Annotated in this window: 54 protein-coding genes, 2 tRNA genes and 1 other RNA gene (2 of these 57 cut by a window edge); 33 read left to right on the top strand and 24 right to left on the bottom strand. The window is 62.9% G+C overall.

What is annotated here, in order from left to right; all coding sequences use genetic code 11:
- On the bottom strand, positions 1-1282 hold the 5' portion of the coding sequence (locus CE_RS10740) for an alkaline phosphatase D family protein (RefSeq protein ID WP_006768168.1). 290 nt of this gene lie to the left of the window's left edge; only the first 1282 of its 1572 coding nucleotides appear in the window; the start codon lies at positions 1280-1282; the stop codon falls past the left edge of the window.
- Positions 1283-1408: 126 nt separating this feature from the next.
- Here CE_RS10740 and CE_RS10735 point away from each other — a divergent pair.
- From CE_RS10735 to CE_RS10705, 8 genes are all read left to right on the top strand, one after another.
- Positions 1409-1482, top strand: a tRNA-Ile gene (locus CE_RS10735).
- Positions 1483-1676: 194 nt separating this feature from the next.
- On the top strand, positions 1677-2891 hold the full coding sequence (locus tag CE_RS10730) for a tyrosine-type recombinase/integrase (RefSeq protein WP_006768167.1): 1215 nt from the start codon (positions 1677-1679) through the stop codon (positions 2889-2891).
- A gap of 2 nt (positions 2892-2893) precedes the next feature.
- Positions 2894-3694 carry a hypothetical protein gene (locus tag CE_RS10725; RefSeq protein ID WP_011075797.1) on the top strand — a complete coding sequence of 267 codons (801 nt, stop codon included), beginning with the start codon at positions 2894-2896 and terminating at the stop codon, positions 3692-3694.
- Between the two features lie 156 nt (positions 3695-3850).
- The gene (locus tag CE_RS14975) at positions 3851-4072 is read left to right on the top strand and encodes a helix-turn-helix domain-containing protein (protein ID WP_011075796.1); all 222 of its coding nucleotides are present in this window, start codon (positions 3851-3853) and stop codon (positions 4070-4072) included.
- A complete protein-coding gene (locus CE_RS10720) occupies positions 4072-4494 on the top strand; it encodes a hypothetical protein (protein ID WP_006768164.1) in 423 nt (140 codons plus the stop codon). The genes CE_RS14975 and CE_RS10720 overlap by 1 nt, the downstream gene beginning before the upstream one ends.
- Positions 4487-5356, top strand: coding sequence for a bifunctional DNA primase/polymerase (locus CE_RS10715; protein ID WP_006768163.1), 870 nt, complete (start codon positions 4487-4489; stop codon positions 5354-5356). The genes CE_RS10720 and CE_RS10715 overlap by 8 nt, the downstream gene beginning before the upstream one ends.
- Before the next feature lie 11 nt (positions 5357-5367).
- Entirely contained in the window at positions 5368-6777 is a 1410-nt protein-coding gene (locus CE_RS10710) for a hypothetical protein (protein ID WP_231295027.1), read from the top strand.
- Between the two features lie 261 nt (positions 6778-7038).
- Positions 7039-7218, top strand: coding sequence for a hypothetical protein (locus CE_RS10705; RefSeq protein WP_231295052.1), 180 nt, complete (start codon positions 7039-7041; stop codon positions 7216-7218).
- A 2048-nt stretch (positions 7219-9266) separates the two neighbouring features.
- Here the strand turns inward: CE_RS10705 and CE_RS10695 are convergent.
- Genes CE_RS10695 through CE_RS15375 form a run of 3 tightly spaced genes read right to left on the bottom strand, consistent with a single transcriptional unit; the run spans position 9267 to position 10018 of the window.
- The gene (locus CE_RS10695) at positions 9267-9638 is read right to left on the bottom strand and encodes a hypothetical protein (RefSeq protein WP_006768159.1); all 372 of its coding nucleotides are present in this window, start codon (positions 9636-9638) and stop codon (positions 9267-9269) included.
- Positions 9635-9856, bottom strand: coding sequence for a hypothetical protein (locus CE_RS10690; protein ID WP_006768158.1), 222 nt, complete (start codon positions 9854-9856; stop codon positions 9635-9637). The genes CE_RS10695 and CE_RS10690 overlap by 4 nt, the downstream gene beginning before the upstream one ends.
- A gap of 3 nt (positions 9857-9859) precedes the next feature.
- The gene (locus CE_RS15375; RefSeq protein WP_006768157.1) at positions 9860-10018 is read right to left on the bottom strand and encodes a hypothetical protein; all 159 of its coding nucleotides are present in this window, start codon (positions 10016-10018) and stop codon (positions 9860-9862) included.
- 251 nt (positions 10019-10269) lie between these two features.
- Here CE_RS15375 and CE_RS10685 point away from each other — a divergent pair, with 251 nt between their 5' ends.
- Complete coding sequence (locus tag CE_RS10685) at positions 10270-11085, top strand: serine hydrolase domain-containing protein (protein ID WP_035108859.1); 816 nt, start codon at positions 10270-10272, stop codon at positions 11083-11085.
- 388 nt (positions 11086-11473) lie between these two features.
- On the top strand, positions 11474-11902 hold the full coding sequence (locus CE_RS10680) for a hypothetical protein (protein WP_006768155.1): 429 nt from the start codon (positions 11474-11476) through the stop codon (positions 11900-11902).
- A 100-nt stretch (positions 11903-12002) separates the two neighbouring features.
- Here CE_RS10680 and CE_RS10675 read toward each other — a convergent pair whose 3' ends face one another.
- From CE_RS10675 to CE_RS10665, 3 genes are read right to left on the bottom strand one after another with little or no spacing between them, the layout of a single operon-like run.
- Positions 12003-13088, bottom strand: a complete 1086-nt coding sequence (locus CE_RS10675) for an App1 family protein (protein ID WP_049783652.1) — start codon at positions 13086-13088, stop codon at positions 12003-12005.
- Between the two features lie 60 nt (positions 13089-13148).
- Positions 13149-13997, bottom strand: a complete 849-nt coding sequence (locus CE_RS10670) for an HAD-IIA family hydrolase (RefSeq protein ID WP_006768153.1) — start codon at positions 13995-13997, stop codon at positions 13149-13151.
- 51 nt (positions 13998-14048) lie between these two features.
- Positions 14049-14342 (bottom strand): acyl carrier protein, encoded by a 294-nt coding sequence (locus CE_RS10665; RefSeq protein ID WP_006768152.1) that lies wholly within the window; start codon positions 14340-14342, stop codon positions 14049-14051.
- 63 nt (positions 14343-14405) lie between these two features.
- On the opposite strand from CE_RS10665, the gene CE_RS10660 reads away from it, so the two are divergent.
- Entirely contained in the window at positions 14406-15437 is a 1032-nt protein-coding gene (locus CE_RS10660) for an alpha/beta fold hydrolase (protein ID WP_049783618.1), read from the top strand.
- Positions 15438-15439: 2 nt separating this feature from the next.
- On the opposite strand, the gene CE_RS15665 is transcribed toward CE_RS10660, so the two are convergent.
- A complete protein-coding gene (locus CE_RS15665; protein ID WP_006768150.1) occupies positions 15440-16162 on the bottom strand; it encodes a DUF1707 domain-containing protein in 723 nt (240 codons plus the stop codon).
- Positions 16163-16402: 240 nt separating this feature from the next.
- Between CE_RS15665 and CE_RS10650 the strand changes: the two genes are divergently transcribed.
- Genes CE_RS10650 through CE_RS10640 form a run of 3 tightly spaced genes read left to right on the top strand, consistent with a single transcriptional unit; the run spans position 16403 to position 19136 of the window.
- Positions 16403-17398: an ABC transporter substrate-binding protein gene (locus CE_RS10650; protein ID WP_006768149.1), complete on the top strand. Its 996-nt coding sequence runs from the start codon at positions 16403-16405 to the stop codon at positions 17396-17398.
- Entirely contained in the window at positions 17395-18336 is a 942-nt protein-coding gene (locus CE_RS10645) for an ABC transporter permease (RefSeq protein WP_006768148.1), read from the top strand. Before CE_RS10650 ends, CE_RS10645 begins: the two co-directional genes overlap by 4 nt.
- 8 nt (positions 18337-18344) lie before the next feature.
- Positions 18345-19136: an ABC transporter ATP-binding protein gene (locus CE_RS10640; protein ID WP_006768147.1), complete on the top strand. Its 792-nt coding sequence runs from the start codon at positions 18345-18347 to the stop codon at positions 19134-19136.
- 87 nt (positions 19137-19223) lie between these two features.
- Here the strand turns inward: CE_RS10640 and aceE are convergent, their stop codons facing one another.
- Positions 19224-21995 (bottom strand): pyruvate dehydrogenase (acetyl-transferring), homodimeric type, encoded by a 2772-nt coding sequence (aceE, locus tag CE_RS10635; RefSeq protein ID WP_006768146.1) that lies wholly within the window; start codon positions 21993-21995, stop codon positions 19224-19226.
- 784 nt (positions 21996-22779) lie between these two features.
- Here aceE and CE_RS10620 point away from each other — a divergent pair.
- From CE_RS10620 to cbiB, 3 genes are all read left to right on the top strand, one after another.
- Entirely contained in the window at positions 22780-23211 is a 432-nt protein-coding gene (locus CE_RS10620; RefSeq protein WP_006768144.1) for a DUF3052 domain-containing protein, read from the top strand.
- A 119-nt stretch (positions 23212-23330) separates the two neighbouring features.
- Positions 23331-23403: transfer RNA gene (locus tag CE_RS10615), tRNA-Val, on the top strand.
- Between the two features lie 90 nt (positions 23404-23493).
- Positions 23494-24414 carry an adenosylcobinamide-phosphate synthase CbiB gene (gene cbiB, locus CE_RS10610; protein WP_006768143.1) on the top strand — a complete coding sequence of 307 codons (921 nt, stop codon included), beginning with the start codon at positions 23494-23496 and terminating at the stop codon, positions 24412-24414.
- Here cbiB and CE_RS10605 read toward each other — a convergent pair.
- From CE_RS10605 to CE_RS10595, 3 genes are all read right to left on the bottom strand, one after another.
- The gene (locus CE_RS10605; protein WP_011075783.1) at positions 24411-25505 is read right to left on the bottom strand and encodes an SURF1 family cytochrome oxidase biogenesis protein; all 1095 of its coding nucleotides are present in this window, start codon (positions 25503-25505) and stop codon (positions 24411-24413) included. The two genes, cbiB and CE_RS10605, sit on opposite strands and share 4 nt — an antisense overlap.
- Before the next feature lie 79 nt (positions 25506-25584).
- Positions 25585-26085, bottom strand: a complete 501-nt coding sequence (locus CE_RS10600; protein ID WP_035108857.1) for a low molecular weight protein-tyrosine-phosphatase — start codon at positions 26083-26085, stop codon at positions 25585-25587.
- Positions 26072-26740 carry an HAD-IA family hydrolase gene (locus CE_RS10595; protein ID WP_006768140.1) on the bottom strand — a complete coding sequence of 223 codons (669 nt, stop codon included), beginning with the start codon at positions 26738-26740 and terminating at the stop codon, positions 26072-26074. Before CE_RS10595 ends, CE_RS10600 begins: the two co-directional genes overlap by 14 nt.
- 25 nt (positions 26741-26765) lie before the next feature.
- Here CE_RS10595 and cobC point away from each other — a divergent pair, with 25 nt between their 5' ends.
- The 6 genes from cobC (at position 26766) to CE_RS10570 (ending at position 33348) form a co-directional block, all read left to right on the top strand.
- The gene (gene cobC, locus CE_RS10590; RefSeq protein ID WP_006768139.1) at positions 26766-27854 is read left to right on the top strand and encodes an Rv2231c family pyridoxal phosphate-dependent protein CobC; all 1089 of its coding nucleotides are present in this window, start codon (positions 26766-26768) and stop codon (positions 27852-27854) included.
- A 38-nt stretch (positions 27855-27892) separates the two neighbouring features.
- Positions 27893-29050 carry a Nif3-like dinuclear metal center hexameric protein gene (locus CE_RS10585; protein ID WP_006768138.1) on the top strand — a complete coding sequence of 386 codons (1158 nt, stop codon included), beginning with the start codon at positions 27893-27895 and terminating at the stop codon, positions 29048-29050.
- A gap of 205 nt (positions 29051-29255) precedes the next feature.
- A complete protein-coding gene (locus CE_RS10580) occupies positions 29256-29975 on the top strand; it encodes a zinc ribbon domain-containing protein (protein ID WP_006768137.1) in 720 nt (239 codons plus the stop codon).
- Positions 29976-30116: 141 nt separating this feature from the next.
- Entirely contained in the window at positions 30117-31292 is a 1176-nt protein-coding gene (locus tag CE_RS10575) for a bifunctional RNase H/acid phosphatase (protein ID WP_006768136.1), read from the top strand.
- Between the two features lie 179 nt (positions 31293-31471).
- An RNA gene (gene rnpB / locus CE_RS14545) (RNase P RNA component class A) lies at positions 31472-31899 on the top strand.
- Between the two features lie 39 nt (positions 31900-31938).
- A complete protein-coding gene (locus CE_RS10570) occupies positions 31939-33348 on the top strand; it encodes an RNB domain-containing ribonuclease (protein WP_006768135.1) in 1410 nt (469 codons plus the stop codon).
- Positions 33349-33359: 11 nt separating this feature from the next.
- On the opposite strand, the gene CE_RS10565 is transcribed toward CE_RS10570, so the two are convergent.
- Positions 33360-34670 carry a galactokinase family protein gene (locus tag CE_RS10565; protein WP_006768134.1) on the bottom strand — a complete coding sequence of 437 codons (1311 nt, stop codon included), beginning with the start codon at positions 34668-34670 and terminating at the stop codon, positions 33360-33362.
- Positions 34671-34831: 161 nt separating this feature from the next.
- On the opposite strand from CE_RS10565, the gene CE_RS10560 reads away from it, so the two are divergent.
- A complete protein-coding gene (locus CE_RS10560) occupies positions 34832-35017 on the top strand; it encodes a hypothetical protein (RefSeq protein ID WP_006768133.1) in 186 nt (61 codons plus the stop codon).
- Positions 35018-35139: 122 nt separating this feature from the next.
- Here CE_RS10560 and CE_RS10555 read toward each other — a convergent pair whose 3' ends face one another.
- Both CE_RS10555 and CE_RS10550 read right to left on the bottom strand, forming a co-directional pair.
- Positions 35140-37014: a CYTH and CHAD domain-containing protein gene (locus CE_RS10555; RefSeq protein ID WP_006768132.1), complete on the bottom strand. Its 1875-nt coding sequence runs from the start codon at positions 37012-37014 to the stop codon at positions 35140-35142.
- A gap of 90 nt (positions 37015-37104) precedes the next feature.
- A complete protein-coding gene (locus CE_RS10550) occupies positions 37105-38259 on the bottom strand; it encodes a DUF2786 domain-containing protein (protein WP_006768131.1) in 1155 nt (384 codons plus the stop codon).
- Positions 38260-38457: 198 nt separating this feature from the next.
- On the opposite strand from CE_RS10550, the gene CE_RS10545 reads away from it, so the two are divergent.
- From CE_RS10545 to CE_RS15370, 3 genes are all read left to right on the top strand, one after another.
- The gene (locus CE_RS10545) at positions 38458-39798 is read left to right on the top strand and encodes a glutamine synthetase family protein (protein WP_006768130.1); all 1341 of its coding nucleotides are present in this window, start codon (positions 38458-38460) and stop codon (positions 39796-39798) included.
- A 36-nt stretch (positions 39799-39834) separates the two neighbouring features.
- A complete protein-coding gene (locus CE_RS10540; RefSeq protein ID WP_006768129.1) occupies positions 39835-42987 on the top strand; it encodes a bifunctional [glutamine synthetase] adenylyltransferase/[glutamine synthetase]-adenylyl-L-tyrosine phosphorylase in 3153 nt (1050 codons plus the stop codon).
- Positions 42988-43210: 223 nt separating this feature from the next.
- A complete protein-coding gene (locus CE_RS15370; RefSeq protein ID WP_006768128.1) occupies positions 43211-43741 on the top strand; it encodes a hypothetical protein in 531 nt (176 codons plus the stop codon).
- A gap of 65 nt (positions 43742-43806) precedes the next feature.
- Here CE_RS15370 and CE_RS10530 read toward each other — a convergent pair whose 3' ends face one another.
- Entirely contained in the window at positions 43807-45132 is a 1326-nt protein-coding gene (locus CE_RS10530; protein WP_006768127.1) for an MFS transporter, read from the bottom strand.
- A gap of 98 nt (positions 45133-45230) precedes the next feature.
- Positions 45231-45455 carry a hypothetical protein gene (locus tag CE_RS10525; protein ID WP_143758459.1) on the bottom strand — a complete coding sequence of 75 codons (225 nt, stop codon included), beginning with the start codon at positions 45453-45455 and terminating at the stop codon, positions 45231-45233.
- A gap of 133 nt (positions 45456-45588) precedes the next feature.
- On the opposite strand from CE_RS10525, the gene thrC reads away from it, so the two are divergent.
- Positions 45589-47034, top strand: a complete 1446-nt coding sequence (thrC, locus tag CE_RS10520; protein WP_006768125.1) for a threonine synthase — start codon at positions 45589-45591, stop codon at positions 47032-47034.
- A 68-nt stretch (positions 47035-47102) separates the two neighbouring features.
- Here the strand turns inward: thrC and CE_RS10515 are convergent, their stop codons facing one another.
- On the bottom strand, positions 47103-47447 hold the full coding sequence (locus CE_RS10515) for a RidA family protein (protein WP_143758458.1): 345 nt from the start codon (positions 47445-47447) through the stop codon (positions 47103-47105).
- A 116-nt stretch (positions 47448-47563) separates the two neighbouring features.
- On the opposite strand from CE_RS10515, the gene CE_RS10510 reads away from it, so the two are divergent.
- A complete protein-coding gene (locus CE_RS10510) occupies positions 47564-48499 on the top strand; it encodes an EamA family transporter (protein WP_231295023.1) in 936 nt (311 codons plus the stop codon).
- Here the strand turns inward: CE_RS10510 and CE_RS10505 are convergent.
- Positions 48456-49418, bottom strand: coding sequence for a TIGR03571 family LLM class oxidoreductase (locus CE_RS10505; RefSeq protein ID WP_231295022.1), 963 nt, complete (start codon positions 49416-49418; stop codon positions 48456-48458). The two genes, CE_RS10510 and CE_RS10505, sit on opposite strands and share 44 nt — an antisense overlap.
- Positions 49419-49534: 116 nt before the next feature.
- Here CE_RS10505 and CE_RS10500 point away from each other — a divergent pair, with 116 nt between their 5' ends.
- Both CE_RS10500 and CE_RS15470 read left to right on the top strand, forming a co-directional pair.
- The gene (locus CE_RS10500) at positions 49535-50065 is read left to right on the top strand and encodes an NUDIX hydrolase (protein WP_035108855.1); all 531 of its coding nucleotides are present in this window, start codon (positions 49535-49537) and stop codon (positions 50063-50065) included.
- Positions 50066-50396: 331 nt separating this feature from the next.
- A complete protein-coding gene (locus CE_RS15470; protein ID WP_006768120.1) occupies positions 50397-50564 on the top strand; it encodes a hypothetical protein in 168 nt (55 codons plus the stop codon).
- A 75-nt stretch (positions 50565-50639) separates the two neighbouring features.
- On the opposite strand, the gene glnA is transcribed toward CE_RS15470, so the two are convergent.
- The 3 genes from glnA to CE_RS15260 form a co-directional block, all read right to left on the bottom strand.
- Positions 50640-52085, bottom strand: a complete 1446-nt coding sequence (glnA, locus tag CE_RS10495; RefSeq protein WP_006768119.1) for a type I glutamate--ammonia ligase — start codon at positions 52083-52085, stop codon at positions 50640-50642.
- A gap of 50 nt (positions 52086-52135) precedes the next feature.
- Positions 52136-53296, bottom strand: a complete 1161-nt coding sequence (locus CE_RS10490) for a tyramine oxidase subunit B (protein ID WP_006768118.1) — start codon at positions 53294-53296, stop codon at positions 52136-52138.
- Between the two features lie 492 nt (positions 53297-53788).
- Positions 53789-54058 (bottom strand): hypothetical protein, encoded by a 270-nt coding sequence (locus CE_RS15260; protein WP_006768117.1) that lies wholly within the window; start codon positions 54056-54058, stop codon positions 53789-53791.
- 71 nt (positions 54059-54129) lie between these two features.
- On the opposite strand from CE_RS15260, the gene istA reads away from it, so the two are divergent.
- Both istA and CE_RS10475 read left to right on the top strand, forming a co-directional pair.
- Positions 54130-55725 (top strand): IS21 family transposase, encoded by a 1596-nt coding sequence (gene istA, locus CE_RS10480; RefSeq protein WP_006768116.1) that lies wholly within the window; start codon positions 54130-54132, stop codon positions 55723-55725.
- A gap of 3 nt (positions 55726-55728) precedes the next feature.
- Complete coding sequence (locus tag CE_RS10475) at positions 55729-56493, top strand: ATP-binding protein (protein WP_006768115.1); 765 nt, start codon at positions 55729-55731, stop codon at positions 56491-56493.
- Positions 56494-56740: 247 nt separating this feature from the next.
- On the opposite strand, the gene CE_RS14960 is transcribed toward CE_RS10475, so the two are convergent.
- Positions 56741-57061, bottom strand: coding sequence for a 2Fe-2S iron-sulfur cluster-binding protein (locus CE_RS14960; protein WP_011075769.1), 321 nt, complete (start codon positions 57059-57061; stop codon positions 56741-56743).
- 451 nt (positions 57062-57512) lie between these two features.
- Positions 57513-57671 carry the 3' portion of a PRC-barrel domain-containing protein gene (locus CE_RS15660; protein WP_006768112.1) on the bottom strand. The gene runs 981 nt beyond the window's last position, so the window shows 159 of its 1140 coding nt (coding positions 982-1140); its start codon lies off the right edge, out of view — the gene reads right to left on this strand; its stop codon occupies positions 57513-57515.

Genomic DNA, 57671 nt, shown 5'->3' with positions numbered 1-57671 from the left:
GCCGGTCACCGTGACGCAGGGTGCTGCCCCACTCGGAGTGGATGTCACCGGCCAGGAAGAGTGCGGGGCGACCGGTGTCGGCGAGGACGGTGAGCAGGCGGTCGCGTTCCAGGGAGTACCCGTCCCACTGATCGAGGTTGGCAGGCAGGGGATCCGGCAGCTGGATGTGGGGGCCGCCGGTGACCTGCATGGGGGAGAACATGACGGAGCTGCCGATGATGTTCCACCGGGCGGTGCTGTGTTCGATCTGGGTTTTCAACCAGTCAAACTGTGCGGTCCCCATCATGGTGGTCCCACGCATCCCGCCCAGCCACTGCTGGTGGGTGGGTGGTGCGTCGCGGAAACTGCGCAGATCCAGCATGGACAGGTGCCCCAGGGTGCCGAAGGTGAAGGAGCGGTAGAGGGGGTCGTCGGCGCCCGCGCGGATCGGTAGCCATTCCAGGTACGCCTGCAGTGCGGCTTGTTTCCGATCGTGCCAGGGGCCTTCATGGGGTTGGTGGTTCTGCGCACCGTCACGCCAGGAGTCATTGGCGGTTTCGTGGTCATCCCACATCACGATCCACGGCAGTGCGGCATGGGCGGCCTGCAGGTGGGGGTCCGTGCGGTGCAGGCCATAGCGTGTGCGGTACTGATCGAGACGGACGGTCTCCTCGGCGGGTTCGGTGGCACGCACCATCCCGGATCCGCCGACGAAGGTGCCGCGTGCGTATTCGTAGATGTAGTCACCCAGGAACACCACCAGGTCCAGTTCACCTGCGTCGGCGCGCCGGGCGATGTCACGATAGGCCGCGAAGTGGCCGGCTTCCCAGTTGGCGCACGAGGCCACGGCGAGGTTGAGGGAGGACAGGGGGGCGTCGATAAGCGAAAGCGTCGTGGTGGTCCCCACCGGGGACCGCTCGCCGTCCGGGGCGGTGAACCGGTAGTAGTAGTGGGTCGCGGGCTCCAGCCCGCCCGGGTCGACGTGGATGGTGTGGTCGCATTCCGGCCCCGTCACCGCGGTGCCGCGCGCCACGACGGTGCTTATCGACGCCTCCCTCGCCACCTCCCACGCCACCCCGACCGGCTCACCCACCCCGCTGCCCGGGGTTGCCTCCGGTGTGGGGGTGACGCGTGTCCACAGGATCACAGAGCTGGGCGTGGGGTCCCCGGAGGCCACCCCGTGTTGAAACCATTGGTGGGGAGCTGTGGCGTGTGCTGTCTTTGTCCCACCTATGGTGGCCACCGTCGCGGCAAGGGCGGTGCCCCGGAGGAAAAGGCGACGGGTGATGGTTGCTGCCTGCATGGTGAGCTCCTCGGCGCGGGAGGGGATTGGTTCCTCATGATAATGCGACACGAACCGGGGGTTGGCATATTGGGGGAAAATGTCATGGGTATAATGAGTCCGTTGTCCGAAAGGCAACGGTGGACGGGGGCTATAGCTCAGTCGGTTAGAGCTACGGACTCATAATCCGTTGGTCGCGGGTTCGAGCCCCGCTGGCCCCACTTATTGTGTTTCCCCTAGCTGCGTTTAGCTGGGGGTTTCACTGTTTCTTGCAGGTCATTGCGTGTTTCAGTCTAACACATGTATGGACTGGTGGGGACTGATATAGACTGTTAACGCGTACATGTTGCGTACGGATTGGGTACGTACGCAAAGGACAACCACACACATGGCACGGGCTAAGAGGAAACCAAGCATGAAGCGACGGTTTGGGAGCATCCGCCAACGCGGGCAGCGTTTCATCGTCATGTACACCGGGCCCGATGGTGGCAGGCACACCCCCGGTAAATCATTCGCTACAGAGCAACAGGCAGAGTTGTGGTTAGCCCAGGAGGAAACCCTGGTGGAGCACCACCGCCTTGGGTACACCACTTGGATGCCACCCAAGGACAGAAACAAAAAGAACCAAGAGAAACAGATCACGGTGGGGGAATACCTCACCGCCTACAACCAACGCCTAGCAGACCACGGGGTTATCCGGGCCTCCACTTTCCAGCAGTACACCCGGGTCACGGAGAACAGGATCACCCGGGCCGATATGGTGCAGGGCCGTGCCGGGCAACTGCGTGATGTACCCATGGTGGAGGTCACCAGCCAACATATTCAGGACTGGTGGGATGCGGTGGTGGCACTGTTTCCCGATACAGCGGAGTACAACCGTAAAGCGTTTAAGCGGCTCAAGGCTGGGTTTAATGATGCCCTGGAGCGCGGGATCATTACGGCAACACCCGTCACGCTCAAGGCCCCGGCTAGGAGTGCCGCCCCCAAGTACGACAAGCCCCTGTTAGAAGATGCAGAACTGTTCAAGGTGCTCGGGGCTGTCCCGGCGCGCTACCGGGCGTTGACGGTGTTGACCCTGTTTCACGGGTTGCGGGTGGGGGAGGCTATCGGGCTGCACACCCATAACGTTGTGGTGGCAGGTGACGTACCCCGTGCCCCGTACGTGGTGGTGCAGGTACGTGACCAACTCCAGCGGTTAAGCGTGGACGGGAAAGTACAGCTGGTGCGCCAACCCACCAAAACACAGGCCGGTGTACGTGATGTGTACGTGTTCCCTGAGTTCACACAGATGATGCAGGAGCACTTGAGCCTGTACGCGGATAAGGCAGAGGGTGGGTTATTCACCGTCACCACCGGGGGCAAACCAGTGATGGACACTAGTTTCCGTTCTGTGTTGATCCGTGCCGCCGATAAGGCTGGGGTGCCGCGCCGGGTTCATCCTCATAGTGGCCGGCGGTGGATCACCACCCGGTTGGCTGAGATGGGGGCCACCCCAGCTGAGATAGGCAGCGTGCTCGGGGATACCGACCTATCAACAATCACCCATATTTACACCAGCGTGAGGCAGTCCCGCCCCCAGGAGCTCATGGGGATGATTGGCAGCACACTAGACAACGGACAGGGGTTGTAATCGTGAATGAGAATGAACAGCTGGGACGCGATGAAGCGCTAGAGAAGTTGCGTGAATTGGTTAAGCCTGTAATAGGGAATGTCCAAGACGAAATAGGCAGCACCCCACCGTTACTAGCGTTACGACTGGCTAAGAACACTGCCAAAGGCTTATGGACTCAGCTCTATGATCTACCTGCCTCAGAATTTGATGCGCTGGATGAACAGACAAAAAGACTTGTGAGCACGGCCCTGCACTCTCAATTCTTAATGCCCGGTGCGTATGAAAAGTTGCTCACCAATGGGGAGGGCACAATCTTGCCTAGAGCCCCCCAGAGTGTTGGAGTGATGGAGGGAACATTTCAATGGGTGCGGATCTACCGGGGTGAGGACACCAAGAAAGCTATCGGAACTTTTTACCTGTATTACACACTGGACGCGCCTGACGAAGTGGAAGAGATGTGGTTAGCGCGGGTATTCAAGGGCAGGTCACCTAGCCCGGTGGGGAAGCATACAAGTAGCTACTATTTTTGGCCACGGGCTGTTGAGCTCTACGCCGCTGGTGAACTGTCGGAATCACCAGGTGATGCAGAGCAACGTAGTACCGAAATTCTCAAGGATGAAATGGGATCTCAGGGGGTGACGGGCTTGCGTGCAACTACTCGGGTGAGTTGGGAGGAACGCCCCAACCATGACCATGTGTGGGTGCTGGACGGTTACCGTGTACGTTCCACCAAGCTGGCCCCGGTGCTACATGCATTTAGGCGCGCCGGGAGGCAGCGGATCCCGGTAGATATGATCCGTAGGGCAGTGCAGGCCCTATAGTGCCCTGTGTGCCCTGTGGTAGACTCTCCACTATCTGCGGGAACTTAGACCTGTAGGGCATGGCCTCATAGTGAGGGTGCCGCGCTTATACAACCTGGCAGTCGCGTGCCGGGGGTTTAAGCGTGCACCCAACACGCTAGATATGGTTTCACACCCATGAGTGCCACAACCTCACCTACCACCCATAAACAGTGGCTCACCGTAGCTAATGCCGCTGAACTAGTGGATTGTTCCACTAAGACAATCCGCCGCCTGGTGGCCGCTGGAGAACTACAGGCTACCTACCTCACACCCCGTTCCATGCGCGTATCTGTGGAGTCGCTGGAGGCCCTGATACAGGCCCGTGCCACCAACCAGTGGGATGGGGGTGCAGCGTAATGCCCGCCGATTACACACCGCGTGATGCCCTCATTCACACCCGGGAATCATTGCGTAACACCCTGGATTGGGTACACGAGCACCTGGCAGATACCTACGGCCTGGAGCTGATCGACGGGGAGGAATACCTACCCGGGCCCCTGAACGAGGTCATGGCAGCGCTGTACAGCATTGCCGCCGATGTCACCGCCATGGCTATGGACACCGGGGTTTACCACCGTCGGAATGATGGTTCCATCATGCGCCCGGTGTACTACTCCAATCACCTGCCTGTGTACTCACAGCGTGAGATGGGCCCCAAGGGGAAAGAGTTCACCTGTGTGTGCCTGGAGCACCCCAACGGACTGCCACACCCTGAGATGGAGGCAGAGACCCGGCGCGCCGGGCTGACTGTCATTCAAGGTGGTGGCAGCAATGATTAATGCCCCCACGGTGCAGGCAGGGGCATTACTCGGGGTGGTGGACAACCAACACCAGTGTAGCAACCCTGCCGGACATAACACCCCATTGAAGTGGGATGGATCCCCCGAGACCCTGCCCACCAACCAATGGTTACCAACCGCCGCACGCCGGTACGCACAACTCGGGTTCAAGGTAGGGCCCCTGAACGGCAAAGTGCCGTTGACCCCCAACGGGTTCAAGGACTTCACCACCGACCTGGCACAGGTACAGGCGTGGTGGGAGAAGTGGCCCGGCGCGAACATTGGTGCCACCCCACCTAAGGGCATGGTGGTGCTAGATATTGATCCCCGTAACGGTGGGTGGGATACGTGGGTGGAGCTCGGGGGCCTGGAGGTGCCCGACACGTTGATGATGCTGACCGGTTCCCACGGGCTGCACTACTGGTTCACCCTGCCGTACTCGGGGGACGTACGCGGCACGGCAGGGGAGGGTGTGGACGTCAAAACACACACCGGTTATGTTGTCGTGCCCCCCAGTGTTCACCCCACCACCGGAATGCATTACCTCATTGCCCACTGGTGCACCCCTGTGGTGTTGCCTACCTGGTTGCGTGCCCACGTCTATAAGCCCCTGCCTAAGCCGGTGCAGGCGCGCCGGGTACAGCTCGGGGAGTCCCCCGGCGCGGGCCTGGTGGCCACGGTGGAGCAGGCCGGGGAGGGGCAGCGTAACAACGTGTTGCATTGGGCAGCGTGCCGGGCCCTGGAGGATGGGTTAGACCTCACAGCAGAGCTCACCACCGCTGCACAGTCCATTGGGTTGTCGGATATGGAAATACAGCGCACGTTGGCTAGCGCCGCCAACACGGTGGGGAGGGCAGCGTAATGACACCGTTCATGCATGATGTAGAGCTACCTCCAGCCCCACCACCGGTGGAGCGTATCGCCAACGGGGAGGTAGAAGTACCACCCGGCGTGGTGCCGGTGGAGACCACCAACCCGGATGACCTATGGACCCGGCGCGATAGCCTGGCACACCTAATGAGGTTTGCTCATTCCCGCAACGTCAACCCGTGGGGAATGCTCGGGTGTGTCCTGGCACGGGTGATCGCCTCCACCCCACCCACGTTGGTTACCCCGCCGTTGATCGGTGGGTATGGATCCCTAAATATCTTTATCGCCCTGACCGCCAACTCGGGCGGTGGAAAAGGTGCCTGCATGAGTGCCGCCCGTGATGCGGTGGAGATAGTGGACGCTACCGGTGGTTTCCCGGTGCACGTGCCCGAGATCAACAGCGGCACCGGGGAGGGCCTGGTACGGCTGTTCATGGAGCCCCCAGCACCGAAGAAAGATGAACTGCCCACACCCCGGATCACCCGCGCCCTGGTCAATGAATCCGAGGTGTCCAACCTGGATGCGTTGGCAGGGCGTAGCGGATCCACGGTGGTGCCTACCCTGTTGAAGATGTGGAGCGGGGAGCAGGCTGGGTTTAACAACTCCAGTGCAGATACCCGGTCCAACGTAGAGGCCCACACCTACCGGCTGGGAATGATTACCCAGGTCCAACCAGCCAACGCCCCCGCAATTCTCAAGCATGAGGACAGTGGACTACCCCAGCGTTACGTGTGGTTGCCTGCCTGGATGGAGGACACAGGGCAGTGGATCCCCGAGACCGTGCCACCGCTCAAAGTGGAACTAACCACCCCCCGGGACCAAACAGTGATGGACCTCCCCGAGAGCGTGAAAACCTATGTGGTGGCTGATTACCGTAGGCGTAGCTCACAGGCGTTCAACGTGGACGCTGACCCCCTGGAGGGGCACCGCACTATGTTGCGGATCAAGATTGCCTGTGGTCTCGCACTACTGGAGGGGCACACCGATGTGGACCTAGAGGATTGGGAACTGGCAGGGGTTGTGTTGCTTAAGCACACAGACACCCTTGGGTTGGTCCGGCGTGAACTGGCTACCAAGGCGCGCCGGGAGGCAGAGCAACGCACTCAGAACCAACGGGAGGCAGAGATAGCGCGGCTGGAGAAAATGGAGGCCCGGGCCCGCTCGCATGTTGTCCGCCGCCTGGAGGCCGGGGAGGGCACCGTCAACGTGGCCGCGTGTCGGTACGCCGCTAAGAGTGACCTACGAAAACTAGTGCCCGAGGTGTTTGAAGCATTGGAGGCAGAGGGGCTTATCACTGTTACTGGGGAGGGCACCCGGGCAGTGGCACAGGTGCATGGACCACAAGGCGTGGACCGGGTGAGAGAGTGGTCCAACAGGTCCAATGGTCCAACCCAGGTCAACGGGGGTATGTGATGGTCCAATACCGGTCCAACCCAGGTCCAATGGTGGACCACCAACCCAGGTCCACGGTCCAGTTGGACCACGATTGGACCACGATTGGACCGCCGTAAACATGCCCTGACCTGCATTGGACCATTGGACCGTTTGGACCACACCCTATAGGGAACTGGAGTTAGGTCCAACACCCCAACCCACCCGGCGCGCCCTGGTGCTCATGCCCACGGTCGCGCCGGGCAGGGGATCCCCACACCCATGATTGGAGGCGCCACCGCCATGGACTTGAGTACGCCTAGCCCCGGATACAACACCAGCCCCGAGGAACGACTCACCGCATTTTTGATTAAGGATCTACAGCGGCACTTCCCAGAGCATGAGGGCAGGATGATGCCGTACGCCCGAGAACTGGCACGGGCTGTTACCCGCTACGCGCGCCGCCTGGAGCTGGAGGACTAGGCAGGGGCAGGGGATCCCCAGACCTGTACACACCGCGTGCGCCTATACCAACGGGCGAACTATGGTGCCCGAGGGCTGGGGTTACCCCCCACCCCAAGCGGGAGCCCCACGGGGCAGGGGAGTAGATGCCTTTCCAACTGATCGGTTAAAAAGACTGGTGCAGAGAGCCCACGGGCAGGGGAGGCGTTTTATACCAACCCCTCATGCTGGCACATCGCCCCCTGTTATGAACTGCCTGTGTCTCTCTCCCTACCCGGTCAGAAAAGGCCGGCACCCGGCGCGCCCGGGAGCACCTGGACAGAAACGGGAATTTCCCGAAAATGACCAACCAGCACCCGGCGCGCCCGGGAGCACCACCCGCCGCGCCGGGGGAGAGGCCCTGGAGTGGTAGGGGTGCCTGTATTCTTAGCGTTCCTGCCGTACTGACTCCCCCCTGTGCCATGTGTCAGGTTTCTCTCTCCCCGTCTGGATCCGAAAAATAACAGGGGCCCACCTAGTTATGTGGGGGTGTGATGGGTGGAAAATCTTAGAGGGGTGCCCCGCCCTGACCCTCCCCGGCTATCACGGTCAGGGTATTTTTTACACGGGCCCTAAAAGTCCCATCACGCTGGGGGGGACAGTGCCGGGCAACCACTCCTGCCTGTTTTTCCGAGGGGGTGCAGGTCTAGACCCCGCCCATTGTTTCCTGGTGTCTGGACTTTCTTCAGGGTGGGGGAAAGTTCCAGTGGTGTAGGGGTGGGCAAAGTATTGACGGTTCCGTGAGAGGACTCCCCCTGTCCTGCCTTGAGTCCTTATTTTCTTCAGGGTGGGGGAAACTTACGGGTTGACCAGTGGATACCCGGCGCGGGTATTCTCCCCTCACTGGTTAAGTGTTGCCCCTGGTAGGTTTACCCCTAGGGCAACGCTTAGACAGATGGGGTGGGCAACATGAGTAGAGGGCCTGGAATCTGGCAACAACGGATACTGGCAGAGCTGGAGACCATGACCCCCAACCAGATCTGTTGGGTGGTTGATGTAGTTCGCAAACACGTGCCAGCCCCCACCCGTGCTGACTATGTGGCAGCGCGCCGGGCAACACGCCGCCTGGTGGAGCTCGGGAACATACGGGCTGGGATGTTCCGCTATCACGATGGGGCCCAGGGACGTGACTCCCTAGCCTTTACCCGCCCTGATTCGCTGGTGGAGTCGAACATTTATCACGGTATGACCAACACCCCAGCGTGGCATAACACGGTGCCTACTAAGTATGCTCACCTGCCCAACAAGTGGGATCCCATGATGAACAACGGTGCAGGGCAGTAACTACCCGCCGCCGATAATATCCGGGGGTTGGGGTTCCTGACCCCGCTCTTTGCTCACGGTTAGACCCTCTCTCTCCGCCGCCTGTAGGTGTCCTGGAGGGGTGGGGGAGTGCCCCGGGGTGGGGGCCTGGTACGCGCCGGGTGGCTTAGGGTCTGGCATGGTGTACGCACTGAAATAAAACGCACCTGGGGAAATATGGGAAATTCCCGTTTATCCCCAGCTCACACCCCCGGTGTCGTACGGCAGAGAGATATTTTCACTACCGGGCAGGGGGGGTTGTGAATTGTGGGGAGGGCTGGATATTTCCGGCACCCCGGGGTGGGGTGGCGTCCAGCTACGCATGACTACGTACGCGGGGGTTGTTAGGTAGGGATCCCGACCTATCGGGCCTGCCTGTCCCTCATGGGCATTCAGATAAACGAAGATCTTCGGTTACCTCACCAAAAGAGGCGTGGGGCTGAGCTAAGGTCTGCGTTACGATGATCGTCACTCAGCTCCCCGCGTGCGCGGGTGCGAGGCCTGACCCGGTATTTACATTTTGAAAATTTCAAATACTTTCCCCGCGCGCGGGCCCTGGCGTGGCACTACCGACTATTTAAAAGTTTTAAAATACCTTCCCCGCGTGCGCGGGGCCTGGAGCTCGGGCAGGGATGAAGAAACCCGGCGCGCCTGGAGCTGGTGCCAGTATCGCGCCGGGGAGGTAATCGGGGCTGCATAACCCCAGGTCAGAAACGCCGTCTAAGCGGTTAAGACTTCGCCTGTGGTGTGGTAGTGCGTGCCAACCCGTCTAACAGGCGTTGGATGGGGTACTTATTCTGCCCCCTCATTTCCGCCTCCACCGCCGCCAACGTTAAGCACTCGGGGCAGGGGGTGAGGATGGGCCCGCCGTGCAGCCGCCATTTATCTGCCCTGCCTTGGATGTACGCGCCGATGGTCTCGGGCCTACGGGTGGTGCATACCCACACCGGGTTGGTGGTGGTGCAAAAGGTACGCACCGTGTCCTTGGGCATGACAAGATGCATCACCCCACGGCTGGAGTCCGGCACCACGTGGGTGATCTGCACCCGGTTCCAGATGCCGGTGTAGGTGTCTGGTTGATCGTCTCGGGGCAGTGTCATGGCATGACCTCATAGAGATGCTTAGCCGCGTGGCAGGCAGCACAGGGTGTGTGGGTGGATCCAGCGACCGTTAGGGTGTCTTTCCACTGTTTGCCGCACATGGTGGTGACGGTGCCGTCTACATCGACGTACTTAACGAGGTGGGAGAGCTTGGGCAGCTTGGGGCCCTGGTGCTGGTGTTCCCGGCGCGCCGGGGTGGGCTGGTGTGTGGTGGTCATGGGTTACGCCCCTGCCTGGTCGTGGAGGGCACCGACGTGGGAGATGGTGGCCATGAGGGTGTGGAGCTCTCCAGAGGAATGGAACTCACGGAACCATGCATCTTCATGCGCGGCCCATTCTGGTGTGCCTACGGGGTGTGGGTTGGGGGTTGGTGCTCGCATTGGGGTTGTCCTTTCCCTGGTGGTTGCGTGGTGTGTTTGCGTACACATTGCGTACAGGCTGGGTTGGGTTGCCTGTGTTTGGTGCTTTGACCTGCATTAACAGCACTTTGAGTGTGTAGCCCCGCTGGCCCCACCGATGTCCGTGGTCAGAGGCCGCCATGCGTGTATGCATGGCGGCCTCTGTCATTTTCCGGTCCGCCCCGGCCCCGCCTCAGCCGTTCCGGGTGGGGGAGTTGCTAGGGTCGGAGTCCATGGAGAGCCTGAACGCACTTGACTCGTGGCCGGTGGACAACGTCGCAGCAAGCATCATCGCCGACGGTGCTGTCAGCAGCCACGGCGATGTGGATCATGTCTTTGAGATCATGAGCGTGACCAAACTGGTCACCGCCTATGCCTTTCTCATCGCCATCGAGGAGGGTGTCTTCGAGCTCGACACCCCGCTCGGCCCAGAGGGGGCCACGGTGCGTCACCTGCTGGCCCACGCCTCGGGTCTGGCCTTCGGTTCCCCGGTGGTGGAGCGGCCGGTGGGGGATCGCCGGATCTATTCATCGGCGGGATTTGATGTCCTGGCCCATGCAGTGGAGGAGGAGACCGAGATGCCGTTCGCGCAGTACCTGCGTGAGGCGGTGTTGATGCCGCTGGGTATGGAGTCCTCCGGGCTGCACGGATCCGCCGGGCATGCGATGCGCTCCACGGTGGCGGATCTGACCAGATTTGCCGGGGAGCTGCTGGACCCGACCCTGGTGGCACGCCAGACCCTCGATGAGGCGTTCACCGTGCAGTATCCGGATCTGATCGGCACCGTGCCGGGATATGGGATGCAGAAGCCGTGTCCGTGGGGACTGGGTTTTGAGATCAAGGGCACCAAGGCTCCGCATTGGACGGGCACCACCATGCCGGAGAACACCATCGGGCACTTCGGTTATTCCGGCACCTTCCTCTGGGTAGCCCCCGGGACCGGCCGTGCGGGTGTGGTGCTCACCGACCGTTATTTCGATGCCTGGGCCAAACCGCTGTGGACGGAGTTCAACGATGCGGTGTGGGCTGAACTTGAGCGCGGGGTCTGACCGGCCGGGAATCCCGGGCCCGGCTTGATAGCACATGTGTTCGCATTGTTCAAGTGGTTTCCCCGGGTTTCCTCTCGCGGGTTCCCGTGGTCCGCTGACGAGGGGGGCTGGTGGGGGTGGCCAGGGGTGCTCTGAGCTGTGGTGATGGGGTGGACTGCTTCCATAACGGGGAGTCTAAAGTTGAACTTCAGCTTTAATGATCGGGGGTTAAAGTGGTGGTTCAGGGTTGCCGGTCCGGTGTGAGTTCACCACAATCGCCTGTAGCACGTCGTTGAAGGAAGAATGACGCACACGCGAGGCCGTTGGGGAAGACGATCCTCGTCTTACAACACACGGCACTGGGTTGACCAGGGTCGGGGGTTGTCAGGTGTTGCCTAAGGAATCCGACATGACGAACAAAGCATTAACCGTGCCCACCCGGAGCCGTCATCAGGCGGACCTGCTCACGGCAGACTTCTGGGAGGACATGGGGTTACCACAACTGAAAACTTCCGTTGCACCTTCATTCACGGATGTGGCCGAACCGGCACAGACTGCTGTTCTCACGATCAGCGGAATGCCACGCACGCTGCGACCCACAGTGGAGACCGCAATGGTGGTGTGCATCCCCAGCCCGTCGGAGCTTGTTGCTCCGGGTGCTGATCCGCTCACCGCACGGTGGTTCACGGCCTGGCGTCGCGATCCCTTCGAACTCGGCCTGGTCGAGTGCCGTGAGGTGATCACCGGTGCACCATGTGAGCTCTCGTGCCTGCGGGAGCTGCTGGTGAATCTGGCTGATGAACACAGGTTTGAGGTTGAACTGCGCATCGTTGATTAGACGACGGCGGGTGAGGATCCCACGGGATCCGGGGGACAACCAATCCTGCGGCCCTTCCGGGAGGAGGGGGGACACCGCAGGATTTTCTGCATTCCCGGGGCTAGTCGATGACCTCCCCGGCCGGGTCCTGTTCAGCCAGGGGAAAAGGCTGGATGCGGTAGTTGAGCAACAGCTCATGGCCGTCACGCCCATGTACCGCGGGCACACCCTGCCCACCATTGGTGGTGATGGTGGTCAGCGCACCCGTGGTGCCGTGGGACAACACATGCTCCCCGGGGGAGAGCTCACGGATAGCCACACCTGCAATCCGATCCGGGTGTTCCGCGACGGCCTCACCGTAGATCAACGGGTCATGCTGGCCGTCATCACCCACGAGAATCCATTTGATGTCGGGGTAGTCGATGATGAGGTTCCTCAACTGCACCTTCTTGTGCTCCTGACCGGATCTGAACACCCCGGTCGGGGTGGGGCCCCAATCAGTCAGCAGCATCGGGCCATCGGGGAGGCGGTGCCGTTTCAGGAAGGCGCTGAGGGTTTCGAAGGTGTTCCATGCGCCTGTGGACAGATAGAACACCGGTGCATGGGGATCATTGCGCAGCAGCTCGGCATAGAACTCACCCATTCCGGGGACCGGCTTGCGGGTGTCGGTGTGGCGGATCCACGAGTTCCATGCCGCGAGCAGGGCCCGGGGGAGCCAGGTGACCATGATGGTGTCATCGATATCCGAGATCAACCCCAGCCGGGCGGACTGGTCAACGATGAGCACCCTGGCGGTGGCGGGGGTCGCCCCCTCGGCCTCGACGGAGACCTCATGCCATCCGGCATCCAACCCGTGGTCCTCCACGAGCAGGTCAAGGTACCCGTTGCCATCAGTGGTGGAATCCACCGTCTTGTCGCCGACATGCACCCGGACGGGGTGGTGGGGAACCTGGATGGTGAAGAACTGCCGCCAACCCCGTTGTGCCTGCTCGCCCAGGGACATCTGGCCCTCCTCGCTGCCTTCCAGGGGATCCTGAGGGGCATCCGGATTGGTCATGAGGATCCGCGCAAGAACACGGACCCGTCGCTGTGAACCATATCCGGAGAACCCGGTGACCTCGGGGGTCCAACCCCTACGGATGGCCCGTTTCAGGGTTGCCCGGTTCGCCCAACGTTCGCCTTTGCGTGCAATGTCAGAAATCGCCATGTCCACGACAGTAGACATCTGACCGTCCGTGTGCAGGGCACGGAGCGGTGCGGGGGATTCCTAGTTCTGTTCAGCGTCCTGTTCGGCGTCCTGTTCGGCGTGATCCGGGACTTGGAAGGAACCATCACCGAAGGGATCATCCCACCGTTCGGCGATGTCGGCGATGGAGTCCACGACCATGGTCGGACGGAACGGGTACCGCCTGATCTCAGCCTCATTCGAGATGCCACTCTTGACCAGGACGGTGCGCATCCCGGCCTCCAGACCGGAGATCACGTCGGTATCCATGCGGTCGCCGATCATGACCGTGTGCTCCGAGTGTGCACCGATGGTGTTGAGGGCGCTGCGCATCATCACCGGATTGGGTTTACCGATGTAGTACGGTTCCGCACCTGTCGCCGCGGTGATCAGCGCGGCCACTGAACCGGTGGCGGGCAGGATTCCCGTGGGGGAGGGGCCGGTGACATCGGGGTTGGTGCAGATGAACCGGGCACCACCCAGGATGAGGTTGATGGCGGTGGTGATGGCCTCGAAGGAGTACGTGCGGGTCTCGCCCAGAACTACGAACTCCGGATTGGAATCAGTGAGGATCCACCCGGCGGTGTGCAGCGCGGTGGTGAGACCGGATTCCCCGACCACATATGCGGTCCCCTCGCTGACCTGTGATTTCAGGAAATGTGCAGTGGCGGTGGCGGAGGTCCAGATGCGCTCGGGCGGGATATCCAACCCCGAGCTGCGCAGACGGGCGGAGAGATCGCGGGGGGTGAAGATGGAGTTGTTGGTCAACACCATGAACTCGATGTCGTTGTGGACCAGGGCATGTAGGAACCGGTCCGCACCGGGGATCATGTCGCCTTCCCTGATGAGGACGCCATCCATGTCGGTGAGATAGGAGATGTTCACAGTCATATGACCATTGTGCGTGTAGATCCCCGGAAAGTCCCGTTTATCCGGGAAGTTTTAGGTCACTGTTTCCGAACGGTTGGCCTCCAGGAAATCAACGATGTCACCGGTGGTGGTGAATCCCTGTACATCAGCATCCTCGATGCGCACCCCGAAAGCATCCTCCACCCGCACGACAGCCTCGATGAGGTTGAGGGAGCTGATGGCCAGGTCCTCGCGCAGGCGGGCGGTGGTGGTGATGTCCTCGGCACTCACCCCACCCACATCCGACAGGATCCCGACCAGGGTGGTGAGCATGCCCGTCCGGGCGTCATCGGGGGTTTCAGGGGTATTGGTGGAGTTCGGGATCATGACATCAAAGTTACCGTTGTGCGCTTCCCGGAGCCAGTTGTCGTGGCTTGTAGTCTGGGTGCCATGGCTCTGGACCCCACGAGGTTACGATCATCACTCCGCGCTGCAGGACTGCGCCTCACGAAGAAGGGGAGGCGTAGTCTGGCGCGGGAGCACCGCGCGCTGCATAGCCGTACCCGTCGGCCCGGCCTGGTTCACGTGGACGAGGAGGCGACCGTGGACTCCGGTGGGATCGCGGTCCGCACCTATGTGGTCGGCCCCGCGGATGCGGAGGCCACCGTCGTGTTCATCCATGGATTCACCCTCGCCGCCGAGGTGTTCTATATGCAGGTGGATTATCTGCAGGAGCATTTCCCCCAGGTCAAAAGCGTGCTTTTCGACGTCCGCGGTCATGGGCGCACCGGCCGGGTGGAACCGGAGCTGTGTACCGTCGACGGCACCGCTGACGATGCCCTGGCCACCATCCGGGCGCACGCCCCCACCGGGCCCCTGCTTATCGTGGGGCACTCCCTCGGAGGTCTGACAGCGCTCAACCTGGTCAAACGTGCCCCTGCCGAACTCCGCGACAGGATCAAGGGTGTCATCCTCGCCGCCGCCTCCATCGAATCGCTCTCCGCCCAGGGACTGCCCCAGATCCTCGCCTCACCGATCGCCGAGAAGGTCAGGGACACCACCGAGGCCTCCCCGGATGACGTGGATGCATTCCGGGATTACATCTCCTCCTTCATCGCCCCCGCACTGTCCACCGCGGTGTTCAAACGACCCATCAACGACCACGTCGTGGAATTCCACGCCGCGATGATCCACGAAACCCCTCTGGACACCTTCGTGGGTTTCTTCGATGATCTCCAGGACCATGACGAACTGGACGCCGCCCCGGCCCTGGTGGGCATGGGTGGATATGTCCTGGCGGGGGAGAAGGATGAGGTCACCCCCCTCAGTCAGTCCGAGCGCATCTGCGAACTCTGGCCCGATGCGAAACGCCAGATCGCGGAGGGTGCCGGGCACATGCTGCCCCTGGAGGCACCGGGTATTCTCAACAACGCCATCCACATGCTGCTGGACCGGACGCTCGGGGCCCCGTCACGTTCCTGAGATCAGGAGCCGAAGACCTGCTGCCACAGCCCCAGAGGCTCATTCGGGTTCTTGGTGATCACCTTCAACGTCGACGCACGGGCGACACCGGTGAGCACCACGCGTGGGGCGCCGGGGATGGGGGTGGAGGTGTCCACATTGAACTCCGACCAGTTCTTGCTGGCCATCTGCACATCCACGTGCACACCCGGGGGCACCACCAGGGTGGCCGCCGACATGTTCATGGTGATGTCGATGGTGACCACTGGCGCCGCAGCCGTCGCCCTGCGCAGATCCAGGTGGAGATCCGAGCCGTTGAGCTTGTAGGCGGAGTACGCCGGGACGGCCCACTGACCGGTTTTCTTGATAGAGCCCATCGTCGACTGCTCCGGTTCGGAACCGGCCACCGCCGGAGGGGTGAACTGGTGGGGCTGGGCCAGGTGTCCCCCCATGGGGATGCCGTGGGGGGAATGTGGATGGGGCGGCTGCTGTGCCGGGGGGTGGCCATACCGGTACTGCTGCGGCGGTACGGAGGGCTGTTGCGCCGGTGACTGCTGTACCGTGGGCCCACCGAAATACCGCGCGCGGATCTGCATGAGGTCGGTGTTGTTCTCCGTGGACCAAACAATATCCACCAGGTCCTGGTAGGTGGTCAGATCCAGGCGACCCTGCCCGACGAGGCGGGTCAGTTCAGCCTGGAGATATTCGCGGTCGGCATCGCTGGGCTTATTAGATGGAACGTTCATGGTGGTCTCCACTCTAGCGCCGCGTCGTGACCCCCGCTCTCGTTTGGTCTGCAGCCGGTGGCCAGCCGGTGGGTAGCCGGTGGGCAGCGACAAAACCCACCCGGGGCACCCATGGTGACGGCGGGTTTACCCATATGACCTGTCAGGCCAGTAAGTTCTAGTATGAATCATCTCACAGATGATTTTTACGTGACACGAGTGAACACCCTGGGCCAAGAAATCTACTAAAGGAGATGTGCCATGTTCTCTTCCCGTTCGACGACCCTCGCCGGCATCCTGACCGTCGGCGCGCTTGCTCTGGCATCCTGCAGCAGCGACTCCGAGGACACCGACACCACCACCGGTGCATCCGGGGATGGTGATTCCTACACCATCGGTATCAACCAGCTTGTCCAGCATCCCGCTCTGGACTCCGCCACCGCAGGGTTCAAGCAGGCATTCGAGGATGCGGGTGTGGAGGTCACCTTCGAGGAGCAGAACGCCAACGGTGAACAAGGCACCGCGCTGACCATCGCCCAGCAGTTCGCCTCCGACAATCTGGACCTGGTCCTGGCTGTGGCCACCCCGGCGGCGCAGGCCACCGCCCAGAACATCACGGATATCCCCGTTCTGTTCACCGCGGTCACCGATGCGGAGTCCGCCGACCTCGTGGACTCCAATGAGGCTCCGGGGGGCAATGTCACCGGCACCTCTGATGCCGCCCCGATCGAGGATCAGCTCGAACTCCTCCGTCAGCTCGTCCCGGATGTGGACAGCATCGGCATTGTCTACGCCTCCGGTGAGGTCAACTCCCAGGTCCAGGTGGACGCCGTGGAGGAGGCCGCAGGCCCCCTCGGGATCGAGGTCAAGACCCAGACCGTGACCACCGTCAATGAGATCCAGCAGGCCGTGGACGCACTCGGTGATGTGGATGCCATCTACGTTCCCACCGACAACATGGTGGTGTCTGGTATCGCTTCCCTGGTCCAGGTTGCTGAACAGAACCAGATCCCCGTGATCGGCGCGGAAGCCGGCACCGTGGAGGGTGGCGCGATCGCGACCCTGGGCATTGACTACACCGAGCTCGGCCGACAGACCGGCGAGATGGCCCTGCGCATCCTGCAGGACGGTGCCGACCCGGCGACCATGCCAGTGGAGACCGCCACCGAGTTCACCTACGTGATCAATGAGGACGCCGCCGAGCGTCAGGGTGTGGAGATCCCACAGGAGATCCTGGACAAGGCTGAGCGCGTATGATCGGCGCTTTCGAAGTCGGGCTCATCTACGGCGTGATGGCACTGGGGGTCTACCTCACCTTCCGTGTCCTCAACTTCGCCGACCTCACGGTGGACGGCAGCTTCACCACCGGTGCGGCCACCGCCGCGATGGCGATCATGGCCGGATGGAATCCCGTCCTCGCCACGCTCGCCGGATTTGTCACCGGCTTCATCGCCGGCCTGATCACGGGCCTGCTACACACCAAGGGCAGGATCGACGGGTTGCTGGCCGGTATCCTCACCATGATTGCCCTATGGTCGATCAACCTGCGCATCATGGACGGGGCGAACGTGCCCCTGCTACGACAGGACACCCTGTTCACCCCACTGCGTGAGGCCGGCCTGCTCGGCACCTGGGCGGGACCGGGCATTCTGCTGGTGGCCGTGGCGGTCCTCGGGGCGGTGGTGGTGTGGTTCCTCAACACCGACCTCGGCCTGTCCCTGCGCGCCACCGGTGACAACGGCCCCATGGTCCAGTCCTTCGGTGTGTCCACGGACTTCACCAAAACACTCACCATCGCCCTGTCCAATGGGTTCGTGGGCATGTGCGGTGCCCTGGTGGGGCAGTACCAGGGCTTCGCCGATATCTCGATGGGCATCGGTCTGATCCTGGTGGGCCTGGCCTCGGTCATCCTCGGCCAGGCGCTGCTGGGTCAGCGACGGGTGTGGCTGTCGGTCATCGCCGTCATCATCGGCGCGATCCTCTACCGCCTCATCATCTTCGCGGCGCTGCGCGTCGGACTTGATCCCAACGACATGAAGGCGATCACCGCCGTGCTGGTGATCATCGCCCTGCTCCTGCCACGGTGGAAGGGGATGACCTCCCGATTCCGGAAGACCCCCGCGCCTGCGGTCCCCGCGGCAGCGGTGGCCACGGACAAACCCACCGAACCCCTGTCCGTCGGAAAGGACGCGTGAGCCAGCCCATGTTGACCCTCTCCAATATCAGCAAGACCTTCTTCCCCGGTACGGTCAATGAGCGCCGGGCGCTCTCCGACCTCAGTCTGGAGATGAAGGAAGGCGACTTCGTCACCGTCATCGGGTCCAACGGTGCCGGTAAATCCACCATGCTCAACGCCATCTCCGGGCGGTTGCTCATGGATTCCGGCACCATCACCATCGACGGCACCCAGGTCAACAGGATGACCGAGCATAAGCGGGCCCGGTTCATCGGACGGGTGTTCCAGGATCCCCTGGCCGGCACCGCCCCCAATCTCACCATCGAGGAGAACCTCTCGCTGGCGCTGCTGCGCGGCCGCAAGCGCGGTTTGGGCATGGCCCTGTCGACCAAACGGCGGGAATTGTACCGGCAGGAACTGGCCCGGCTTGAACTCGGCCTGGAAAACCGACTCACCGCCAAGGTGGGTCTGCTCTCCGGTGGTCAGCGACAGGCGCTGTCACTGCTCATGGCCGGGTACACCCAGCCCAAGATCATGCTTCTCGACGAACACACCGCCGCCCTGGACCCCCAGCGAGCCGAACTGGTCACCACCCTGACCGAGAAGATCGTCGAGGACGGCAAACTGACCACCCTCATGGTCACCCACAACATGGAACAGGCTATCCGCCTGGGTAACCGCCTCATCATGATGCACGAGGGACGGATCGTCTATGAGGCCAGCGCAGAGGTGAAGCAGAAGCTCACCGTGCGGGATCTGCTGCAGGAATTCGCCAAGATCAAGGGCGCGACGCTCTCCGATAAGGCGATGCTGGGCTGATACCCCCCTGTACCCGCCGTAAACGAGCACACCCCCGCCCCCCTCATCATGTGAGGGGGCGGGGGTGTTTTTCGTCGACAAGCAGGTCTACTCGATCGGTGCGTCCGGATCGACCTGTGGTGCCGTCGGGTCGGACAGCTTGTACTTCTCAGCCGCGTGCGCCGCCACGGAGGCATCGATGACACCCTCGCGGACCAGGCCGCGCAGGACCGCCACGACGATGGACTCGGCGTCGATGTTGAAGTAACGACGGGCTGCCGGACGGGTATCGGAGAAACCGAAGCCGTCGGCACCGAGGACGATGTAGTCACCGGGAACCCACTCGCGGATCTGGTTCGGCAGGTCGGTCGCGAAGTCGGACACCGCGACGTAGGGGCCGGAACCCTTCTTCAGCTGGGTGGTCACGAATGCCTCACCGACATCCGCACCCGGGTTGCGCAGCGCCTCCAGGTTACGGCGGGCACCGTCGCGGGCCAGCTCCACCCACGAGGTGGCGGAGAAGATGTTGGCACGGATGCCGTAATCCTCGGCGAGGATGTCACGGGCGCGCAGTGCCCACTGCATGCCGATGCCGGAGGCCAGGATCGAGGCCTCATGGCCCTCACCCTCGGCGGCCTTGTCGTAGAGGTAGATGCCCTTGTGCAGGCCCTCGACGTCCAGATCCTCAGGCTCAGCCGGCTGCGGGGTTGGCTCGTTGTAGATGGTGAGGTAGTAGATGACATTCTCACCCTTGCCCGGTCCGTACATGCGGTCGATGCCGCGGTGGACCAGGTGCGCGATCTCGTAGGAGAACGCCGGGTCATAGGTCTCCACACCGGGGTTGGTGGAGGCCAGGATCGGGGAGTGGCCATCCATGTGCTGGAGGCCCTCACCGGTCAGGGTGGTGCGACCGGCGGTGGCGCCCAGGAGGAAACCACGCGTCATCTGGTCGGCTGCGGCCCAGATGCCGTCACCGGTGCGCTGGAAGCCGAACATCGAGTAGAAGATGTACAGCGGGATCATGGCCTCGCCATGGGTGGCGTAGGAGGTTCCGGCGGCGATAAACGATGCCACGGAACCGGCCTCGTTGATGCCCTCATGCAGGATCTGGCCGTCCTTGGCCTCACGGTAGGACAGCATGAGGTCATGGTCGACCGGCACGTAGTTCTGACCGTGCGGGTTGTAGATTTTCAGGGTCGGGAACCAGGAGTCCAGGCCGAAGGTGCGGGCCTCATCCGGGATGATCGGGACCAAGCGGTCGGCCAGGTTCTTGTCCCGCATGAGTTCCTTGAAGGTACGCACCGTGGCCATGGTGGTGGCCACCTGCTGCTTGCCGGAACCCTTGCGCACGGACCGCAGCTTGTCCAGCGGGGGAACCTGCAGTGGCTCGTACTTCTCACGGCGCTCCGGCAGGAAACCACCGAGCGCCTGGCGACGCTCCTTCATGTACTTGATCTCCGGTGCGTCCTCACCCGGGTGGTAGTACGGAGGCAGGTAGGGATCCTTCTCCAGCTCCTCATCGGTGATGGGCAGACCCTGCTTGTCACGGAACAGCTTCAGGTCATCCAGGGTCAGCTTCTTCATCTGGTGGGTCGCGTTGCGGCCCTCGAAGTTGTGGCCCAGGCCGTAGCCCTTGATGGTATGGGCGAGAATGACGGTCGGGCGGTCCTTGGTCTCCAGCGCACGCTTGTAGGCGGCGTAGACCTTACGGTAGTCATGGCCACCACGGGGCAGCTTCCAGATCTCCTCGTCGGTCATGTCCTCGACGAGCTTGAGGGTGCGGGGGTCACGGCCGAAGAAGTGCTCACGGACGTAGGCACCGTCATTGGCCTTGAAGGTCTGGTAGTCACCGTCGGAGGTGTTGTTCATGACCTCGACAAGAGCACCGTCCTGGTCCTTCTCCAGCAGTTCATCCCACTCACGGCCCCAGATGACCTTGATGACGGACCAGCCGGCACCACGGAAGAAGGACTCGAGTTCCTGGATGATCTTGGTGTTACCGCGGACCGGGCCATCAAGACGCTGCAGGTTGCAGTTGATCACGAAGGTGAGGTTGTCCAGGTTGTTCAGCGCAGCCTGGTGGATGAGACCACGGGACTCCGGCTCATCCATCTCGCCGTCACCGAGGAATGCCCAGACGTGCTGCTCCGAGGTGTCCTTGATGCCACGGTTGTGCAGGTAGCGGTTGAAGCGCGCCTGGTAGATGGCATCCATGGGCCCGAGGCCCATGGACACGGTCGGGAACTCCCAGAAGTCCGGCATGCCGTGCGGGTGCGGGTAGGACGGGATGCCACCACCTTCGTAGGAGACCTCCTGGCGGAAGCTGTCCAGATCGCTCTCGGTGAGACGGCCCTCGAGGAAGGCGCGGGCGTACATGCCCGGGGAGGCGTGACCCTGGAAGAAGACCTGGTCACCGCCACCCGGGTGGTCCTTGCCGCGGAAGAAGTGGTTGAAACCGACCTCGTAGAGTGGGGCGGCGCCGGCGTAGGTGGAGATGTGCCCACCCACACCGATTCCCGGGCGCTGGGCACGGTGCACCATGATGGCGGCGTTCCAGCGCATCCAGCGGCGGTAGCGCTTCTCCATCTCCTCATCACCCGGGAAATCGGGCTCCATGGATGTGGGGATGGTGTTGACGTAATCGGTGGACGTCATCGGGGGCAGTGGGACACGCTTGGCGGATGCCCGCTCCAGCAGGCGCAGCATCAGGTAACGGGCGCGCTCCGGAGAGGAATCCTGCAGTAGACCGTCTAGGGAGTCCATCCACTCCTTGGTCTCCTCCGGGTCGGAGTCGTTCAAATAAGATGCAACGCCATCACGGATCATCGCGAAGTTGGTGTCATCTGTGGGTTTGCCACCAAGTTTTGCTTGATCGGCCATTTCCACACCTCCTGTTGGAATGTTTTTCATTTCGTTTATGCGACCGGGGGACCGGCGACCGCTTCCATCACCCGCAGCTGAAAACGTGCCCGGCCCTCCCCGCCGGTGTCGGTGTGGGAGGTGGGGCGTGCAGGGTATCCGGGGAGGATTTCCCGACCGTGTTCAATCCTGAGGAAAGCTGGTGGCAGTGCGCGCACAATTGACACAAGGATACGCACAAAGGGCGGTTCTTTTTAACAAAGCATTGCAGGAGGGTCTGTTTCACCTGCTGATGAGGGTCCCGGTGGGGCGTGGAAGCCTTGAGCCCAAGGGTGTTACAGGCCACATTATGGAAAATGTGGACATGGTGAGGTGGGGGGAGCTGCCCAAATGGCAGGGGTGTCACCGGCGGTTTTCCATATGCAGGAAAGGGGAAATTCAAAATGTGAAGTTTCTCTCATGTTTGGCCGTGCTGCGAATCAAAATGAGGTCTGATGTCGACTTTTGGTCTCCGGGGGTCCTGTGTATGTCCGCGGTGGTGGCCCCGGGTGGTTCATGGGCGGGAATCCGGGGAGCGTTTGGTAGGGGCTGGGCATCCGACTTGGGATAGGTGGGAAATCCGTCAAAAGGATGTTCTTGCTTAAAGTGGGGGAGAATTGGGGAATATTTCCCAGGAAATATGGGAACTTCTGCGCTATGCGCGGTATTGTGCGAAGGGCAAACGTCAATAGCCCTCGGGAGGTGGTTCCAAAGGTGAACTGCCCCTTCTTCATATCGGGGGTTCAATTCACAGGAGGAACATACAGTGGCCGACGCTCCGGGCACAGTCAAGCAGGGTGCCCAGGATTATGCTCAACTACTCGGGATCGAATCGGGTCAGAGCGTCCAGGAAATCGGATGGGACGAAGACTGCGATTCGCAGATCAGTGAGTCTGTCGAGGATGTCATCGGCGCGGAACTCCTGGATGAGGATACCGATGAGCTGTGCGATGTCGTGCTGCTCTGGTGGCGCGAGGAGGACGGCGATCTCGTCGACGGCCTCGTTGACTCCATTCGTTCCCTCGCTGAGAACGGTCGTGTGTGGCTGCTCACGCCTGGTATCGGGAAGGTCGGCGCTCTCTCGCCCGGTGTGATCTCAGAATCGGCCCAGCTCGCGGGCATGGTTCAGACCAAGGCTGAGCGTCTGGGTGCCTGGCAGGGTTCCTGCCTGGTCCAGCGCAGCGCCAAGAAGGCCTAGTCCCGTCCCCACCGCGGTGGTCACGGGCCACGGGGTCCGATTTCCGGGCCCGTGTGGTGGTGTGATAGGGTATCCCTCGTTGCTTTCACGGATTATCTGACAATCCGTGGGGGACGTGCGCGCCTTTAGCTCAGCTGGAAGAGCAGCTGGTTTACACCCAGCAGGTCGGCGGTTCGAGCCCGTCAGGGCGCACAGAAGCAGTATCTGGACAACAGGCCACATGAGGGAAACCTCATGTGGCCTGTTGTCATTCGTCAGTGCCACCAATCCGCAGGGGAACACATGAACGCCAGAGTCCGGGGGATCATCGCGGGAGTCGTGACTGATCGCCTTCTTCCCGATCCACAGCATTCCTGGCACCCGGTGGCTGTATATGGAGCCTATGCATCCTGGTTGGAGGGCAGGCTCCACCGGGACGACCGCCGCAGCGGCATTCTCTTCCTCGCTGCGGCCGTGATCCCGCCCGTGGTGGTCTCCGCGATCGCTCACCGGCGGTGGCCGGCCGCCACGACAGCAGCGACATTGTGGTCATGCCTGGGTGGATCCCTGCTGGAACGCACGGGAACCCGCATGGCGGACCACCTGGAGGCGGACAGGGTGGAGCAGGCCCGCGAACTGGTGCCCTGGTTGTGCTCCCGGGACCCGGAGCTTCTCGACGCCCCCGGCATCGCCCGTGCCACGGTGGAGTCCCTGGCGGAGAACACCTCGGATGCGGCGGTCGCCTCCTTGTTCTGGGCCGGTATGGCGGGCGCACCCGGGGTGGTGGCACACCGGTGTATCAACACCCTCGATGCCATGGTGGGCTACCGCAATGACCGGTACCGGGATTTCGGATGGGCAGCGGCCAGGATGGATGATCTCGCCGCCTGGGTGCCTGCCCGGTTGACCGCGCTCATCCACACCGGACTGGCGGGCGTGGAGGGACGCAGCGGGGAGGCGGTTCGTGCCTGGCGGAAGGATGCCCCGCGGCACCCCAGTCCCAATGCCGGGCCGGTGGAGGCCACCGCCGCGGCGGCGCTGGGAGTGACCCTGGGCGGGGCAACGATCTATGCGCACGGGGCGGAGAACCGCCCACGCATGGGCCGTGGCCCTGCCCCGGTGGCGGGTGATGTGCGCCGTGCCGTGTCCCTGTCCCGTACAACACAGATCGCCAGCGCCGCGGTGGCCGCGGGGCTGGCGATGGTAGGAGGTCGACGGCGCTAGAAGCGCTCCTCCGAGCGCCTGCCGATCTTCCGGTAGTGATCGGGGTGCTGGTCGCCATACCGCGACCGGCGGTGACGCTCCCTGGCTGTTGATGTGGGTGCCGGGGTCGGGGCGGTATCCTCCGTGGTGCTGACGGCGGATGCGGTGGGCACGGTGGCATCGGGGGTGTTGGCGGATCCTGCCGGTCCAGCGGCGAGCACGGAGTCCGGCTGGCTGGACATCTCGGCGCGCTCAGCCTTGTCACGGCGACGCTCACGCATCTCCGCCCAGATGAAATAACCCAGGCCGATCGGAGCCATCACACCGAAGGCGATCCACTGCATGCCGTAGGACAGGTGGCTGCCGCGGTCGAGCTGGGGGATGGGCATGGCGTTGAGGACACCGGGTTGGTCGTCGAGAAGCTGGACGTAGTCCTCGCCCAGGTCCAGGCCGACCAGCTCACCCACCTGCTGGGTGTTGATGCCGTAGACCTGCTTGTACCCGCTGTCCTCCAGGGGGGCGTTCTCGGGCATGCCCTCGTTGAGACGCGCAATGCCGACGATGGTGACCGGGGTGGACGGTGCGGGTTCCATCTCCGGAACGATCGTGCCCTGGGAGGCCTCGAAACCACGGTTGACCAGAACGGTCCGGCCATCCTCGAGCTGGAAGGGGGTCAGGGACTGGAATGCCGGGGTGGTTTCGACGGGGCGAAGGCGCAGCAGTGCCTCATTCTGCGGGAGGTACTGCCCGGTCAGCGACACCCGATACCATTCGTTTTCCGGTGGTACGCTGCCATCGGCATCAAACACCTCGGAGTAGGGAACCACCTCGCGGTTATAACCCTCCTGGATCTGGGTGTTGCGCTGGATGATCTCCTCATCCTTGTTCAACTGCCACGGTGCCAGCATGGTGAACGCCGCATAGGAGAAGGTGAGCATCACCAGCAGCGACAGGATCCACCCGGGCGAGAGGAAAGCCCTCAGGCCCTTGGGTTTCTGTTGGGAGGTCCTGGTGGCACCTGTTGTCACTTCACCCGAATAACGGCTGCGCACATTCCGGTCCCGGGTACTTCCGCTGCGCCCGGTCTCCGGGCCCGTTACCTTGCTTTCCACACCTCACACCTTAGAACTAAATGCGGCAAAGACCTAAGCCGTCTCTACCACATCCCGCGAAGATCACAGGATACCGCGGTCAGGATGCCGGGGAAGTCTGTTCGCGTACCCAGTCCAGCAAACCCGGCAGGGCATCCCTGATGTTCTCCCGGACCAGGGTGAAGTCCCGGTCTGTGCCGTAATAGGGATCCGCCACATCATCGCTGGGATCGGACCCGGGGTCGAAGGAACGCAGGAGGCGGATCTTGTCATTCGGGGCACCGGTTGCAGCCAGTTCATGGGCATGTCCGCCGTCCATGGCCACGAAGAGATCGGCGCGCATGTGTTCCGGGCCGAGCTGGGCAGCACGGTGGGTGGAACCGTCATAACCACCGGCGCGCAGTTCAACCACCGCCCGGCGATCCGCGGGCTGCCCGATGTGCCAGTGGCCCATGCCGCAGGAGGAGAAGATGACTGCATCACCCAGTCCGGCCCGCTCCGCCTCCTGCCGCGCCATGACCTCGGCCATGGGGGAGCGACAGATGTTACCCGTGCACACGAAGACGATCTCCAGCGGTCGCCCCGGTTCAGGTCCACTCATGGATAATCCTTTCAAGCTCATGGGCATCAGTCACGGTGTGGCGGGCGTGTGCCCATTCCTCCGGCGTGCCATAACCCCAGGTTACCGCGACGCAATCGATACCGAACTGTGCTGCGCCCTCGATGTCATGTGAGCGGTCCCCGATCATGAGGACGCGATCCAAGCCCGGATCGCCGGCGGTGAGATCCACATGGTCGATGACGTGCCGGATCACCGCAGACTTCTCACGGCGGGGACCGTTCTCCTGGGCCGCCCCCATGAAGTCGAAGAGATCGAACATGTGGAATTTCCGCAGGGCCCGCTCCGCGAAACGCTCACCCTTGGAGGTGGCGGTGCACAGGCGGTAACCCTGCTCCTTCAGCCGGATCAACAGCTCACGCATGCCGGAGAACTCCGTCGACATGTCCCATCCGACCTCACCGTAGTGGGCAAGATAGATCTGGAGTCCCTCCTGCGCCATCTCCGGGGACATCCCCAGATCCTGCAGGGTCTGTTCCATCGGTGGGCCCGGCACCCGGTTGATCCGTTCCTCCGGGGGGATCTCCCAATCCATCACCGTCAGGGTGTGGAGGAAGGACTCCCGGATGCCGGGGAAGGAATCCACCAGGGTGCCATCCAGGTCAAACAACAGCGTTTTTCCAACTTGCTCAGTCACATGACCCACAGTGCCAGAAAGTACTATGAACCGCGTGACTACATCCCACGATGATCCCCTGTGTGATCCCCTCCGCTACCACGGTGACCGGGCTGCGGACGGTGCGGTGCTTGATTTCGCCGTCAATGTGCAGGCCGATGCCCCGCCGGACTGGTTGCGGGAGGTGGTGAGGTCGGGCGTCGACACGCTCGGTTCCTACCCCGGGCACGAGCTGTACCGCGACGCCACCGCCGCGGTCGCCGCCCACCACGGTGTCACCCCGGAACAGGTGCTGCTGCTCAACGGTGCGGCCGAGGGGTTCTCACTGCTGGCCCGGCTGCGGCCAGCGTGGCCGGTGATCATCCATCCCGGTTTCACCGAACCGGAGGCCTGCCTGGTGGATGCCGGCATCGATGTCGACCGGGTGGTGCTGCGCGCACCGTTTGATCTGGATCGCGCCATCGACGCGCTCGGGTTCGGTGAGGTCCATGAGGAGGCGGACCTGGTGGTCATCGGCAATCCGACCAACCCCACCGGGCGTCTCTACGGTGTGGATGAACTGTCCCGCCTCGCGGAACCATGGCGGTATCTGGTGATCGACGAGGCCTTCCTCGATGTCGCCGACCACACCCATGCCACATCGATGATCTCCCGGATCGGGCAGATCCCCGGACTGATCGTGCTGCGCAGCCTGACCAAGACATGGTCCCTGGCGGGGCTGCGGTGCGGGTACCTCATCTCCGACGCGGAGACCGTGACGCGTCTGTCTCGCGGTCGGGCCCACTGGCCCCTGGGCACCCTCCAGCTCCGGGCCATCCAGGCGGTCATGGAGCAGGGCACACCGCATCTGCCAACCATCACCGCCGACATCGCACGCAACCGGGAGTCCATGGTGACGGCACTGGAGACAGCGGGATTCACCGTCCACCCCTCCGCGGCACCGTACCTCCTGGTGCAGCCACCCGGTGGGGCGGACCGCGCGGAGCGGACACGGCGTGCCCTGGCCGACCGAGGGATCGCGGTACGGCGGTGCGACACCTTCCCTGGGTTAGACTCGGGGTTCTGGCGCCTGGCTGTCCGCGAACCCGCACAGGTGGCGGCACTGCTGCAGGCCATCGCCGATATCGGGGCATGAGCGCAGGAGAATGCTGCACCCCACGACCGAACACAACCATGAGGGGACCACACGTGAGTGATCTGACCATTGGCCATATCCGCACCATCATGAACCAGGCGTATCCGCCCGCCCTGGCAGAGAGCTGGGACAAGGTCGGGTTGATCTGCGGGGATCCCGGGGAACCGGTGCGCCGGGTTGCCCTGGCTCTCGACTGCACCCAGGAGGTCGCCGACCGCGCCGTGGAGCTCGGCGTGGACATGCTCATCATCCACCACCCCCTGCTGCTGCGCGGGGTGACCTCCGTGGCCGCTGACGAACCCAAGGGCAGGGTCATCCACACCCTCATCCGCGGCGGGGTGGCGTTGTTCTCCGCGCACACCAACGCCGATTCGGCGCGCCCGGGTGTCAATGACAAACTCGCCGAACTGGTCGGCATCACCCCGGGCCGTCCCATCGCCCCCCGCTACCTGGACGCCCTGGACAAGTGGGGTGTGCATGTCCTGGAGAAGGATGCACGCCAGGTGAAACGGGCGCTCTTCGACGCCGGGGCGGGTGAAATCGGCGAGTACACCGAATGCGTCTTCGAGATCAACGGCACCGGCCAGTTCCGCCCCGTGGGGGAGGCCGACCCGACCGAGGGCACCGTCGGTGAACTCTTCCGGGATTCCGAACTCCGGGTGGAGTTCGTGGCCCCGCGCCGCCTGCGCGCGCGCCTGCTGGAGGTGGTGCGGGAAGCGCACCCCTATGAGGAACCCGCCTTCGATGTGGTGGAGCTGCCCGCCACCGACGCCCTGGAGACCGCCTACGGGCTGGGCCGGGTGGGCCAGCTGCCGGAGCCGATGCGTCTGGCGGATTTCGTCCAGCAGGTCGCCGATCAGCTGCCCGCCACCGTGTGGGGTGTGCGGGCCACCGGCGACCCGGACCAGATGGTCTCCACCGTGGCGGTGTCCTCCGGTTCCGGTGACAGTTTCCTCGATGATGTCCGCCGCCTCGGGGTCGATGTGTACGTCACCTCGGATCTGCGCCACCACCCGGTCGATGAGTATCTGCGCGCCGGGGGGCCCGCCGTGGTTGACACCGCGCACTGGGCCAGTGAATTCCCCTGGACCGCCCAGGTGCGTGACCTGCTGGCCGCGCAGGCCCCGGAGGTGTCCGTGGAGGTGCTCAACATCCGGACCGATCCCTGGACCATGTCCGCCACCCCGGCGCGGTAGGCGGTCGGTGGTGCTTGTTGACGATCCGCCCAGCACCACACCGACCCCTGGTTGTATCACCCGAGCGCCTAGACTTAACTGACATGACGACAACACCGGACCGGACCCGCACCGGTCCCACATAATGCTCAGATGCGATAGAACGACACAACTGTAGACAACCGACGGGCAGCCCCCGGGAGATGTCACGGTAGGAGAACCACAGATGAAACTTGATCAGCAGCAGCAGAAGACCCTTCTTGAGCTGGCCAACGCCGAACGTGCCCTCACCGCAGGTGCCCAGAGCAAACTGTCCCCCGAGCAGGAGACCATGGACAAGGCCCAGGCTGACCTCATCCGCCTGCGTGACGCCGCGGCGGCCGCGCAGATGGTCGTCGATGACATGGAAAACGAGATCCTGCGCATCCAGTCCGATGAACGCAAACTGCGCCGCCGCAAGAAGGACAGCCAGGATGCACTGGGGGCGGAGACCGATGAGGACCGCCGCCGGGACCTCCAGCATGACCTGTACACCGCGAAGTCCCGCATCGCCGATCTCATGAGTGAACTGCAGGAGGCGCACAATGAGATCCACGCGCTGCGCAACAACCGCGATCTCGCCCAGTCTCGGGTTCAAGACGCGGAACGCGAGGTCGCACAGGCCCGCGAGGCGCTGGAGGCCGCCCGGGATCTCACCGCCGGTGAGGAGGACCCCCGCGACCGCATCGCCCGCCTGACCGCACAGCTGCCCGCCGAGGTCATCACCGAATACCAGGCCCAGCGCATGGAAAACGGTGTGGGTGCAGCGCAGTTCAACGGCCGTTCCTGTGGCGGGTGCGCCATGGTCCTGCCCGCCGGCATGGTCTCCGAGGTGCGTAATGCACCGGCCGATGAGCTTCCACAGTGTCCGGAGTGTGGGTCCTACCTGATCCGCGACATCTCCTAGAACCCTCATGTGGTGACCTGCTGCGTTGGGGTCACCACCTACACCCCGGATGATTCCGGGCGGATCACCACAACCGGCGGTGGGCTGCGGAAGAGGCGCAGCTGCCAGCCGGTTCATGACTTTTATGGAAATGATGTGTCAATGAAACTGATTATCGAAGCCGATGGTGGCTCCCGCGGAAACCCCGGCGTCGCCGGATCCGGCACCGTGGTCTACTCCGAGAACAGGGAGAGGATCCTCCGCGAGATCGCCTATGTGGTGGGTACCCGCTCGACCAACAACGTCGCGGAATACCGTGGGCTCATTGAGGGCTTGCGCGTGGCACGTGAACTCGGGGCCACCGAGGTGGAGGTGTTCATGGACTCCAAGCTCGTGGTCGAGCAGATGTCCGGCCGGTGGAAGATCAAACACCCGGACATGAAGACCCTCGCGATGGAGGCCCGCAACCTCGCCGGTGACATCGGACGGGTCACCTACACGTGGATTCCCCGGGAGAAGAACAAGGCCGCCGATCACCTGTCCAATGTGGCGATGGATGCCGCGGCCGCGGGGAAACCGGAGGGCCCCATCGATGATGGCACGCCGGTGGTGTCGGATATGACCGATCCGACGGATGCGACCGTCACGGGCGTCGACAAGCCCACCGGTGAGGACCTCAACTGTCCCACCACCAAGCCGGCGACCTGGAACGGTGCCACCACCGACCCCACCCGTCTGCTCCTGCTCCGGCACGGCCAGACCGCCATGTCCGCGGCGCGGCAGTACTCCGGCCGCTCCAACCCGGAACTGTCCGAGCTGGGACAGCGTCAGGTTCAGGCGGCGGCCAGGAAACTCGCTGAACGTGGGGGTATTGATGTCATCGTCAGTTCCCCGCTGCGCCGGTGCGTGCAGACCGCCGGGGCGGCGGCGGACCAGATGGGGCTGGAGGTCCGGATCATCGATGACCTCATCGAGGCTGATTTCGGGCTGTGGGATGGCAAGACCTTCTCCGAAGCCCATGAATCCGATCCGGAACTGCACAGCCGCTGGCTGACCGACACCTCGGTGGCACCACCCGGGGGTGAATCCCTCCAGCAGGTGCACCGTCGGGTGAAGAAGGCCCGTGAACTGATCGAGAAGGACTACGGCGCAGCCAATGTTCTGGTGGTCAGCCATGTCACCCCTATCAAGTCGATTCTGCGGCAGGCACTGGATGCCAGCCCGTCCTTCTTCAAGAAGACACACCTGGACCTGGCCTCGTTGTCGATCGCCGAGTTCTACTCCGATGGCCCCACCTGCGTCCGCCTGTTCAACGACACCTCGCATCTGGACAGCTGAACCGGCAGGGACCAGGGCGCTCACCGGGGCGCGCGCCGGGGTGCTTGCCGGGCGCGCGCCGGGGTGCTTGCCGGGCGCGCGCCGGGGTGCTTGCCGGGCGCTCTCTGGGCGTTCTCCGGGTGCTCGCCGGGGCGGTTACCGTCATCCGGTATGACACGGGTAGAATCACAGCTTGCGAATGAGTCGGTCAAGGTGATCGCGTCTGATGAACCAAGGTGACTGGATCACCCAGGCATCAGCCGAGGAAAGTCTGGACTCCACAGAGCACGGTGGTTGTTAACGGCAACCCGGAGTGATCCGCGGGAAAGTGCAACAGAAAGTAGACCGCCACCGGTTTTGGCCGGTGGTAAGGGTGAAAGGGTGCGGTAAGAGCGCACCGGCAGGCCAGGTGACTGGTCTGGCCAGGTAAACCCCACCGGGAGCAAGGCATGAGGACGCACTCCAATGGGTGTGTCTGTGCAGGCGTTTTAAAGGCTGCTCGCCGAGTCTGCAGGTAGCTGCTGGAGGCAGTCAGCAATGGCTGTCCGAGATGGATGTTCACCGCCCGCGGGTAGGGTTTCGGCCCGGCCCGCGGGAACAGAATCCGGCTTATGCACCGGCTCATTCGCCCTGCACGTATTTTTGGGCTGTGGAACAATTGGAGCGCATGAAGCTTTATGCTGCAGCCCTCGACTTCGATCCCATCGCCGAGGAATTCGGGGTGGAACGGGATTTCCCGGCCGCGCTGCACCGTGAGGCGGCAGCTGCCCGGGACCGGTTCGCGGATCAGCGCGTGGATCTGCGGGACATGCCCTTTGTCACGGTTGACCCTGTAGGGTCCCGTGATCTGGACCAGGCCGTCTACATCGAGCGCCGTGACTCCGGTTTCCTTGTCCACTACGCCATCGCCGATGTCGCCGCCTTCATCACCCCCGGCAGCGAGCTGGAACGGGTGTCCCTGGAACGCGGACAGACCATCTACCTGCCTGATTCCCCGGCGCGTCTGCACCCACAGGAAATATCCGAGGGGTCAGCCAGCCTCTTGGAGGGGCAGGACCGCCCGGCGGTGGTGTGGTCCATTGATCTTGATGAGGCCGGGGAGGTCACCGGTGCGGATGTGCGGCGTGCCCTGGTCCGGTCCCGGGCCCGTCTGGACTACGACCAGGCCCAGGCGGACCTGGACCGGGGGTGTCTGCACCCCAGCATCCAGCACCTGCCCGCGGTGGGCCGGTTGCGGCAGGAAAGCGCTTTACGACGCGAGGCCATCAACCTCTCCATCCCGAGCCAGCGGGTCGTCCGGGTCCCCGGGGAGGACACCGACGGGCATTTCGAGGTCATCATTGAGCCTCGTCACCCGATCATGGACTACAACTCGGAGATCTCCCTGCTCACCGGGATGGTCGCCGGGACCATGATGGTCCAGGCCGGTCACGGCCTGCTGCGCACCCTGGCACCCGCCACAGAGGATTCCGAGTCGATGTTCCGTTTCGAGGCCGGGGCCCTGGGCTATGACCTGCCCGTGGATCAGCCGATCGGTGAGTTCCTGCAGTCGGTGGATCCGAACAACCCCACCGGCATGGCGATACAGCGCGAGGCCCAGAAGCTGCTGCGGGGGTCCGGGTATGTCAGCATCGCCACGGGTGGCACCGAGGTGCACAACGGGGTGGGGGGATTCTACGCCCACGTCACCGCACCGCTGCGCAGGCTGGTGGACCGTTTCGCCACCGAGCACTGTCTGGCCATCGCCGGTGGATACGACGTACCCGCCTGGGTGCTGGACACCGAGGAAGCGGTGCTGGAATCGATGAAACGCACCTCGCAGCTGGCCAGCCAGGTGGATAACGCCTGTCTGGATCTCGCGGAGGCCACGGTGCTGCGGCCGTGGGTGGGGCAGAATTTCACCGGGGTGGTGCTCTCCAGCGAGGAGGAAAGGTCCACCGCCCGGTTGTTCATCGTGGACCCGCCCGTGTTCGCCCGGTGCCAGGGTGCTCCGCAGGCCGGGACCCGACGGAAGTTCACACTCATCACCGCGGATCCGGTGACCCGCACCGTGCAGTTCGCCTGGCCGGCGGACTGAGCGGGGTACTACTAGAAAGCCTTCTCGGCCACCTCGCCGTGGCCGAGGGGCACCACGAGCAGACCGTCGTCCGCCAGGTCGGCGGCGAAGTTGGTGGCGTGGCGGGCGTCGACAAGCACAACCACCCCGCGGGTGATGCCTGCGCTGGCGCTGCGGGCGCACACCGCCCCCCGTGCCTGGCACAGATCCACCAGGGCGCGTTCACTGTCCGGGACACCGTACACGCAGCTCAGATCATTCTGCGACGTGGTGACGAGGTGGGCGATGTCCTGACGGCGGCGGGCCCGCAGCGCGCGGGTCAACCGTTGCGCCCGGATGGTCTCCGCCTCCCAGAAGCTCAACCAGTTGCGGGCCTGTTCCACCGGCGGCAGGTTCTTCCTGCCGGCGACCTCGATGACCGCCTCCAGCCACTCCGTGACCCGGACGGGGGCATCGGGTAGCAGACGCAGTGATTCCACACTGAACGCCCGGGTGGCCTCATCGATGAAGTACTGCCGACGTCGAGTTTCCTGGGGGTCGAGGTCGAGGTCGGGGGTGGGGGGTGCAACCAGGTAGGCCGACAGGCCCGCGGACCGGTTGACCGGATGGGGAACCTGGGTGACGGATCCGTCGGCGTAGTCGATCACGGCTATTTTCCCCCGTTCACCCCGCAACGCGGTGGTGTGTCGCGCCCGCAGCGGGGGGATCTCGGCGAACATGGCAGCGGACTGGGAGCAGATCTCAGCGAGACGAGCCCGGATCGGGGCCTCGTCGGTGTCCTCGGTGAACAACGCGAGAGCTGTTGCCACATCAGTCGCGGCCACCTCACCCAATCCGATGCCCTCCGGGATGGTGGAAACCACGGTGATATCCAGGCCACAGGTGTCCCTCGACAGCATCTGGCGGTGGATCATCGTCCAGGCGAGGCCACCCAGCCGCGCCGCGATCCCACCCTCCGGTACCGGGGCGGGGGAGGGACGACCATGTGCGTTGACCGTTGTCTGCTGCGCGGCGGCGCGTGCCGCGACCTCGTCCACCCCGAGTGAGTGCTTCTCGACGTCCATCTCCCCACCCGTTACCGTCGCTACGGTGATCACATCGTCGGTGTTGGGGCTGACCGCCACCGCCACTGACCACTGCGCCCACGAGGCGAGCACGATGCCACCGCTGTGGTCGGTGTGCTCACCGAGCAGTGACCACGTCGAGGGGGCCGTGGCACCACCGGTGGGGTCCGTGCCGAAAATGCCTCTATGACGGGAACATGCGGCGTCGAGCAGCCTCTGGGGTGTCATCTCAGCGGTGGTGTCCGCTGGATCGGAAAATACTGGCTGCCAGATGGGCATGGGGTGGCCGGCCTCCCTGAACTGGATGGAATGACGAAACGGTAGTGAACAGATCTACTTTAGCCCGTTGCCGAATCGACCTGATCCTCCCCTGCAAACAGTGCACGTCACTATAGTGGGGCGCACGCAGCCGATTCGCGATTACGTAGGAGGTATAGGGCATGCATGAGAACGATCTAAAGTGGTACTACGATCTGTCCACCGGAGAGGTGACCCAGGGCAAGGCCACCGGTTTCAAAAACCGCATGGGCCCCTACGAGACGCAGGCGGAAGCCCGCAACGCGCTCGAGATCGCCCAGGGACGCAACGAGATCGCCGATACCTGGGATGAGACTGAAGACGATTAAGACGATTTAACCGTCCCCCCGATCTGTCGGAACCAGGGGGCCAGGGGCGGGATGTCATCCGGGTTATGGCCCCGGATGACATCCCGTGAGGTCTGATCCGGTGCAGGGTGCACCGGACGCTGTTATTTCTTGTGGCTCTTCCGGTTCTTCTTCCCCTCTTTCTTCTCCGCCTCCCGGGTGAGTTTCTTGGTGGTTTTCTCCAACTTGTCGTAGGCGGCCGCGACCCCCTGGTACGCATCCCGGTAACCCTCGAGGTATTTCCGGGAGAGCATCTGTTCATGCTGGTAGAGCACACCGTAGGCGAAGGTGTTCTTCCCCTTCTTGTGGGCAGTGTGCGCCCTGCGGAGAAGTTCGTCGCGTGAGGTGACGGCATCCTGGAAATCACCGAGTACGGACTGCAGTTTGCTGCAGGCCTTGTACAGCTTCTTGGTGTTGACCTCCGTGGCATCACCCACCGCCTCGGCGCTGTACCTCAGTTTCTTGATCGCCTTGCGGACGTTGTGGAAGTTCTCCTCCCGTTCGGCGGTGGGAATATCGTGATCCTCCCACTCCTTGAGTGCCTTCTTGTGCCGTTTGACCACCTTGGAGTGGGTCTTATCCAGATGCTTCAGCAACACCGCGGCGGCATCGACCTTGTACCCGGCGGCGGGGTCGACCTCATCAGGGTCCGGGGTTTCTGCCGCATCCCCCGCCTCCCTGCTTGCGGCTTCCTCCAGGTCGGTGGCATCGGAGGTGTCGGTGGTCTCCATGACACCGGGGGTGTCTTCCAGTTCTGCGGCCTCCCCGGCGTGGTCAAGTTGCTCCACGACCTCCGCCGGCGCACCGGTGGAGCCCTCGGGCACGTTTGAGCCCGTTGGGGTTTCACCGTCTGACTGCTCCTCAGCAACCGTCACCAGGGGTGGATTGACCAGCAGATCCTCAAGGGACTGCAACAGCTGGGCATAGCGTTCATTGTCCAGGGCGGCGATCACCCGGGCATGCTCGCGTCGGTAGTCACTGCTGAGATCCTCCAGCAGATCCTTCGTGGTCTCCTCATCGATGGCATCACCGATCTCGGTGTCGATGAGGGCGGCCAGACGTTCCTCGATGACCTCGGCATCCCGGGCGCGGCCAAGAATCGTGGCCAGGAGCTTCAGTTCCTTCTCCAGCTGGAGATAGTCCTCACCACCGAGGATGCCTTCGAAGGTCTGCATGTGGCTGCGCAGCTCACGGGTGGCCACACGCATCTGGTGGACCGAGTCCCACTCATCGGCCCTGACCTTGGGATCGTATTCCACAATCTTGTTCACATTGGCCTCGATCGCGGCCAGCACGGCGTGGGCGGGATCATCCTCCGGCAGGGTTGCCTTCTCCGGCGGGGTGGGTGCATAACGGATGGCATCACCCAGGGCGGAGACCAGCTTCGACGGGCTGTCGGAGACGAAGGCCCCGGCACGGGTGAGGACATCAGTGGCGGATTTGAGTAACTGCCACCCATCCTCCTGCTCGCCGAGTTGTTCAGCCAGCTCGAATTCCCACTCGCGCCACTGCTTCCTCGCACCCCCGGGCAGGTGGCACACCGTGGATACATGATCATCACAGAACTCCGCGACGATATCGCCCTGCTCATTTTTCAGGTAGGAGACATGGCGTTCGTTGGAGACCTCTGCGATGGGACGGAGGGGACGGCCCTGGATCAACGCACGAACATGGCCGAGCAGTGCAGGTGGGGGAGTGGACTCATCTGCGCCTGGTTCCTCCAGCCCGGCGCGCACCTCCGTGCGACCGAAGGTGCCCGGGAATTTGATGTGCCAGCCAGCGTCGGTACCACCGGTGCGTCGACGCAGGGTGATCTTGGCGCGGGTCAATCGCAGATCCTCGGTGTCGAAATAGACCGCCGACAGGTTATGCACCTCGTTCTGGTCGGTGCCGGTCACCCCGTGGATACCGGTGAGGTCCGGGATCTCGGTGGACTCACTGACAGAGAATTTGGCTTCCACTTCCAGATGTTGACTCATGTTCCAACCCCTTGTTTCAACCATCGTGTCCGCCGGGCTGGAACGGAAGCGTTCCCCGTGAGTTGCCCGACGTGGTTCCTCGTTTCAATACTACGCCGGAAAACCGTCCTGGTTATCACAGGTACTCAGCATCTTCTGACCGGTGATACCCGTAGAATCCCCGCCCAGATGTGCGCGCCCGGCCGCGGTGTAACCATCCCTGTACCCGCCATGATGGGTCGCGCTCACCGACATGGTGCGGGTGCGCGGAAACAATCTGGTCAGGGTTTCCTGTGACTGCTGCGCACGGTGCCTCAGAACAGGCAGCACGGTGTCGGTGGCCATCGGCGCATCACCAGCCAGGTTGCCCAGGACATCCTCCCTCGTCCGGGTAAGCAATGTCCCGATCCTGCTGGCATACGCCACCATGAAACTACGGCGGTACCGGGAGGTCTCCCCCTGTTCCTGGGCGGTCTTCGCCCCTGCGGCGGTGCGCATGAAATGTTCCCGCTGGCGGTTGAGGCTGGCGAAGAGATCCAACACATGGGCCACATCCCCAGGATCGCCGAAGACCGTGGCGATCCCGGATTCTGTCAGTAACAGGGCTTCACAGGAATAGGCTCTGGAAACGGTATTCAGCAGGCGGAGCTGGTAGCGCACCCACGGTGCCCTGAGATGGACCCGGGTGGAGATGACATCCTGCCGAGCGGTGGGCTCGGTGTAGGTGCCGGAAAGAAGCACCTCCACCCGGTACTGCTGACGCAGGGTCTCGGCTTTTTCGAGCAGGGCCTCCGCCTCGTGTTCGAAGGTGGTCGATTCCGCCTTGCGTAACAGCGCCTGGATCCGGTCATGGGCCCTGCGTTGGTCAGGGGAGAGTGAGGCGAGGTACTCGGCTTCCTGTTCACCGGATGGGGGATCAGTCAGGACCGTCCAGTCCCGCAGGGGCGGGAGCAGTGAGAGTTGATGCACGAGCTTCTCCAGCGAACCCACACCCAACGAGGTGACGTTCCCGGGGCGCGTACCGGCGAACCAGTGATCCAGGAGCTTATCCGGAACATTGTGGGTCACGCTGGAAAGAGCGTGGAATAACAGGGGGTCGATCTGGGCGGTGAACTCATGCCTGAGATCGGCGGGGGTCCACCCGTTCTTTGCACAGTCGGTGATCCACAGGACGGCCATATCAACCAGGGTCTCGTGGTAATTGCGCTCGGCGGACCGGGCCCGGGTGCGGGTGCGGGGATCGGAGGCGGAGGGGTGCGGGGACATGACAGGCTCCTTCAATTAGCATCTGTGTTCTATTTTTCAAGGTGTCACCGAGTCAACCAGGCAGGCCGGACACCAACTACCCCCACCTGCACCATTGATGCTCTCACCTGCTGTTTCGTCGACCATTTCCACCCCCGGCGGGGTGTGGGGGCGTGCAATTCACCAGAACAGGTCCGGGGCCTGCGTAAATTGGTGTGCATGAACAGCCAACAGGAATTCGTCCTCAGCACCATCGAGGAGCGGGACATCAAATTCGTCCGACTCTGGTTCACCGACATCGTCGGTCAGTTGAAATCGGTGGTGGTGGCCCCGGCGGAGTTGGAATCCGCCTTCGAGGAGGGCATCGGCTTTGATGGTTCAGCCATTGAGGGCTACGCCCGTATCTCCGAGGCTGACACCATCGCCCGTCCGGATCCGTCAACATTCCAGATCCTGCCCAAGGAAGTTGAGACCTCCCGTCTCCAGGCAGCCCGGATGTTCTGCGACGTCACCATGCCCGATGGTCAGCCGAGCTTTTCCGATCCACGTCAGGTGCTGCGACGACAGGTCCAGCTGGCCGCGGATGAGGGTTTCATCTGCATGATCTCCCCGGAGATCGAGTTCTTCCTGGTCCAGAGTCTCCGCACCGACGGCCGGCCCCCGGTGCCCACCGACAACGGGGGCTATTTTGACCAGGCAACCTTCAATGAAGCTCCCAACTTCCGTCGCCACGCCATGTTGGCGCTGGAGGAGATGGGCATCCCCGTGGAGTTCTCCCACCATGAGACCGCGCCGGGACAGCAGGAGATTGATCTCCGCCACGCTGATGCGCTGACCATGGCGGACAATGTGATGACCTTCCGTTACCTGATCAAGCAGGTGGCGCGTGACCAGGGTGTGGCCGCCACCTTCATGCCCAAACCCTTCGCGGAGCACGCCGGTTCGGCCATCCACACCCACATGTCCCTGTTCGAGGGTGGGACCAATGCCTTCCACGACCCCGATGATGAATTCATGCTGTCCCGCACCGCCCGGCAGTTCATCGCCGGCATTCTGCGTCACGCCCCGGAGTTCTGCGCGGTGACCAACCAGTGGGTGAATTCCTACAAGCGCATCGTCTACGGCAATGAGGCACCCACCGCCGCAACCTGGGGCATGTCCAACCGTTCGGCCCTGGTTCGCGTACCCACCTACCGTCTGAACAAGGCGGACTCCCGCCGGGTGGAGATCCGCATCCCCGACTCCGCCTGCAACCCCTACCTGGCGTTCTCGGTGCTGCTCGGTGCGGGCCTGAAGGGCATCAAGGAGGGCTACGAACTGGAGGATCCGGCCGAGGATGATATCTCCTCCCTGAGTCTCCGCGAACGTCGTGCCATGGGGTACAAGGATCTGCCCAGCAGCTTCGATCACGCGCTGCGACTGATGGAGCGTTCCGATCTGGTCGCCGATATCCTCGGCGAGCACGTCTTCGAGTATTTCCTGCGGAACAAGTGGCGCGAATGGCGGGAGTACCAGGCCCAGATCACCCCCTGGGAACTGCGCACCAACCTTGACTACTAGATCCACCGGCACCCGTTGAAGGAGGGGTAGCTTCCCATGACTGATCCGTTGATCCACACCCGTAAGGTGATGGGCTTCGTCCGTGATCCCCTGCCCACCACGGGTGCGCTGTCGTTGAAATCCACCAACGCCCGGGCAGATCTGGAATGGCTGGGTTGGCGCAATGTGGAGTCGATCCCGCTGATGTGGGCGTTGTCTGGAGCGGGTGACCCCGATGTCGCCCTCAATCAGCTGGTGCGGATGTACCAGACGTTGGAATCCCAATCCCCCCAGGCACGGGAGGAACTCGACCAGCGGATCCGTGCCGATGAAGCCTTCCGGGTGCGTCTTCTCGCCCTGCTCGGTGGGTCGAGCGCGATGGGGGATCACCTGGTGGCCAACACCCATCTGTGGGAACTGCTCACTGAGGAGGCTCCGACACGGGCGGAGATGTTCACCGCGATGCTCGAATCGGTCGGGGCGACCCCCGCCGAGGTAGTACCGGTTGATGATGAGGGGGAGGAGCGGCAGGTCGCCAACACCGCCACGGAGGATCTCACCACGCCGGGTACCTACCGGGCCACGCTGACCGGGGTGGACGCTGAACGGGCGCTGCGGTTTACCTACCGCACCCTCATGATGCGCCTGGCAGCCCTTGACCTCGCCGGCACCTACCCCAACGATGCCCGTCGCAGATCCCAGCCCAGGGTCGAATTCACCACGGTCACCCGTCGTCTCAGCAACCTGGCGGATGCCGCCCTCACCGCCGCCCTGGCGGTCGCGGTCACCGGTGTGTACGGACAGAAGCCTGTCGACGCCCGACTATCCGTCATGGCCATGGGCAAGTGCGGCGCCCAGGAACTCAACTACATCTCCGATGTGGATGTCATCTTCATCGCCGAACCCGCCCACAGCAGGTCGACCCGGTTGGCTGCGGAGTTCATCCGCACCGGTTGCAGCTCATTCTTCGAGGTGGATGCCGCCCTGCGTCCGGAGGGCAAGAGTGGTGCTCTGGTGCGCACCCTGGAGTCGCATATCGCCTACTACAAGCGGTGGGCGGAGACCTGGGAATTCCAGGCACTGCTCAAGGCCCGCCCCATGACCGGTGACATGGACCTGGGGCAGGCGTATCTCGATGCGATCGGCCCCATGGTGTGGACCGCCAGCCAACGGGACTCCTTCGTCGATGACATCCAGGCCATGCGCAGGCGTGTCCTGGAGAACGTGCCCGAGGAACTGCGCGACCGTGAACTCAAGCTTGGTCGCGGCGGGTTGCGGGATGTTGAGTTCGCCGTCCAGCTGCTGCAGATGGTGCACGGCCGTTACGATGAAACGCTCCGCGTGCGCTCCACCGTGGAGGCATTGCAGGTGCTGGTCGACCAGGGGTATATCGGCCGGGAGGACGGACACAACCTCATCGAGTCCTATGAATTCCTGCGACTGCTGGAGCATCGTCTCCAGCTGGAGCGGGTCAAGCGGACCCACACCATGCCCAAGGTGGAGGACCGCATGAACATGCGGTGGCTGGCCCGTGCCTCCGGTTTCACGGGTTCGGGTGGACAGAGCTCCGCCCGAGCCATGGAACACCACCTGCGCAGGGTCCGTCTGCAGATCCAGTCGCTGCACAGTCAGCTGTTCTACCGCCCTCTGCTCAATTCCGTGGTCAATCTCAGTGTCGACGCGATGAAGTTGTCGCAGGAAGCCGCGAAGCTGCAGCTGGGTGCGCTGGGTTACCAGCACCCCGTCCGGGCCTATGAGCACCTCACCGCCCTGGCCTCGGGCACCAGCCGTAAGGCCAAGATCCAGGCGATGCTCCTGCCCACTCTCATGGAGTGGCTGTCCCAGACGGCAGATCCGGATGCGGGTCTGCTCAACTACCGTAAACTCTCCGATGCAGCCTATGACCGCAGCTGGTTCCTGCGGATGCTCCGCGACGAGGGTGTGGTGGGTCAGCGTCTCATGCGGATCCTCGGCACCTCCCCCTACACCTCCGAACTCATCATCGCCACGCCCGATTTCGTGTCGGAACTCGGTGACGGCACCACCGGGCCGAAGCTGTTGGAGACAGCCCCGGATCGGGTGTGTAAGGCGCTCAAGGCCACCGTCGCCCGTCATGATGATCCCGACCGTGCGATCCAGGCAGCCAGGTCACTTCGACGACAGGAACTGGCGCGGGTGGCTTCGGCCGATCTACTCAATCTGCTCACCGTCCAGGAGGTGTGCCACAGCCTCTCCCTGGTGTGGGATGCGGTTCTGGATGCCGCTCTGGAAGCAGAGATCCGCGCGGCGACAGCCGATCCGGCGAAACCAGATGAGCCGCTGGCAGCGATCTCCGTCATCGGCATGGGGCGCCTGGGAGGGGCGGAACTGGGATACGGTTCGGATGCCGATGTCATGTTCGTCGCGGAACCGGCCCCTGGAGTGGATGAGAATGAGGCGATCGCCTGGGCGATCTCCGTCTGTGAATCCATGAGGTCCCGTCTGGCCAAACCCTCCGGTGATCCACCCCTGGAGGTCGATCTGGGGCTGCGACCCGAGGGGCGTTCCGGTGCGGTGGTGCGCACGATTGAATCCTATGAGAACTACTACGCCAAATGGGGAGAGACTTGGGAGGTCCAGGCGCTGCTCCGGGCCTCCTGGGTGGCGGGTGACCGGGAATTGGGTACCCGTTTTCTGGAGACCATCGACAAATTCCGATACCCGGCTGGTGGGGCCTCCGATGCCCAGATCCGTGAGGTGCGTCGGATGAAGGCGCGTGTGGATAACGAGCGTCTGCCCCGCGGTGCGGACCGCAACACCCATACCAAACTGGGGCGGGGTGCCCTGGCCGATATCGAGTGGACTGTCCAGCTGCTCACCATGCTCCACGCCCACGAGCATCCTGAACTGCACAACACCTCCACCCTTGAGGTCCTTGAGGTGGTGGAGGAGAAGGGGATCATCAATCCACTGCAGGCGCAGACCCTGCGGGAGGCCTGGCTGACCGCCACCGCCGCCCGTAATGCCCTGGTGCTGGTCAAGGGCAAGAGAGCAGACCAGTTGCCACCGCCGGGGCGTCACCTGGCTCAGGTTGCCGGCGCGGCTGGATGGGATCCGGATGAATACCAGGAATATCTGGACCACTATCTCAAGGTCACCCGCAAGAGTCGACAGGTGGTGGAGGAGGTGTTCTGGGGTCTGGATTCAGTCGAGGCCCGCCGTGAACTATGACGCCACGCTTCCTGTGGACTGATAATGGGGGGTGATGATTCCGTAGGACACCCCCCACCATGGCATCGGTGAAGCCGTGCTGACGTTCTCCCACGTCGAGGGTGCTCGGGGAGTTCCCTGATCTTTGCCCTTAAGTGGTTTACAGGGTGCCCGGGCGCCCGTAGTGTCGGAGTCAGTACCAGCAGCCGATACCACAATTGACCACTACGGACAGGATATTGCCATGGCTATCAAACTCTCCATCGATCTCTCCGATGCCACCTTCGCCGAGATGGCGGCCGTTATCGGTTATGCACACCAGCTCGGTGTGGATCCCGATGAGAAACTCACCTTCGAGGGCACCGTCCTCACCATCGAATTCGACGGCGATCTGCAGCCTGATGATTTGTTCATGACCTTCGATGACGGGATGGAGGACGTCGCCGATCTGGATTCCACGGAGGATCGTGAGGGGCCCCTGTATGTCGATGATGTCATCGATGCCGAGGACCTCGGCGATTTCGACGACCGTGGCCAGTATCGCACCCGTGGGGCACGCAGGGAGGAGTCCTCGGCAGAGGATGTGCTCAACGACATCGGTGAGGCTGTGAACAAGTTCGTCCAGGGTTTCATGAACGGCCGGGATAACCGGGGATACGGTGATTTCCGTGGTGGGTTCGGGGGACCTGCAGGTCCCTTCGGACCACTTGGACCCTTCGGCCCGTTCGGGCCACGGGGACCACGCGGCCCACGCGGCCCACGGGGTCGCTACTAACACGACGAGGGCCTCGGGGGCTTGTCGACGTCCCACCGTCGCTCGTGCCCTGTGCTCAACGGGGCTTAACGAGTGCGCAGCTGGGTGATCATCCGCCTACCGGGTCCACCCTTGAGCCGGGCGATGAGGAATCCCGCCATGCCGATGGCCCAGATGATGAACACCGCGATGTAGGCGATACGGAAGTCGGACCAGTCGTAACCACCGTCGGTGTCCACGACGTCGAGAAGCACGCCGACCAGCTGGGCTGCCGCCATGGAGGCGACGAAGCCACCCATGTTGGCCAGCCCGGTGCCGGCGGCGAGCACGGTACGGTCCAGCTGTTCGCGGATGGTGTCGAATCCGTAGCTGGAGACGGGCGTGGTGGCGCCGAGGATGACGTTGATGATCACGATGGCCCACCACCCGCGTGGCTGTTCCGAGGACAGGAAAACAAACCAGGCCAGGGCGGGGACCAGTGCCAGGATGATCGCCACCACATCGCGTCGACGCCCGAGGCGAGCCGAGACAATACCGATGACCGGACCAGCCGCCACAGCGCACAGTGTGTTGATGGTCAGCAGGACACCCACCTGCGCGGCATTCAGGCCCATGCCGAGGGTCATCAGGGGAACGCCCCACATGAGGGTGAACACGTTCTGCCAGAGCATCAGCAGATAGTGGATGAAGAATCCCTGCCAGCACAGGGGATTACGCACGATCAGGCGCAACACCGTGCGTATCGACGGCTTCACGGGCGTGCTGGAGGTATCCGCTGGTGTCGTCCCCTCCCGGGGAGCCCGTTGTGCGGGCACATCGCGCACTGCCACGAGGGCGAGCAGCGCGATCAGGGCCACCGCGGAACCGAGGGAGACAAAGGAGACGGTCCACCCCTGAGCGCCGAGTAGGGCGAGGAAAGGTACGGCGGAGATCACCTGCCCCAGCTGGCCGAGTGCGGTGGTGAGCTGACCGAACAGGGGGGTTTTGCGCAGCGGGAACCAGAACGGCAGGATGCGCATGACCGACAGGAAGATGCTGGCGTCACCTGCCCCGATGAGGACGCGGGCGATGATGGCCACCCAGTAGACATCGGTGAGGCCGAGGATGATCTGCCCCAGTCCCATGATCAGGGCGCCTATGGCCAGCAGTCGGCGTGGCCCGAACTTGTCGATGAGCATGCCCATCGGTATCTGGGCCGCCGCGTACACACCCACCTGCACCGCGGTGAACACCGCGATGCGGGTGGCATCCACCTGGAACCGGTCAATGGCCTCCACACCCGCCACACCGAAAGAGGTGCGGCTGGTGATGGCCGCGACATACACCAGCACCGCGGACACCCATACGATCAGGGCGCGTCCGGTGATCTTCTCCCTCGGATCCGGCGAGGGTGCCTGATTGTTCTTGGACACAACTGACAACACTAGGCCCCCGGCCGGGGCGAGGGCGCGTTAGATGCGTCGAGTGGTCCTTCCCCGGGGTGACCCATGCCCGTCACCGCGGGCGGACCCTAGAACCCGAAGGGGTTGTTGAGGTAGAGGAAGGTGTAGATCTCGGGGCCGAAAATCACCATGAGGGTGGCCAGAATAGTACAGCCGATGAGAACGTAGAGATTGTGCTTGGATACCGGGGCAGGCTCCGGAAGGGGGAGGGATCCGCTGGTCTCCAGTCCGCCGGACTTGCCCTGTGCCAGACCCGCCGGGTTGTCGTCGATGGATCGGTGCGATGCTGTCATGATATTCATCCTCAAACAGAGCGGAAAGTGATGGGGAACACTATAGGCTCTGGGGGTGTCAAAGTCACGGCATCCCGAAAATGATGGGCATCCGGGGGAGTCTTATCCCACCCCCTGGGCTAATCTGTATTGCGTGGACTACATTTCGACGCGTGATTCCAGCCGCACCCCTGCCCGATTCAGCGATATCCTGCTCGGTGGCCTCGCCCCGGACGGTGGACTCTACCTGCCGGTGGAGTATCCCCAGATCACCGATGACACCCTGACCGAGTGGCGTGGCATCCTCGCCACTGACGGTTATGCAGCCCTGGCCGCCGAGGTCATCGCCCTGTTCGCCGATGACATCCCGGCCGAGGACATCCGCGCCATGACCGCGCGCGCCTACACCCATCCCAAGTTCTCCTCCGAGGAGATCGTTCCCGTGACGGAGCTGGAGGATGGGTTGTGGATCGGCCACCTCTCCGAGGGGCCCACTGCTGCATTCAAGGATATGGCCATGCAGCTGCTGGGTGAGCTGTTTGAGTACGAGCTGCGCCGCCGCGGCGAGACCCTCAACATCCTCGGTGCCACCTCGGGTGACACCGGTTCCGCCGCCGAATACGCCATGCGTGGCCGTGAGGGTATCCGTGTCTTCATGCTCACCCCGGCCGGTCGCATGACCCCGTTCCAGCAGGCCCAGATGTTCGGTCTGGATGACCCCAACATCTTCAACATCGCCCTGGACGGTGTCTTCGATGACTGCCAGGATGTGGTCAAGGCGGTCTCCGCGGATGCGGAGTTCAAGCGGGAACAGCGTATCGGTGCGGTCAACTCCATCAACTGGGCGCGTCTCATGGCCCAGGTGGTGTACTACATCTCCTCCTGGATCAAGGTGACCGACAGCAACGACCAGAAGGTCAGCTTCTCGGTTCCCACCGGTAACTTCGGTGATATCTGCGCCGGTCACATCGCCCGTCAGATGGGGCTGCCGATCGACCGCCTGATCGTGGCCACCAACGAAAATGATGTTCTGGATGAGTTCTTCCGCACCGGCGAGTACCGCGTGCGCAGCTCGGAGGACACCCACGAGACCTCCAGCCCGTCGATGGACATCTCCCGCGCCTCCAACTTCGAACGATTCGTCTTCGACCTGCTGGGTCGCGACGCAGCCCGCGTGAATGATCTGTTCGGCACCCAGGTCAAACAGGGTGGTTTCTCCCTGGCCGATGATCCGGTGTTCCTTGAGGCGGCCGACCGCTACGGGTTCGCCTCGGGTCGTTCCACCCATGCCAACCGTGTGGAGACCATCCGGGATATCGCGACGCGCCTCGACGTGGTCATCGACCCCCACACCGCGGACGGTGTGTACGTCGCACGCCAATGGCGCGATGAGGTCACCACCCCGATCATCTGCCTGGAAACCGCCCTGCCGGTGAAGTTCGCGGACATCATCCGTGAGGCCACCGGTGCGGAGCCGGAGATGCCGGAACGTTTCGCCGCCATCATGGATGCCGAGCACAAGGTGTCGGACCTGCCCAATGATGCCGAGGTGGTCAAGCAGTTCATCGTGGACTCGATCGCCAACACCAGCGTGAAGTAACGTACGCCCCGGAACACGGCGACATGGGACAGGCCGTGGGGATCACTCCCCACGGCCTGTCGCGTTTCCTACTCGACCACCGCGATGGCGTCGATCTCCACGCTCGCGCCATAGGGCAGGGCCGAGGCCTCAACGAAGCTGCGCGCCGGGCGGTTGTCCATGAAGTGCTCGCGGAACTGCTCGTTGCATTCCTCGCGGAGGGTGATGTCGGTGACGAAGTAGGTCAGCTTAACCACGTCCCTCAACTCACCGCCCTCGGTGGCGAGGCGTTCACGCATGCGCTCGAGTGCTGCGTCGACAGCTTCCTTGCGCCCGGACACCGGCTGGTAGTCATGGTCAACGGAGAGGGCACCGGACACGTAGATGTGGTTGCCGGCGCGCTTGGCGGGGGAATAGGGGTGATCACTGGACATGATGCCCACCCTAGCCAAGAACACCGGCGTTGTCGGCTCTTTCCCGCCCTCCTACAGGGACCCCGCGATACCCCGGCCGGATGCAGAAGCGGTATGGGTCACTAGGATGGCTCCCCATGAACCTCCTGATCACAGCGCTCACCCCTGTCATCTGGGCCACCACCTACTATGTGACCACGGAGTTCCTCCCACCGGGCCGACCGATCCTGGCGGGTGTGCTCCGTGCGCTGCCCGCGGGCCTGATCATCCTGGCCTGGTTCCGGGTTCTGCCCCGGGGACAGTGGTGGTGGAAGGCGACGGTGCTCGGTGTGGTCAATATCGGCGCCTTCTTCGGGTTCCTGTTCTGGACGGCCTACCTGCTGCCCGGTGGGGTGGCCGCGGTGGTCACCAACACCGCGCCCCTGTGGGTCATCGGATTGGCTCCGCTGATCCTGGGCACCCGGTTGAAGGGGATGCAGGTGATCGCGGGGGTGGTGGCCATCATCGGTGTGGCGGCCCTGGTGTTGGGCCCCGGCGTGCAGCTCAACACCCTGGGTGTGCTTACCGGCCTGGGTGGCAGTCTATGCATGGCCTTCGGCATCATCCTGGCGAAGAAGTTCGGCACCCCGGAGGGGGTTCCGGGTCTGGCGGTCACCGGTTGGCAGCTGACCATCGGCGGGTTGTTCCTGGTCCCGTTCCTACTCATCGAGGGGTTGCCCGATCACCTCACCGCCACCAACATCGGGGGCTACGCCTACCTGGGGTTGATCGGCGGGGCGTTTGCCTACGGCATCTGGTTCCGGGGGATCGCCCTGCTGGATCCGGTTCAGGTGGCCATGCTCGGCATCCTCAGTCCGCTGACGGCCACCCTCATCGGCGTGGTGTTCAACGATGAGCGGTTGTCACCGGTCCAGTGGGCGGGTGGTGTCGCGGTGGTGGTGGCGTTGCTGCTGGCCAACCTGGCGTCGGTACCGGGGAGGGGAGGGCGCGGGAGGAGACAACCGGGCGTCGACAAGCTCATCCCGGAGCTCACCCCAGGTGCGGAAGCACCTCCGCGCCGATCTGATCGATGACCTCCCCGGCCGGGCGACCGGAGATGTTGAGGATGACATGGTGGATGCCCAGCTCACGCATGGTGTGCAGGTGGTCGATCAGCCCCTGGCTGGTGGTGCGCAGACCCAGCTCAATCTCGCCGGAGGTGTCGGTGAGCTCCAGCCCCATGGAGGAGATGAGCAGCGGGTCCGGGTTGGTGGGGTTGCGCACCGATGCACGGGCCTGATTCCACAGATCCAGCCGGCCCACCTGCTGTTCGGCGGGGCGGTAGTAGGTGGCCCAGCCATCGGCGTTGCGGACGATCCACTGGACGGTCTGACGCGCCGACCCCACGGCGATGAGGGGGATTTGTGCCTCCGGGGCGGTGGTGGGCGCATGGCCTCCGGTGACCTCATACAGCGGTGCACGACCTGCCTCATCGGGGGAGAAGGCTGCGCGCAGCAGTGTCCAGCCCCGGCGGATCGCCTCCCGACGCCCATCGAGGTCCCTGCCGAAGATCTCGAACTCCTCCGGCCGGTCCCCGGAACCGATCCCCAGGATGAACCGTCCGCCACTGAGCCGGTCGAGGGTGAGGGCCGATTTGGCCACATGGAGTGGATGGCGCAGTGGCAGGACGGTCGCGGCGGTGCCCAGTGCGATGGTGGAGGTGGCCTGCGCCATCGCCCCGAGCAGGAGGAAGGGATCGTCGAGGAAGACCGCCTGCTGGTTCTCCGGGGACAGACCCTGTGGGATGGCCAGGGGCACATCACGGACCCACAGGCCCTGGAAGCCCGCCTCCTCCGCGCGCCGGGTCAGGTCGATGCTGTGCTGGATGGGCACCATCTCCTCCCGGCCCAGTTCGGGGCCGATCGGCAGCATGAGGCCGAGGCTGATGGCGGCGTCACCTCCCCGGAGATGGGTGTATCCGCGGTTGAAGATCGGGGTCGGGGAGGCATCCATAACCACCACCTTAGGCATGGGTTCAGGCTGGTGCTGTGGGGCTCGTCGCGTAGCCTGTGGGGGAGTCTGTGGGGGAGAAGCTGCCCACGCCTGATATGAAAAGAGGGATCCCGTTCATGCCTGTTCCGGACTTCATTCTCAGCCTCCGTGAGAAGGTCGGCACCGCTCCGCTGTGGTTGCCGGCCGTGACCGCCGTGGTCATCCGCGATGTCCCGCCGGGGTCCCCCTTCCACATCACCCCGGATGTGCTACTGGTCAGACGCGCGGATACCGGCGAGTGGACCCCGCCGACCGGGATCTGCGACCCGGGGGAGCAGCCCCATGTCACCGCCGCCCGCGAGGTGAAGGAGGAGACCGGACTGGAGGTGAGCGTGGATGCGCTGCTGGGCGTGGGGGCCGTGGGCCCGGTGACCTATGAGAACGGGGATGTCTCCAGCTACATGGATACCGCGATGCGCTGCACCGTCGTGGGTGATGATGTGCCCCGGGTCGGCGATGAGGAGAACACCGAGGTGGCGTGGTTCCCGATCTCCAACATGCCGGTGACCAACCCGCGTTTCCGGATGGTCATCGCCGATGCCATCGCTCAGCTCAAGCACCCCCAGGGGTTCCGCCCGAGGATGGGGTACGAGAAGCGCGCCAGGTAGCGCGCCCGTCCTTCCGGCCACCGTCGTCATGCTTGTCGACGGTGGCCTTTTCAGCTCTCGACCCTCCGGGAGGAATCGAGAATAACGTCCCATGTGATGGAGTGGGTGCCCCCGTCGTGTGGGGAATGCCGGCCCTATGTCTGGTTTGAAACATGAGTTAACCCTCATCTTTCCCCGAATGGGGGTGAAAAAGGGGTGGTAAGGCCCACTTTCTTTTCCTTAAACTTCATATTCGCGGCGGCCGGGGATTAGAATGGTGGATAACGCAATGAACGCAGAAAGTGATTTACCCCACATATGAAGCGGGTGAATATAGCGAGAGGAGAGGGGCATGGGTTTACAGGTCCGCGCGAATGAGATGAAGGTGTGGGAGACCTTCACTCTGGAACGCCAGCTCGAATGCGTCATCAATGCAGACCACCTCCTCCTCTTCCGTGGGGAACCCCACGGAATCGTCTCGCTCTCCGATGTGATCGCCTCCGAACTCATCGGTATCTGACCATCCTCCAACATGCATGAAGCCACCGGCCGGGATGAACCCGGCCGGTGGCTTCAATTTGGGGCAGCAGCGGTCCTAGCAGTCGTAGTACAGCTCGAAATCCAGAGCGGTGGGGCGCAGACGCTCAGGGGTGATCTCATGTTCATGCTTGTAGGCCACATAGGCCTCGATGAGATCATCGGTGAACACGTCACCCTCGGTGAGGAACTCGTGGTCCTCCTCCAGGGCCTTCAGCGCCTGTTCCAGTGAGGTGGGGGCCTCGGCGACCTTGGCAGCCTCCTCGGGCGGGAGCTCATAGAGGTCCTTGTCCAGAGGGGCGTCGGGTTCGATGCGGTTGCGGATGCCGTCCAGGCCCGCCATCATCGACGCGGTGAACGCCAGGTAGGGGTTACCCGAGGGGTCCGGGGTGCGGAACTCGATGCGGGTCGCCTTCGGGTTGGGACCGCTGGCCGGAATGCGGATCGCGGCGGAACGGTTCTGCTGCGAATACGCCAGGCTCACCGGGGCCTCGAAACCGGGCACCAGACGGTTGTAGGAATTCAGGGTCGGGTTGGTGAAAGCCAGCACCGCGGGGGCATGCTTGAGCAGACCACCGACATAGTGACGGGCCATCTCCGACAGGTTGGCATAACCGGCCTCATCATGGAAGAGGGGCTTGCCGTCCTTCCACAGCGACTGGTGGATGTGCATGCCGGAACCGCCGTCATCAGCCAGCGGCTTGGGCATGAAGGTGGCGGATTTACCGACGGCCTTCGCGGTGTTCTTCACCACGTACTTGAAGGTCTGGAGGTCATCGGCTGCGCGCAGCAGGGTGTTGAAACGGTAGTTGATCTCCTGCTGACCACCACTGCCCATCTCATGGTGGGAACGCTCCACGGTGAACCCGATCTCCGCCAGGGTCTCACCAATGGTGTCGCGCAGGTCCTGGAAGTGGTCATAGGGTGCCACCGGGAAGTAACCACCCTTCTGGCGTACCTTGTGACCCAGGTTCCTGCTGCCGTCCGGGTTCTCCCGGGAACCACTGTTCCACCAGCCCTCCACGGAATCCACCTCGTGGAATGCCGCATTGGACTGGGAGCTGAACCGCACGGAGTCGAAGATGTAGAACTCGGCTTCGGCGCCGAAGTTACAGCTGTCGGCGAAACCGGTGGAAGCCAGGTACTCCTCCGCCTTGCGGGCGATGTTGCGGGGATCCCGGGAAAATGGTTCCCGGGTATAGGGGTCATGGACGAAGAACTTGATGTTGAGCGTCTTCGACCTGCGGAACGGGTCGATGAACGCCGTGGACAGATCCGGCAGCAGCATCATGTCGGAATCGTCGACAGTGGTGTATCCGCTGATCGATGACCCGTCGAAGGCCAGTCCGTTTTCCATGGCGGATTCGTCGAATGCCGCGGCGGGCACGGACAGGTGCTGTTCGGTGCCGGGAACGTCGGTGAACTGGACGTCCACCCAGTTGATGTCATTGTCCCGGATGAACTTGAGGATCTCATCCGGGTTGGTTGTCGGGCTCGAGGCCACGATGAATCATTCCTTTAAAGAATGGGAGATGGTTATCAGGGGAAACAGTGTTATTTCAGGATGGGGGTGTCCCACAGGTTGAGCTCGGTGCCGATGCCCTTCTTTACGGCATTCTCATAGAGGTCATGGGCCCAGGCGACATCCTCGACCGGCATGCCACCGATGGAATAGCAGAAGATCTGCTCATCGTTCTGGCGTCCCGGTGCCTTGCCGGAGGCGATGTCGCCGATGTTGACCATCTTCTCCTCCGGGATCAGGCCCTCCTTGAACATGTCGTACCAGCGGTTGCCGGGGATGCCCAGCAGGTCCTCATAGGTGACATTGGGACCATTCTCGTGGAACCATTCGGAGTAGAGGCCACGGTAGTCCACCACGAGGTTCGCCTCATCCGAGGTGGTGAAATCATCATCCAGACGGGCGGCCGCCGGCATGAGCAGCAGGGCACCGGGCTTGATCCACTCCCGCTTGAAGTAGGGGAAACCGGAGGGCCCATCCGGGGAGGTCGAGGTGCCCGAGATCACGATGTCGGACCCCTCGATGGCCTCCTGCTCGGAATCCACGATGCGGACATCCCTGAGCTGTGGGTACTTCTCGCGGAACCACTCCGCCACACGCTGCGTGGACTCAGGTGAGCGGCCCTTGATCTTGACCTCCTCAATGGAGGGGCGCTGGCTGAGGGCTGCATCGAAGATGGTGCGGCTCATGACACCGGGGCCGATGATGCCGACCGTCTTCGAGTCCTCCAGGGCGAGGTGCTTGACACCCACGCCGGGGACGGCACCGGTGCGGTAGGCGGACAACAGGTTGGCGGACATGATGGCCTTGGGCGCACCGGTGTCCGCGTCGTTAAGCACAAATACGTGAATGGAGCGGGGGAGATCCTTCTTGCGGTTCTCGGTATTGGATCCGTACCACTTCACGCCGGTGGAACGGAAGCGACCGCCCAGGTAGGCGGGCATCGCCATGAAACGGCGGTCAGGGCCATCCGCGGGCATACCCTCATGTTCGGGGTTCTCCGGGAAGTTGATCTGGGCGCCGTGGGAGTTCGCTGAGGCGCCGGCCATGCGGTAGTCACCGTCGGCCAGGAGGATGAGAGTCTCCTCCATTGTCTCCACACAGCGGGCGGAGTCGGTGACACCCGCTGCGACCATGTCCTCTTCATTGAGATAGAGGAAATCAATTCGGGTGTCTTGTGCGTTGTTTTCGCTCACGCTTCCCTTTCAAGGATGCGTGTCAGACGTACGTCAAACACCTGGAACCAAACCCGGGACACGTGAAACAGCAAAGGTTACCGGGGGTCGACGCGAATGTGCGTCCGCGGGCCCAGCACATAAGAATCCTGATGTCATCATCGCCGACACTTCGGTAGTTCTAGGTTGTATTCGGGCTGAAAAGTCAACCCCCATCCCCATATTCTATCGAGAAAAACAGGCGAGTGGGTCTGAAGTATCAATTAATTAACGGGTTTCTGATAAGAAAATATGAACAATAGGGACGAAATGCCATGCCAGAGCGTGTCTCATCAGAAACGGTGAGCATACACTTTCGGGGGTGATGGGTGGGTGGTGAGGGCAGATATCACCGCACCTCACTGTCTCTGGGCGTATGAAGGTGGCCGTGAGAAACCACAACCGCCCCCGCATGCAGAAGGGTTTCTGCAGGCGGGGGCGGGGGAGGGGTGATTCCTCAACCGGAGTGAGGCTCTAATCCTCACCCTCATGCCGGATGAACTTCATCGCGTAGTCGAAGATCCGGGTGATGGCGAAATCATCATCAGCCTTGGTGGAGGCGGTGACGAGCAGATCGGCGAGCTCGGCATCGGATTTCCCCTCGATGAGGGTGCGCTCCGGGTTGTTCTCCAGGTAGCGGCGGAAATGGCCGGCAAGTGCCGAATCGGGGTGGTTGGTAGAGCGGTTCTGCGTAGTTGGTAGAAGCCTTCCGGATAGGTGGTAGAGGCAAGCGTTCTGAGTCACTGTTGCAGATGACGGCACCGCATTCCGGTGGTGCCGTGTCTCATCATGATTGTTGATCAAGGAGGCCGACGATGGCCAACTACAAAGAAATCATGGCGCTGTGCCTGGACGGGAAGAGTTATTCCCAGATAACCACCGTCCTAGGATGCTCACACCGGGACATCGCCCGGGTGAAAGCCGTGATCGCCCAAGAACGCATCGACCCTGACTGCTTCCGGGAACTGTCCCCGGGATGGTTCGAGGACATCTTCGCTGATGGCCGCCGGCGCCGTTCCCAGGCCTATGACCAGCCGGACTTCAAAGCTCTGGCGAAGAAGCTGAAAAACAACAGGCACCTGACCCGAAACAAACTCTGGCTGGACTACATGTCCACCTCATGTGCCGCGGGCTTGGCGAAGTACCAGTACTCCCAGTTCTGCGACGGACTCTTAGCCTATATCCAGGCCAATGATCTCCGCGACGTCATCACTCATGAACCGGGCCAGGAGCTATACGTGGACTGGGCCGGTGACAAGATCAGCATCACCGACCAGGCCACTGGGGAGGTGGCGTTCAAGGCCTCGTTGTTTATCGCGGTGTGCCCGTATTCTGGGTTATTGTTTGCCACGGCGACGGCGAATGAGAAGATGCCCGCCTGGATCGACTGCCATGTCAGGGCACTAAATTACCTGGGCAAAGTGCCGGCGATGATCGTGCCGGACAATGCGCCCACCGCGACCTACCGGCCGAAGAAAAACCAATCCTACCGTGCGGTGACCGCTCGGTACGCGGATTTCGCGGAGTTCTACGACATCCTGATCGTGCCGGCACGCCCGGGCAAACCGCGCGACAAAGCCGCTGTCGAACGCGCAGTCCAGATCGCCTACACCCGGATCCTCGGCTACTTCGACGGCGAGGTCTTCTACACCCTTGATGAACTCAACGACGCGATCGCAGAACGCATTGAAGAGATCAACTACGTCCTGACCCGTCCGGACGGGTCGACCAGGCGGGAACGCTTCGACACCGACGAAGCGCCCCTGATGCGGGATCTGCCGCCCGAGTCGTTCAGCGAGGTCTTATGGCGCAGCCCCAAAGTCGACCGGAACTGGCACATCTGCTGTGACTACCAGTACTATTCCGTTCCTTTCCAGCTCGTCGGCAAGACCCTGCGGGCACGATTGACCACCACACTGGTCAGTGTCTACGATGGCGACCGTCTCATTGCCGAGCATGAGCGCATGCACGGTTTCCGCTACCGTTACTCCACCAACCCTGACCACGGACCAGACGGTGTCGACACCGGCCATAACGTCATGACCCATGACGAACTGGTCAATTGGGCATCGTCCTTCGGACCGGCCACCGTCATGGTGATCACCACGATCCTCAACGTCAACAGCGCCTCGGTACCCCGGGGTCTGGCCCAAGGACGCAACATCCTGGCGAAGCTGGGATCCAAGCACGACAAAGCCACACTCGAACCGGCCTGCCAGGTCGTGGTGGATAAACAGCTGGCGGTCAACTTCGCGGTCATCAAACGCGTTCAAGCCGACATCGCCCACAACCGGCCACCAACGGCAACCTCGACCACCGACGGGCCACGCACCGTCGACATTTCCCAGTTCGGTGATGCGGTGTTCATCCGCCCGGCCAGTCACTACGCCAGCCCGGGGCAGGAGGACTAAATCATGATCGATATCGATGAACCAACCCGCAGGAAACTACGCCAGCTGCGACTCTCGACCTTCGCGGACGTCTTCTTCGACCTGCTCAACGATGACGCGAACGCCGATGAACTCCCCGAGGACATCTTCTTCGCCGCCGTGGATAAAGCTCTGGACGCACGCCGGGAACGCAACATCATCAAAGCAATCACCCACGCCAGATTCGCGTACCCGCAGGCCACCATCGCGGATGTCACCGACCACGAAGCCCGTGGCATCAATGACCGGCAACTCAAGCGCCTTGCCACCACCCGGTGGCGTGAGCACCCGGTCAACCTGCACATCTTCGCCCCCACCGGCACCGGCAAGACCTATATCGCCTGCGCCTTGGGTGTGGCCGCCTGCCAGTCAGGGCATGCGGTGGCGTATTACCGGCTCGATCAACTGGTCGCGGAGTTGGCGGTCCTGGAACCCACCGGATCGGACTACACAGCCGCAATGCGAAAACTGATCAACGTCGATCTGCTCATCATCGATGACTTTCTGACCATGAGCATCGATCAACGCGGGCAAGAGGACCTGACCAAGATCATCATCGACCGAGACGGTCGACTCCCGACGATCATCTCCTCGCAGTCCACCGCGGCCTACTGGGTTGAGATCCTGCCAAACCGCATCGGCGCTGAATCCTTAGTCAGTCGACTCAATAACGGCCGACGCATCCAGATCGGTACCCACGACATCCGCAAGCAGCTCGCTGAAGAAAGGATCCGAGACCACTCAGACTAACCGGGGATGGCCGGTCGGTGCTCCCCAGCCGACCGGCCACTACTACCAACTATCTGGAAACCGGGTCTACCGTGTCCCCGGAACACCACTACCACCAATCCGCTCCTGGCACGGCAAGGGCCTGCTCGGGGACGTCCTTGAAGATATCCCAGGTATCAACATGTGCCATGGTTGTTTCTCCTGTTGTCACGGGGTGGGCAATGAAGAGGGTGGTTCCAACCCCTGGGGTTGCGGATTCAGGGTGTCCCTAGATGTCCAGGACGAGCTTCTGACCGCAGCGTCCACGGGACACGCAGGCCATGAGGGAGTTGTTGCTCTTCCTCTCCTTCTCGGAGAGGATGACATCGCGGTGCTCAGCCTCACCCGAGATGATGCCGACCTCACAGGTGCCACAGATGTCCTCACGGCACTCCGCGTAGAGATCCTCACCGGCGGCCTCCAGGGTCTCCAGGAGGGTCATGTTGGCGGGCACCTTAAACTCCTTACCGGTGGAGTTCTTCACCACGGTGAAGGCCTTGTTCTTCGAGGGGTCGATCAGGGTGGTGGGGGTGAAGGACTCACGGCGCACCGTGTCCTCCGGCCAGTTCTTCGTTGCCTCGAGGACAGCGTTGGTGAAGCGGTCCGGGCCGCAGGTCAGCAGCTGGACGCCCTCCTCGTAGCGGTCGGAGAACTGGTTGATATCCTAAGCTCGCAAAATGCCCAAAAGCCGGTGGGAAGCGAGCAGAATCCCCCATGCATCATGTATCTCCCATTTGGTGGGGCCCCGGATTCGGACATGCTCCCACAGGTGCGGGTGGGGCTTATTGACTCCGCCCGGAGGGGGGAGAGATCGATAACAAAAAATAGCACACCTGCCCGTGAACTGCATTGACTAACGGAGCGGGGGCGGATGAGAGTGCCGACGAAGTGGTGGCAGACCCCCGGGGTGGGGGAAATAGAACTCCCCACCGGATAACCTCCGGTGGGGAGTCGCGTTGGGAGCGGGGGCGGGTTCTCATCCCGGTCCTCAGCGGGATTAACTAGTCCTTGACGGTGCCGGTCTGGCGGTCGGAGTAGCGACGCAGCCTGAAGCGGTCCTGCTGCGTCTGGAAATCACCGGGTGCCTTGCCCTCCACGACCTCATTGACCACATCGTCCTTGGTATGGCGACCGTGGGCATTGGCCTCATCGACATCGCG

The organism is Corynebacterium efficiens YS-314 (assembly GCF_000011305.1).
Classification (GTDB): Bacteria; Actinomycetota; Actinomycetes; order Mycobacteriales; family Mycobacteriaceae; genus Corynebacterium; species Corynebacterium efficiens.
This window is presented reverse-complemented; position numbering and strand designations above follow the sequence as displayed.

What these genes read in the sequence shown, in the direction of transcription:
- CE_RS10640 (WP_006768147.1), top strand. Translation starts at nt 18,345, where the DNA reads ATGTTGACCCTCTCCAATATCAGCAAGACCTTCTTCCCCGGTACGGTC.
- CE_RS10710 (WP_231295027.1), top strand. Translation starts at nt 5,368, where the DNA reads ATGCATGATGTAGAGCTACCTCCAGCCCCACCACCGGTGGAGCGTATC.
- CE_RS10585 (WP_006768138.1), top strand. Translation starts at nt 27,893, where the DNA reads ATGAGGGGACCACACGTGAGTGATCTGACCATTGGCCATATCCGCACC.
- CE_RS10570 (WP_006768135.1), top strand. Translation starts at nt 31,939, where the DNA reads ATGAAGCTTTATGCTGCAGCCCTCGACTTCGATCCCATCGCCGAGGAA.
- istA (WP_006768116.1), top strand. Translation starts at nt 54,130, where the DNA reads ATGGCCAACTACAAAGAAATCATGGCGCTGTGCCTGGACGGGAAGAGT.
- CE_RS10510 (WP_231295023.1), top strand. Translation starts at nt 47,564, where the DNA reads ATGAACCTCCTGATCACAGCGCTCACCCCTGTCATCTGGGCCACCACC.
- CE_RS10475 (WP_006768115.1), top strand. Translation starts at nt 55,729, where the DNA reads ATGATCGATATCGATGAACCAACCCGCAGGAAACTACGCCAGCTGCGA.
- CE_RS10720 (WP_006768164.1), top strand. Translation starts at nt 4,072, where the DNA reads ATGCCCGCCGATTACACACCGCGTGATGCCCTCATTCACACCCGGGAA.
- CE_RS10675 (WP_049783652.1), bottom strand. Translation starts at nt 13,088, where the DNA reads ATGGCGATTTCTGACATTGCACGCAAAGGCGAACGTTGGGCGAACCGG.
- CE_RS10685 (WP_035108859.1), top strand. Translation starts at nt 10,270, where the DNA reads ATGGAGAGCCTGAACGCACTTGACTCGTGGCCGGTGGACAACGTCGCA.
- CE_RS10680 (WP_006768155.1), top strand. Translation starts at nt 11,474, where the DNA reads ATGACGAACAAAGCATTAACCGTGCCCACCCGGAGCCGTCATCAGGCG.
- CE_RS10560 (WP_006768133.1), top strand. Translation starts at nt 34,832, where the DNA reads ATGCATGAGAACGATCTAAAGTGGTACTACGATCTGTCCACCGGAGAG.
- CE_RS10695 (WP_006768159.1), bottom strand. Translation starts at nt 9,638, where the DNA reads ATGACACTGCCCCGAGACGATCAACCAGACACCTACACCGGCATCTGG.
- CE_RS10525 (WP_143758459.1), bottom strand. Translation starts at nt 45,455, where the DNA reads ATGACAGCATCGCACCGATCCATCGACGACAACCCGGCGGGTCTGGCA.
- CE_RS10670 (WP_006768153.1), bottom strand. Translation starts at nt 13,997, where the DNA reads ATGACTGTGAACATCTCCTATCTCACCGACATGGATGGCGTCCTCATC.
- CE_RS10580 (WP_006768137.1), top strand. Translation starts at nt 29,256, where the DNA reads ATGAAACTTGATCAGCAGCAGCAGAAGACCCTTCTTGAGCTGGCCAAC.
- CE_RS10500 (WP_035108855.1), top strand. Translation starts at nt 49,535, where the DNA reads ATGCCTGTTCCGGACTTCATTCTCAGCCTCCGTGAGAAGGTCGGCACC.
- CE_RS10505 (WP_231295022.1), bottom strand. Translation starts at nt 49,418, where the DNA reads ATGGATGCCTCCCCGACCCCGATCTTCAACCGCGGATACACCCATCTC.
- CE_RS15375 (WP_006768157.1), bottom strand. Translation starts at nt 10,018, where the DNA reads ATGCGAGCACCAACCCCCAACCCACACCCCGTAGGCACACCAGAATGG.
- CE_RS10550 (WP_006768131.1), bottom strand. Translation starts at nt 38,259, where the DNA reads ATGTCCCCGCACCCCTCCGCCTCCGATCCCCGCACCCGCACCCGGGCC.
- CE_RS10645 (WP_006768148.1), top strand. Translation starts at nt 17,395, where the DNA reads ATGATCGGCGCTTTCGAAGTCGGGCTCATCTACGGCGTGATGGCACTG.
- CE_RS14975 (WP_011075796.1), top strand. Translation starts at nt 3,851, where the DNA reads ATGAGTGCCACAACCTCACCTACCACCCATAAACAGTGGCTCACCGTA.
- CE_RS10690 (WP_006768158.1), bottom strand. Translation starts at nt 9,856, where the DNA reads ATGACCACCACACACCAGCCCACCCCGGCGCGCCGGGAACACCAGCAC.
- aceE (WP_006768146.1), bottom strand. Translation starts at nt 21,995, where the DNA reads ATGGCCGATCAAGCAAAACTTGGTGGCAAACCCACAGATGACACCAAC.
- CE_RS15470 (WP_006768120.1), top strand. Translation starts at nt 50,397, where the DNA reads ATGGGTTTACAGGTCCGCGCGAATGAGATGAAGGTGTGGGAGACCTTC.
- CE_RS10575 (WP_006768136.1), top strand. Translation starts at nt 30,117, where the DNA reads ATGAAACTGATTATCGAAGCCGATGGTGGCTCCCGCGGAAACCCCGGC.
- CE_RS10660 (WP_049783618.1), top strand. Translation starts at nt 14,406, where the DNA reads ATGGCTCTGGACCCCACGAGGTTACGATCATCACTCCGCGCTGCAGGA.
- CE_RS15370 (WP_006768128.1), top strand. Translation starts at nt 43,211, where the DNA reads ATGGCTATCAAACTCTCCATCGATCTCTCCGATGCCACCTTCGCCGAG.
- CE_RS10705 (WP_231295052.1), top strand. Translation starts at nt 7,039, where the DNA reads ATGGACTTGAGTACGCCTAGCCCCGGATACAACACCAGCCCCGAGGAA.
- CE_RS10730 (WP_006768167.1), top strand. Translation starts at nt 1,677, where the DNA reads ATGAAGCGACGGTTTGGGAGCATCCGCCAACGCGGGCAGCGTTTCATC.
- CE_RS10665 (WP_006768152.1), bottom strand. Translation starts at nt 14,342, where the DNA reads ATGATCCCGAACTCCACCAATACCCCTGAAACCCCCGATGACGCCCGG.
- CE_RS15665 (WP_006768150.1), bottom strand. Translation starts at nt 16,162, where the DNA reads ATGAACGTTCCATCTAATAAGCCCAGCGATGCCGACCGCGAATATCTC.
- CE_RS10555 (WP_006768132.1), bottom strand. Translation starts at nt 37,014, where the DNA reads ATGAGTCAACATCTGGAAGTGGAAGCCAAATTCTCTGTCAGTGAGTCC.
- CE_RS10545 (WP_006768130.1), top strand. Translation starts at nt 38,458, where the DNA reads ATGAACAGCCAACAGGAATTCGTCCTCAGCACCATCGAGGAGCGGGAC.
- CE_RS10650 (WP_006768149.1), top strand. Translation starts at nt 16,403, where the DNA reads ATGTTCTCTTCCCGTTCGACGACCCTCGCCGGCATCCTGACCGTCGGC.
- CE_RS10565 (WP_006768134.1), bottom strand. Translation starts at nt 34,670, where the DNA reads ATGCCCATCTGGCAGCCAGTATTTTCCGATCCAGCGGACACCACCGCT.
- cbiB (WP_006768143.1), top strand. Translation starts at nt 23,494, where the DNA reads ATGAACGCCAGAGTCCGGGGGATCATCGCGGGAGTCGTGACTGATCGC.
- CE_RS10600 (WP_035108857.1), bottom strand. Translation starts at nt 26,085, where the DNA reads ATGAGTGGACCTGAACCGGGGCGACCGCTGGAGATCGTCTTCGTGTGC.
- cobC (WP_006768139.1), top strand. Translation starts at nt 26,766, where the DNA reads ATGAACCGCGTGACTACATCCCACGATGATCCCCTGTGTGATCCCCTC.
- CE_RS10515 (WP_143758458.1), bottom strand. Translation starts at nt 47,447, where the DNA reads ATGTCCAGTGATCACCCCTATTCCCCCGCCAAGCGCGCCGGCAACCAC.
- CE_RS10540 (WP_006768129.1), top strand. Translation starts at nt 39,835, where the DNA reads ATGACTGATCCGTTGATCCACACCCGTAAGGTGATGGGCTTCGTCCGT.
- CE_RS10715 (WP_006768163.1), top strand. Translation starts at nt 4,487, where the DNA reads ATGATTAATGCCCCCACGGTGCAGGCAGGGGCATTACTCGGGGTGGTG.